This window comes from Stenotrophomonas sp. STEN009, from assembly GCF_056760395.1.
In genome coordinates this window covers 1-53,958 of the sequence record NZ_JBRRES010000031.1, presented here as the reverse complement: position 1 = coordinate 53,958, position 53,958 = coordinate 1, and the positions used below count along the sequence as shown (strand labels likewise).

At 66.9% G+C, this 53,958-nt stretch carries 50 protein-coding genes and 1 rRNA gene; 33 read left to right on the top strand and 18 right to left on the bottom strand.

Features of this window, described 5'->3' with window-relative positions; translation table 11 throughout:
- Window positions 1–201: 201 nt before the first annotated feature.
- Window positions 202–316: ribosomal RNA gene (rrf, locus tag ACVOMM_RS14480) — 5S ribosomal RNA — on the top strand.
- Between the two features lie 146 nt (window positions 317–462).
- On the opposite strand, the gene ACVOMM_RS14475 is transcribed toward rrf, so the two are convergent.
- Window positions 463–2,178 (bottom strand): M28 family metallopeptidase, encoded by a 1,716-nt coding sequence (locus tag ACVOMM_RS14475; RefSeq protein ID WP_065175456.1) that lies wholly within the window; start codon window positions 2,176–2,178, stop codon window positions 463–465.
- A gap of 76 nt (window positions 2,179–2,254) precedes the next feature.
- Complete coding sequence (locus tag ACVOMM_RS14470; RefSeq protein ID WP_053520207.1) at window positions 2,255–2,917, bottom strand: DUF4097 family beta strand repeat-containing protein; 663 nt, start codon at window positions 2,915–2,917, stop codon at window positions 2,255–2,257.
- 50 nt (window positions 2,918–2,967) lie between these two features.
- Between ACVOMM_RS14470 and ACVOMM_RS14465 the strand changes: the two genes are divergently transcribed.
- Together ACVOMM_RS14465 and ACVOMM_RS14460 are read left to right on the top strand one after the other, a co-directional pair.
- Window positions 2,968–4,311, top strand: coding sequence for a murein hydrolase activator EnvC family protein (locus ACVOMM_RS14465; protein ID WP_428992349.1), 1,344 nt, complete (start codon window positions 2,968–2,970; stop codon window positions 4,309–4,311).
- A 108-nt stretch (window positions 4,312–4,419) separates the two neighbouring features.
- Window positions 4,420–5,880, top strand: coding sequence for a S41 family peptidase (locus ACVOMM_RS14460; RefSeq protein WP_279942711.1), 1,461 nt, complete (start codon window positions 4,420–4,422; stop codon window positions 5,878–5,880).
- 39 nt (window positions 5,881–5,919) lie between these two features.
- On the opposite strand, the gene ACVOMM_RS14455 is transcribed toward ACVOMM_RS14460, so the two are convergent.
- Window positions 5,920–6,612: a rhomboid family intramembrane serine protease gene (locus ACVOMM_RS14455; protein ID WP_053520204.1), complete on the bottom strand. Its 693-nt coding sequence runs from the start codon at window positions 6,610–6,612 to the stop codon at window positions 5,920–5,922.
- 226 nt (window positions 6,613–6,838) lie between these two features.
- On the opposite strand from ACVOMM_RS14455, the gene ACVOMM_RS14450 reads away from it, so the two are divergent.
- Window positions 6,839–8,260: an outer membrane protein transport protein gene (locus tag ACVOMM_RS14450; RefSeq protein ID WP_065175449.1), complete on the top strand. Its 1,422-nt coding sequence runs from the start codon at window positions 6,839–6,841 to the stop codon at window positions 8,258–8,260.
- Window positions 8,261–8,365: 105 nt separating this feature from the next.
- The gene (gene pnuC, locus ACVOMM_RS14445) at window positions 8,366–8,965 is read left to right on the top strand and encodes a nicotinamide riboside transporter PnuC (protein ID WP_065175455.1); all 600 of its coding nucleotides are present in this window, start codon (window positions 8,366–8,368) and stop codon (window positions 8,963–8,965) included.
- A 118-nt stretch (window positions 8,966–9,083) separates the two neighbouring features.
- On the opposite strand, the gene putA is transcribed toward pnuC, so the two are convergent.
- Window positions 9,084–12,302, bottom strand: a complete 3,219-nt coding sequence (gene putA, locus ACVOMM_RS14440) for a bifunctional proline dehydrogenase/L-glutamate gamma-semialdehyde dehydrogenase PutA (RefSeq protein ID WP_481526420.1) — start codon at window positions 12,300–12,302, stop codon at window positions 9,084–9,086.
- Between the two features lie 273 nt (window positions 12,303–12,575).
- Between putA and ACVOMM_RS14435 the strand changes: the two genes are divergently transcribed.
- From ACVOMM_RS14435 to ACVOMM_RS14410, 6 genes are read left to right on the top strand one after another with little or no spacing between them, the layout of a single operon-like run.
- Window positions 12,576–13,052, top strand: coding sequence for a DUF2244 domain-containing protein (locus ACVOMM_RS14435; RefSeq protein ID WP_065182572.1), 477 nt, complete (start codon window positions 12,576–12,578; stop codon window positions 13,050–13,052).
- 11 nt (window positions 13,053–13,063) lie between these two features.
- A complete protein-coding gene (gene coxB, locus ACVOMM_RS14430; RefSeq protein WP_053519495.1) occupies window positions 13,064–14,011 on the top strand; it encodes a cytochrome c oxidase subunit II in 948 nt (315 codons plus the stop codon).
- Between the two features lie 59 nt (window positions 14,012–14,070).
- Window positions 14,071–15,678 carry a cytochrome c oxidase subunit I gene (gene ctaD / locus ACVOMM_RS14425; RefSeq protein ID WP_053519494.1) on the top strand — a complete coding sequence of 536 codons (1,608 nt, stop codon included), beginning with the start codon at window positions 14,071–14,073 and terminating at the stop codon, window positions 15,676–15,678.
- Between the two features lie 8 nt (window positions 15,679–15,686).
- The gene (locus ACVOMM_RS14420) at window positions 15,687–15,893 is read left to right on the top strand and encodes a hypothetical protein (protein WP_461288068.1); all 207 of its coding nucleotides are present in this window, start codon (window positions 15,687–15,689) and stop codon (window positions 15,891–15,893) included.
- Entirely contained in the window at window positions 15,890–16,480 is a 591-nt protein-coding gene (locus ACVOMM_RS14415; protein ID WP_053519492.1) for a cytochrome c oxidase assembly protein, read from the top strand. Before ACVOMM_RS14420 ends, ACVOMM_RS14415 begins: the two co-directional genes overlap by 4 nt.
- A 13-nt stretch (window positions 16,481–16,493) precedes the next feature.
- Window positions 16,494–17,369 carry a cytochrome c oxidase subunit 3 gene (locus tag ACVOMM_RS14410; protein ID WP_053519491.1) on the top strand — a complete coding sequence of 292 codons (876 nt, stop codon included), beginning with the start codon at window positions 16,494–16,496 and terminating at the stop codon, window positions 17,367–17,369.
- Window positions 17,370–17,390: 21 nt separating this feature from the next.
- On the opposite strand, the gene ACVOMM_RS14405 is transcribed toward ACVOMM_RS14410, so the two are convergent.
- Window positions 17,391–17,609 (bottom strand): twin transmembrane helix small protein, encoded by a 219-nt coding sequence (locus ACVOMM_RS14405; RefSeq protein WP_008264755.1) that lies wholly within the window; start codon window positions 17,607–17,609, stop codon window positions 17,391–17,393.
- A gap of 57 nt (window positions 17,610–17,666) precedes the next feature.
- Between ACVOMM_RS14405 and ACVOMM_RS14400 the strand changes: the two genes are divergently transcribed.
- The 6 genes from ACVOMM_RS14400 to ACVOMM_RS14375 all read left to right on the top strand — a co-directional run bounded on the left by ACVOMM_RS14400 (window position 17,667) and on the right by ACVOMM_RS14375 (window position 22,566).
- Window positions 17,667–18,380, top strand: a complete 714-nt coding sequence (locus ACVOMM_RS14400; protein ID WP_065175446.1) for an SURF1 family protein — start codon at window positions 17,667–17,669, stop codon at window positions 18,378–18,380.
- Window positions 18,381–18,437: 57 nt separating this feature from the next.
- A complete protein-coding gene (locus ACVOMM_RS14395; RefSeq protein WP_053519489.1) occupies window positions 18,438–19,007 on the top strand; it encodes a hypothetical protein in 570 nt (189 codons plus the stop codon).
- A gap of 10 nt (window positions 19,008–19,017) precedes the next feature.
- Window positions 19,018–20,181 carry a COX15/CtaA family protein gene (locus ACVOMM_RS14390; RefSeq protein ID WP_065175445.1) on the top strand — a complete coding sequence of 388 codons (1,164 nt, stop codon included), beginning with the start codon at window positions 19,018–19,020 and terminating at the stop codon, window positions 20,179–20,181.
- 4 nt (window positions 20,182–20,185) lie between these two features.
- Entirely contained in the window at window positions 20,186–21,079 is an 894-nt protein-coding gene (gene cyoE / locus ACVOMM_RS14385) for a heme o synthase (protein ID WP_053519487.1), read from the top strand.
- A gap of 336 nt (window positions 21,080–21,415) precedes the next feature.
- Window positions 21,416–21,817, top strand: coding sequence for a hypothetical protein (locus ACVOMM_RS14380; protein ID WP_155760175.1), 402 nt, complete (start codon window positions 21,416–21,418; stop codon window positions 21,815–21,817).
- On the top strand, window positions 21,814–22,566 hold the full coding sequence (locus tag ACVOMM_RS14375; RefSeq protein WP_481526419.1) for a hypothetical protein: 753 nt from the start codon (window positions 21,814–21,816) through the stop codon (window positions 22,564–22,566). The genes ACVOMM_RS14380 and ACVOMM_RS14375 overlap by 4 nt, the downstream gene beginning before the upstream one ends.
- Window positions 22,567–22,662: 96 nt before the next feature.
- On the opposite strand, the gene ACVOMM_RS14370 is transcribed toward ACVOMM_RS14375, so the two are convergent.
- The 4 genes from ACVOMM_RS14370 to ACVOMM_RS14355 are packed head-to-tail and all read right to left on the bottom strand — an operon-like array spanning window position 22,663 to window position 26,917.
- Entirely contained in the window at window positions 22,663–23,634 is a 972-nt protein-coding gene (locus ACVOMM_RS14370) for a bile acid:sodium symporter family protein (RefSeq protein WP_065175442.1), read from the bottom strand.
- Between the two features lie 28 nt (window positions 23,635–23,662).
- Window positions 23,663–24,163, bottom strand: a complete 501-nt coding sequence (locus ACVOMM_RS14365; protein WP_481526418.1) for a protein tyrosine phosphatase family protein — start codon at window positions 24,161–24,163, stop codon at window positions 23,663–23,665.
- A 27-nt stretch (window positions 24,164–24,190) separates the two neighbouring features.
- Window positions 24,191–25,930: a DNA primase gene (dnaG, locus tag ACVOMM_RS14360; protein ID WP_053519483.1), complete on the bottom strand. Its 1,740-nt coding sequence runs from the start codon at window positions 25,928–25,930 to the stop codon at window positions 24,191–24,193.
- A gap of 60 nt (window positions 25,931–25,990) precedes the next feature.
- Entirely contained in the window at window positions 25,991–26,917 is a 927-nt protein-coding gene (locus tag ACVOMM_RS14355; RefSeq protein ID WP_053519482.1) for a YihY/virulence factor BrkB family protein, read from the bottom strand.
- 212 nt (window positions 26,918–27,129) lie between these two features.
- Here ACVOMM_RS14355 and ACVOMM_RS14350 point away from each other — a divergent pair, with 212 nt between their 5' ends.
- Entirely contained in the window at window positions 27,130–28,068 is a 939-nt protein-coding gene (locus tag ACVOMM_RS14350) for a hypothetical protein (RefSeq protein ID WP_229765859.1), read from the top strand.
- Between the two features lie 78 nt (window positions 28,069–28,146).
- Here the strand turns inward: ACVOMM_RS14350 and ACVOMM_RS14345 are convergent, their stop codons facing one another.
- Both ACVOMM_RS14345 and rpsU read right to left on the bottom strand, forming a co-directional pair.
- Window positions 28,147–28,593, bottom strand: coding sequence for a GatB/YqeY domain-containing protein (locus ACVOMM_RS14345; RefSeq protein ID WP_053519481.1), 447 nt, complete (start codon window positions 28,591–28,593; stop codon window positions 28,147–28,149).
- A 133-nt stretch (window positions 28,594–28,726) separates the two neighbouring features.
- Complete coding sequence (gene rpsU, locus ACVOMM_RS14340; protein WP_002808376.1) at window positions 28,727–28,942, bottom strand: 30S ribosomal protein S21; 216 nt, start codon at window positions 28,940–28,942, stop codon at window positions 28,727–28,729.
- A 167-nt stretch (window positions 28,943–29,109) separates the two neighbouring features.
- Between rpsU and tsaD the strand changes: the two genes are divergently transcribed.
- The 5 genes from tsaD to ACVOMM_RS14315 all read left to right on the top strand — a co-directional run bounded on the left by tsaD (window position 29,110) and on the right by ACVOMM_RS14315 (window position 35,006).
- Complete coding sequence (gene tsaD, locus ACVOMM_RS14335; RefSeq protein ID WP_262100715.1) at window positions 29,110–30,135, top strand: tRNA (adenosine(37)-N6)-threonylcarbamoyltransferase complex transferase subunit TsaD; 1,026 nt, start codon at window positions 29,110–29,112, stop codon at window positions 30,133–30,135.
- 124 nt (window positions 30,136–30,259) lie between these two features.
- Window positions 30,260–30,613 (top strand): dihydroneopterin aldolase, encoded by a 354-nt coding sequence (folB, locus tag ACVOMM_RS14330; RefSeq protein WP_053519479.1) that lies wholly within the window; start codon window positions 30,260–30,262, stop codon window positions 30,611–30,613.
- A gap of 65 nt (window positions 30,614–30,678) precedes the next feature.
- Window positions 30,679–31,950 (top strand): mechanosensitive ion channel family protein, encoded by a 1,272-nt coding sequence (locus ACVOMM_RS14325; RefSeq protein ID WP_065175436.1) that lies wholly within the window; start codon window positions 30,679–30,681, stop codon window positions 31,948–31,950.
- A 128-nt stretch (window positions 31,951–32,078) separates the two neighbouring features.
- Window positions 32,079–34,253 carry a glycoside hydrolase family 3 N-terminal domain-containing protein gene (locus tag ACVOMM_RS14320; protein WP_481526417.1) on the top strand — a complete coding sequence of 725 codons (2,175 nt, stop codon included), beginning with the start codon at window positions 32,079–32,081 and terminating at the stop codon, window positions 34,251–34,253.
- A 237-nt stretch (window positions 34,254–34,490) separates the two neighbouring features.
- Entirely contained in the window at window positions 34,491–35,006 is a 516-nt protein-coding gene (locus ACVOMM_RS14315) for a hypothetical protein (RefSeq protein ID WP_481526416.1), read from the top strand.
- Window positions 35,007–35,051: 45 nt separating this feature from the next.
- On the opposite strand, the gene ACVOMM_RS14310 is transcribed toward ACVOMM_RS14315, so the two are convergent.
- On the bottom strand, window positions 35,052–36,236 hold the full coding sequence (locus ACVOMM_RS14310) for a PQQ-dependent sugar dehydrogenase (RefSeq protein WP_481526415.1): 1,185 nt from the start codon (window positions 36,234–36,236) through the stop codon (window positions 35,052–35,054).
- Between the two features lie 169 nt (window positions 36,237–36,405).
- Here ACVOMM_RS14310 and yiaA point away from each other — a divergent pair, with 169 nt between their 5' ends.
- Window positions 36,406–36,855 (top strand): inner membrane protein YiaA, encoded by a 450-nt coding sequence (yiaA, locus tag ACVOMM_RS14305; protein WP_279942935.1) that lies wholly within the window; start codon window positions 36,406–36,408, stop codon window positions 36,853–36,855.
- A 91-nt stretch (window positions 36,856–36,946) separates the two neighbouring features.
- On the opposite strand, the gene ACVOMM_RS14300 is transcribed toward yiaA, so the two are convergent.
- From ACVOMM_RS14300 to ACVOMM_RS14275, 6 genes are all read right to left on the bottom strand, one after another.
- Window positions 36,947–37,291: a hypothetical protein gene (locus ACVOMM_RS14300; RefSeq protein WP_053519473.1), complete on the bottom strand. Its 345-nt coding sequence runs from the start codon at window positions 37,289–37,291 to the stop codon at window positions 36,947–36,949.
- Window positions 37,292–37,402: 111 nt separating this feature from the next.
- Window positions 37,403–38,701 carry an APC family permease gene (locus ACVOMM_RS14295; RefSeq protein WP_065175432.1) on the bottom strand — a complete coding sequence of 433 codons (1,299 nt, stop codon included), beginning with the start codon at window positions 38,699–38,701 and terminating at the stop codon, window positions 37,403–37,405.
- Complete coding sequence (locus ACVOMM_RS14290) at window positions 38,698–39,474, bottom strand: L,D-transpeptidase family protein (RefSeq protein WP_279942934.1); 777 nt, start codon at window positions 39,472–39,474, stop codon at window positions 38,698–38,700. Before ACVOMM_RS14290 ends, ACVOMM_RS14295 begins: the two co-directional genes overlap by 4 nt.
- 27 nt (window positions 39,475–39,501) lie before the next feature.
- Window positions 39,502–40,347 (bottom strand): MurR/RpiR family transcriptional regulator, encoded by an 846-nt coding sequence (locus ACVOMM_RS14285; protein WP_481526414.1) that lies wholly within the window; start codon window positions 40,345–40,347, stop codon window positions 39,502–39,504.
- Window positions 40,348–40,420: 73 nt separating this feature from the next.
- Window positions 40,421–41,527: a dipeptide epimerase gene (locus ACVOMM_RS14280; protein WP_481526413.1), complete on the bottom strand. Its 1,107-nt coding sequence runs from the start codon at window positions 41,525–41,527 to the stop codon at window positions 40,421–40,423.
- A complete protein-coding gene (locus tag ACVOMM_RS14275) occupies window positions 41,524–42,960 on the bottom strand; it encodes an SH3 domain-containing protein (protein ID WP_128988079.1) in 1,437 nt (478 codons plus the stop codon). Before ACVOMM_RS14275 ends, ACVOMM_RS14280 begins: the two co-directional genes overlap by 4 nt.
- 132 nt (window positions 42,961–43,092) lie before the next feature.
- On the opposite strand from ACVOMM_RS14275, the gene ACVOMM_RS14270 reads away from it, so the two are divergent.
- The 9 genes from ACVOMM_RS14270 (at window position 43,093) to hglS (ending at window position 53,767) form a co-directional block, all read left to right on the top strand.
- Window positions 43,093–44,553: a transglutaminase-like domain-containing protein gene (locus tag ACVOMM_RS14270; protein ID WP_279942931.1), complete on the top strand. Its 1,461-nt coding sequence runs from the start codon at window positions 43,093–43,095 to the stop codon at window positions 44,551–44,553.
- 51 nt (window positions 44,554–44,604) lie between these two features.
- On the top strand, window positions 44,605–47,604 hold the full coding sequence (locus ACVOMM_RS14265; protein ID WP_111186633.1) for a TonB-dependent receptor: 3,000 nt from the start codon (window positions 44,605–44,607) through the stop codon (window positions 47,602–47,604).
- 37 nt (window positions 47,605–47,641) lie between these two features.
- Window positions 47,642–49,213: a serine hydrolase domain-containing protein gene (locus ACVOMM_RS14260; protein ID WP_481526412.1), complete on the top strand. Its 1,572-nt coding sequence runs from the start codon at window positions 47,642–47,644 to the stop codon at window positions 49,211–49,213.
- Window positions 49,146–49,859: a M15 family metallopeptidase gene (locus ACVOMM_RS14255; protein ID WP_279942929.1), complete on the top strand. Its 714-nt coding sequence runs from the start codon at window positions 49,146–49,148 to the stop codon at window positions 49,857–49,859. The genes ACVOMM_RS14260 and ACVOMM_RS14255 overlap by 68 nt, the downstream gene beginning before the upstream one ends.
- A 71-nt stretch (window positions 49,860–49,930) precedes the next feature.
- Complete coding sequence (locus tag ACVOMM_RS14250; RefSeq protein WP_481526411.1) at window positions 49,931–50,302, top strand: hypothetical protein; 372 nt, start codon at window positions 49,931–49,933, stop codon at window positions 50,300–50,302.
- Between the two features lie 227 nt (window positions 50,303–50,529).
- Complete coding sequence (locus tag ACVOMM_RS14245; RefSeq protein WP_065175425.1) at window positions 50,530–50,937, top strand: EF-hand domain-containing protein; 408 nt, start codon at window positions 50,530–50,532, stop codon at window positions 50,935–50,937.
- 95 nt (window positions 50,938–51,032) lie between these two features.
- The gene (locus ACVOMM_RS14240) at window positions 51,033–51,785 is read left to right on the top strand and encodes an HAD family hydrolase (protein WP_053519655.1); all 753 of its coding nucleotides are present in this window, start codon (window positions 51,033–51,035) and stop codon (window positions 51,783–51,785) included.
- 31 nt (window positions 51,786–51,816) lie between these two features.
- Window positions 51,817–52,305, top strand: a complete 489-nt coding sequence (locus ACVOMM_RS14235) for a hypothetical protein (RefSeq protein ID WP_053519656.1) — start codon at window positions 51,817–51,819, stop codon at window positions 52,303–52,305.
- Between the two features lie 100 nt (window positions 52,306–52,405).
- Entirely contained in the window at window positions 52,406–53,767 is a 1,362-nt protein-coding gene (gene hglS / locus ACVOMM_RS14230) for a 2-oxoadipate dioxygenase/decarboxylase HglS (protein WP_111186630.1), read from the top strand.
- The last annotated feature ends 191 nt before the right edge of the window (window positions 53,768–53,958 follow it).

Below are 53,958 nucleotides of genomic sequence, written 5' to 3'. Positions count from 1 at the left end.
CGGAAGTGAAACGCAGCTGCGCCGATGGTAGTGTGGCTCAAGCCATGCGAGAGTAGGTCATCGCCAGGGTTTATACCCAAAAACCCCGCTGCTCACGCAGCGGGGTTTTTCCTTTTAATGAAGGCACTGCATTTTCCGGGTGGCTTCCGCCCAAGGGCAAGATCGCGAAGCTGGCGCCGCAGGCGCTGCTGCAACCGTCTCCCTGGTGAAATTAGCGCTGTGGAACCACCCGATCCCATCCCGAACTCGGAAGTGAAACGCAGCCGCGCCGATGGTAGTGTGGCTCAAGCCATGCGAGAGTAGGTCATCGCCAGGGTTTACACCCAAAACCCCGCTGCTCGCGCAGCGGGGTTTTTCTTTATGCGCGGAAAGCGGCCACCGAGCTGCGATCGCACAAAAAAAGCGGCGCCCCGTAGGGCGCCGCTCTGACCTCGATAGCGTTCAGTCGAGCATGGCGCGACGTTAGCGGGCCGGGGTCTTGGCCTTCATCATCGTGTCGCGGGCGGCTTTGAAGGGATTGCCTTCATACCAGTTCGGCCAGCGGTCGCCACCGGCAAGCTCCTTGCCGACGCCGTACATCAGCTGCAGGTCTTCGACAGTGCCGTCCAGCTTCCAGCTGGCCGCATCGAACTCATCCTTCGGGCCATGGTAGCGGTTGGCGCCGTAGTCGGCTGCTGCCTTGCGGCCGGCTTCCACCCCACCTTCGCGCAGATCTTCGCCGCCGTCGGCGTACAGCGCCGGGACGCCTGCCTTGGCGAAATTGAAGTGGTCGGAACGGAAGTAGAAGCCACTCTGTACCGAGCTTTCGCCGTGCAGGGTGCGTCCCTGGGCCGCCGCCAGCGGCTTGAGGATGTCTTCCAGCTCGGAGCTGCCGAAGCCGGTCACCGTCACGTCCTTGGCGCGGCCGGCCACGGACATGGCGTCGATGTTGATGACGCCGGCGATCCTGTCCAGCGGGAACGTCGGATGCGCAACGTAGTACTTGGAGCCGAGCAGGCCGGATTCTTCCAGGGTCACGGCAAGGAACACCACCGAACGCTCCGGCTTCGGATCCTGGTGGGCCATCGCTTCGGCGACTTCCAGGATGCCTGCCACGCCGGTCGCATTGTCGATCGCACCGTTGTAGATGTTGTCGCCTTCCTCGCCCTCGTGCTTGCCCAGGTGATCCCAATGGGCCATGTACAGCACGGCCTCGTCGGCACGCTTGGTGCCCGGCAGGACGCCGACCACGTTGCGCGACTGCTTCTGTGCGATACGGCTCTTGAGGTCGACGGATGCGGTGGCTTTCAGCGGCACCGGCTTGAAGCCGCGCTTGCTGGCGTCCTTGTAGGCCTGGTCAAGGTCCAGGCCCGCAGCGGCGAACAGCGAGCGTGCGGCGTCGGCGCTCAGCCAGCCCTGCACCGGGATGCGTGCTTCCGGATCGTCCTTGGCCGGCAGGTCGTACTGCGGGCCGGCCCAGGAGTTCTTCACCACATCCCAGCCGTAGGAGGCGCCGGCCGTGTCGTGCACGATCAGGGCCGCGGCGGCGCCCTTGCGTGCGGCCTCCTCGAACTTGTAGGTCCAGCGGCCGTAATAGGTCATGCGCTTGCCGTCGAACAGGGTTTCGTCATCGACGTGGAAACCCGGGTCGTTGACGAACATGACGACCGTCTTGCCCTTCCAGTCCTGGCCGGCATAGTCGTTCCACTTCTGTTCCGGTGCATCGACACCGTAGCCGACGAACACCAGGTCGCTGGCATCGATGCTGATCTCGGCCTGACCGGTACGCGTGCCGACCACCATGTCAGTGCCGAACTTCAGCTCGGTGGTCTTGCCGCCCTGGTTGATCTTCAGCACGGTGGACTCATCGGCCGTGGTTTCGGTCATCGGCACGTCCTGGAACCAGCTGTCGCCATTGCCTGGCTTCAGGCCGATGCGCTGCATCTGGTCGCGGATGTAGTTGACCGTCAGCTCTTCGCCCTTGCTGCCCGGTGCTCGCCCTTCGAACTCGTCGGAGGCCAGGGTCTTGACCATCTCGGCGAAATCGGCGGCATTGATCTCCGGCGAGAACGCATGGCCCGCGGTCGCGGTAGACGGGGCGGTACTGTCGGTGCCGGCGCTCGGCGCCGGGGAGTCATTGCCTTTGCAGGCACTGAGCGCGGCCGCGGCGGCCAGGCACAGGAGGAGTTTGCGGGGCATCATCGGTTCCTGGGAAACAAGGGAGGGCCGCACGGTGGTGCGGCCGGGAACGGGGAGTATCCCCGAATCGTTGGGCTCAGTCCGCCGGCGCGGTTTCGCTGTCGAACGGAATGGGATCGGCGCCGCTGACCGGGCCGATGCGCGCGGTGCGGTGCACGTACAGCACCACGTCCCGCTCGAAATGCAGGGCGCCACTGACCACGGCGTTCGGGCCGATGATGACCCGCGGCTTGCGGACGGCCGTCAGCGAGACGCTGAAGCTGGGCTTGCGCACGCGCACGCCGCCGTCGACCTGGGAGCCGATGCCCACGGTGATATCGCCATTGACGGTTTCCACGTCCTTGCTGACGCGGCTCTCGACCAGGCCGATGCCACCGTTGACGGTCTCCACGCCGCCTTCGATCTGGCTGCCGCGATCACTGAAGATGCTGCCATTGACCGTGCTGACGTTGCCGCGGGCGATCACCTCACGGCCCAGGCGCACCCCGCCGTTGACCGTTTCGATGCTGCCGGTACGGGCGCGGTCGGCGACCTTCACCCCACCGTTGACGGTATCGATGCTGCCGGTTTCGCTGCCTTCGCCGACGCGGATGCCGCCGTTGACGGTATCCAGCTTGCCGTAGCGCTGCCCGGCTTCGGCGGTGATGCTGCCGTTGACCTTGCTGATGTTGTCCTGTGCCCAGGCGGGACTGCTGGCCAGCAGCACGCCCAACAGCAGCGGAATGGATCGAATGTTCATGGGTCCCTCGGTGGATGTGCGGCTGGCAGGCCGCGTGCGTTGATGTCACCATTCCCCAATCGCCCCTGCAACTGCCTGAAGTCACTGGAAAGCCCTTGCGCAACAACGCCTTCCCCTCACGCCGACATCACATCGCCGCTGCCCGCGGCGGGCGCTGCCTGCTGCTGGGGCTGGCCTTGGCATTGGCGCTGCCGCTTCCGTCAGGTGCACAGAACACGCGCGAAACGGAGCGCAAGCTGCAGAAGCTGCGCAGCGAGCTGAAGGGCGTCGCGCAGGAGCGCCGCCAGCTTGAGGGCCAGCGTGGCCAGGCATCTCAGCAGCTGCGCGCGGCCGATGAGAAGGTGGCCCGCAGCGGCCGTGTGCTGGCCCAGACCGAGGCGGCGCTGCGCGAGCAGAACCAGGCACTGGCCGAGGCCGAGCGACGTCGCACGACCCTGCAGTCCAACCTGGCGCAGCAGCATCGCGAACTGGCCGGGTTGCTGCGCGCGGCCTATCAGCTGGGCAACCACGCCCCGCTCAAGCTGCTGCTGTCACAGGACACGGTGGCCGATGCCAACCGTGCACTGGCCTACCACCGGTACCTGCAGCGCGAGCGCGCGCAGCGCATCACCGCATTGACTGCCGATCTCAAGGAACTGGAGGCGCTGCAGGCACAGATTGCCGAACGCCAGCAGCAGCTGCAGGGGACCCAGCGCGAGCAGAAGCAGCAGGCGGCTGCGCTGGCGGCCGATCGTCGCGAACGTGCGCAGACCGTGGCCTCGCTGGACGAACGCTTCAAGGACCGGCGCGAGAAGGAACAGGCATTGGGGCAGGATGCCAAGGCACTGGAAACCCTGCTGGCCAATCTGCGCGCGGCCGCAGCGCGGGCCGAAGCCGAGCGTCGCGCGGCAGCGCGCCGGGCTGCCGCGGAGAAGGCCGCCGCCGAACGCGCTGCACGCCAGGCCGCCGCCGAAGGCCGACCGCCGCCGGCGACCAAGGTGCCGCCGGCCGTGGCATCGGCGCCGGCACCGAAGGTGGGGGGACTGGGGTGGCCGCTGTCGGGCAACCTGCTGGCACGCTATGGCGGCAAGCTGCCAGATGGCCGCACCAGCAGCGGCGTGCTGATCGGTGCCCCGGCCGGCAGCACGGTGACCGCGGTAGCCGATGGCACGGTCGTCTTCTCCGATTGGATGACCGGTTACGGCATGATCCTGATCGTCGATCACGGCAACGGCTACATGAGCCTCTATGCGCATAACGACACGCTGCTGAAGGATGCAGGTGCGCGGGTCAGCCGTGGCGATGCGGTCGCCAAGGTCGGCAATTCCGGTGGCCAGGGCGTGACTGCGCTGTATTTCGAGCTGCGTCGTGGTGGGCAGCCGGTCAATCCGGACAGCTGGCTGCAGCGCCGCTGAACCCGGGGCCTGCACGGACTGCGTGGGTTCAACGGGAATTTAGCTGTGCTTCGCGCATAATCGGTGCCTGTGCCTTGGGCACGATGCCACCGTCGACAGGAGTGCTCCATGCGCGCAGCCCGTACCGCCACCCTCTTGCTGGCCCTGTTGCCAGCGCTGTCCTGGGCGCAGCAGACCGCGCCGGCCCCGACCGCTGCGAACAGCGGGCAGGCGGCGAGCAGCGAGGAGGCGGTGACCTCGAAGGTGCCGCTGGAAGACATCCGCCGTTTCGTGGCGGTGTACAACGCGGTGCGCGCGGCCTATGTCGACCCGGTCGACGACAACAAGTTGATGCAGTCGGCGGTCCGTGGCCTGCTGCTCGACCTCGACCCGCACAGCACGTACTTCAACAAGGAAGATGCGCAGGCCTTCGACGAGCAGGCCTCCGGTGCCTACGAGGGCATCGGCGTCGAGCTGCAGCAGCAGCCGGACAACGCCAGCATGAAGGTGATCGCGCCGATCGATGACACGCCGGCGGCCAAGGCTGGCATCCTCGCGGGCGATCTGATCATCGCCATCGATGGCAAGCCGATCAGTGCGATCGATGCCAGTGAGCCGCTGCGGGGCCCGGCCGGCAGCAAGGTGGTGCTGACCATCGTGCGCGACGGCCGGCCGAAACCGTTCGATGTCAGCCTGACCCGGCAGACGATCCGCGTCACCAGCGTGCGCAGCCGCCTGCTGGAACCGGGCTATGGCTACATCCGCCTGAGTACCTTCCAGGCCGACACCGGTTCGGATTTCCAGAAGCATGTGCAGCAGCTGCAGAAGCAGTCCGGTGGAACGCTGAAGGGGCTGGTGCTGGACCTGCGCAGCAATCCGGGTGGCCTGCTGACCGCCGCTGTGCAGGTGGCCGACGATCTGCTGGACAAGGGCAACATCGTCAGTACGCGGGGCCGCATCAGCATCAGCGATGCGCGTTTCGACGCCACGCCGGGCGACCTGTTGAAGGGCGCACCGGTGGTGGTGCTGGCCGATGCGGGTTCGGCCAGCGCCTCGGAAGTGCTGGCCGGTGCATTGCGCGACAATGGCCGCGCACGCGTGGTTGGCAGCCGCACGTTCGGCAAGGGCTCGGTGCAGACCGTGCTGCCGCTGGACAACGGCGATTCGGTGAAGCTGACCACGGCGCGCTATTACACGCCCAGCGGCAAGTCGATCCAGGCCACCGGCATCGTGCCGGATGTGGAGCTCAAGCCTGCGCCGCGCCCTGAGGATGACGCGCTGCCGGCCAGCCTGAGCGACTACAGCGAAGCCACCCTGCCGGGTCATCTGCGCGGCGACGATGAAGGAACCGAAGGTTATCGGGCAGGCGCGGTGTTGCCGGGCGATGGCCCGATCAACGATGCGCTCGCCGAACTGAAGCATCCCGGTTCGGTGGCCGCGCGACTGAAGGCCGAAGCCGCGAAGGCGGAAGCGGAAAAGGCCGCCGACGCGGCGACCGCCAAGCCGGAAGCAAAGCCGGAAGCAAAGCCGGAAGCAAAGCCGGAAGCAAAGCCGGAAGCAAAGCCGAGCCCGGCCCCGGCAAAGCCCTGAGGTAGCGCCGGGCCACGCCCGGCGGCGCCGGCCGGTTGCCTAGAACCCGTGCCGCTTGCGCAGGCGGCGCGCGATCGCTGCGCGCACGTACACGCCATACACCACGCCGAACACGAAGCCGCCGATGTGGGCCCACCAGGCCACCATGCCGAAGGTCGGGCCGATATAGGCGAACACCACCTGCAGTGCTGCCCACACGCCGATCAGCAGATAGGCCGGGGCGCGTACGAACTCCAGGAACAGGCCGAGGGGAATCACTACGCCCAGTCGCGCGCCCGGGAACAGGGCCAGGTAGGCGCCGATCAGGGCCGACACCGCGCCGCTGGCACCGATGATGATCTGGTCCGGGCTGCCCATGGTGTAGATCGCCACCAGGTTGGAGACCGCGCCGCCGACCAGGAACAGCAGCAACAGGCGCCATGGCCCCAGTACCCGCTCTGCCGGCAGGCCGAAGATCAGCAGGAAGACCAGATTGCCCAACAGGTGCGACCAGTCCGCATGCAGGAACAGGGCTGTGAACAGGCGCAGCACGCTGCCGTCCTGCAGGGTGGCCCACCAGTCCAGCGGATGGGTCAGCCCGGTGGAGAGCGCGCCCCAGTCGAGCCACAGGCTGCCCCTGGCATCATCCGGCCGTGAGATCGACCACAGGAAAGCCAGCCACAGTGCCGCAAACAGCACGGGTGTGGCCCAGCGCAGGGCGGCCTTCTTGCGCGACGGAAGGGAAACGAACATGGCGACAAGCCTAGCGCGCCGGGCTCCGTGGCGGGGGCGCTCCTGTTCAGGTTTTGCGACGAAAAAAGCGCCGCCGCTGTTATTGTTTCATTAACGGCTCTGGGTAATACTCGCATACGGCGTCGTATGTCGGGAGGGGAATCCGGCGCGCTCCGATGGGCCCCAGGGCCTGCCGGGCGCAGGCGCACTCAGAGCAACATCACCGCTTACCGGAGAGAGAACTACGATGCAAACCGCTTCCACCATTGCCCGTCTGACCCTGCTGGCCGTCGGCGTTGCCGGTGCGCTGGCCGCCGCCGACGCCAACGCTGCTGCCTTCCAGCTGAAGGAAAACAGCGCCAAGGGCCTGGGCCGCGCCTTCGCCGGCTCCACCTCGACCGAAGGTGACGCCTCGGTCATCGCCACCAACCCGGCCTCCATGCGTCTGCTCGACGGTACCCTGCTGCAGGGCGACGTCAGCGCCATCAGCTTCGGTGCCAAGTTCCGCGGCCGTGGCGAATACGGCAACGGCGCGCCGATCTCGGGTGGCAACGGCGGCGACGCCGGCATGATCGCCCCGGTCCCGGCGGCCTACTTCCACCTGCCGTTCGGCGAGAACGAGAACATGCACTTCGGTGCCTCGCTGACCGTTCCGTTCGGCTTCAAGACCGAATACGACCGTGACTGGGTCGGCCGCTACAACGGCGTCAAGACCGAACTGCAGGCGATCGACCTGGGCGTCGCGTTCTCGTACGACGTCAACCCGTACCTGTCGTTTGGTGCTTCGGTGTTCGCCGAGCGCCTGAACGTTGACCTGACCAGCGCCGTCGACACCGGCACCGCGATCAATGCCACGGCCCAGCGTCAGGCTGCCGCCCGCGTGCTGCAGGCTGGTGGTACTCCGGCCCAGGCCGCTGCCGCTTCGCAGGCTGCTGCCCGCCAGGCGGCCCAGCTGGGCTTCGCTCCGGGCACTGCTGATGGCTACCTGCGCATCAAGGGTGACGAAGTGTCGGTCGGCTATACCCTGGGCATGACCGTCAGCCCGGTGGAAGGCACCAACATCGCCTTCAGCTACCGCTCGGAGGTCGAACACAAGATCACCGACGGCACCGCCGACTTCACCATTCCGCAGAATGCCGCGGCCTTCCTGGCCAATACCGGCACCTTCATCGACAGCAACGGCCGCGCCACCATCACCCTGCCGGCCAGCGCGACCGTCGGCATCACCCATCGGGTGAACGACCAGTGGCAGGTCATGGCTGAAGTCACCCGTACTGCGTGGAGCAAGTTCGACCAGGTCACCGTCGACTATGACTCCAACCAGCCGGACAGCGTGCTGCCGTTCCACTACCGCGATACCACCTTCGCGGCGATCGGTACCGATTACAAGGTCAACGACAAGCTGACCCTGCGCGGCGGCCTGGCCTACGATCAGACCCCGACCACCTACGAGCACCGTGACGTCCGCGTGCCGGACACCACCCGCAAGTGGCTGTCGCTGGGTATGACCTACGCAGCGTCGGACAAGCTGGAGTACAGCGTGGGCTACACCCACCTGTTCACCAAGGATCCGGACATCTACTCGACCTCGGCGACGGCCAACACCGTCATCGGCAAGTACAAGGTCAGTGGCGACGTGCTGGCCGCATCGCTGCAGTACAAGTTCTGATCCAGGCTTCGGCCTCATCCAGTACACGAAGGGCCCCGCGCAAGCGGGGCCTTTTGTTTGTGCAGCGCGCATCCACGCGGGCTGTGGATCTACGACAATGGCCGCATGAACCTGTCCGATCCGAACTTCCAGCTGGAGCTGGCCGCCAACGTAGCGGTCGCAGGCTCGATCCTGCTGGCGGGACGCAACAACGTCCACACCTGGTGGCTGGGCATCGTCGGCTGCGCGTTGTTCGCCGTTGTCTTCGAGCGCTCACACCTGTTCGCCGACATGGTGCTGCAGTTCTTCTTCATCGCCATCAGCGTGCTGGGATGGTGGCAATGGCTGCGTGGCAACCACGGCGCACCGCTGCCGATCACCTCGCTGCGCCCGCGCACGGGAATGTGGCTGCTGCCGACGGCGGCCCTGGCCACGTTCGGCTACGGCTGGATGCTGACCCGCCTGACCCACGCCTATGCGCCCTACGTCGATTCGGCGGTATTGGTGCTGAGCGTGATCGCGCAGATCCTGATGATGCGCCGCAAGCTGGAATCGTGGTGGGTGTGGCTGCTGGTCAATACGATCGCCGTGCCCCTGTACTACAGCCGTGGCCTGCACCTGACGTCGATCCTGTACGTCGGTTTCTGGATCAATGCACTGGTGGCGTTGCGCCACTGGCGCAATCTGATGCGTGCCGAGGCCACGGCGGCACCTGGCTCCCTGTAGAGCCGAGCCCACGCTCGGCTGCGCCGGAAAAGCCAAGCGCGGGCTCGGTTCTACAGCAAGCGAGGCACAAAAAACCCCGCTTCCGCGGGGTTTTTCGTTGACCACATCAACCCGGTGATCAGTCGCCCAGCGTCAGCAGCGAGGCGTTACCACCAGCGGCCGTGGTGTTCACCGTGACGGTCTTCTCGGTGGCAAAGCGCAGCAGATAATGTGGGCCACCGGCCTTCGGTCCGGTGCCGGACAGGCCCTGGCCGCCGAATGGCTGCACACCGACCACTGCACCGATCTGGTTGCGGTTGACATACACATTGCCGACCTGGATGCCGTTGGTGATGCGATCGACGGTCTCGTCGATGCGCGAGTGCACGCCCAGGGTCAGGCCGTAGCCGGTGGCATTGATCTGCTCGATCACCGCGTCCAGCTGCTCACCCTTCCAGCGGATGACGTGCAGGACCGGCCCGAAGATCTCCTTCTGCAGCTGGCCCAGGTTCTTCAGTTCGTACGCGCGCGGTGCGAAGAAGGTGCCGTGGGCAGCCTCGGCGGACAGTTCAGCCGCAGCGATCAGGCGCGCTTCGCGGTCCATGCGTTCGGCATGGTCCTGCAGGATCTTCAGCGCATCGGCGTCGATCACCGGGCCGACGTCGGTGGACAGCAGGCCGGGGTCGCCGACCTTCAGTTCCTTCATGGCGCCGGCCAGCATGGTCATCACCTTGTCGGCGATGTCGTCCTGCACGAACAGCACGCGTGCGGCCGAGCAGCGCTGGCCGGCCGAGGTGAAGGCCGAACCGATCGCATCCTTGACCAGCTGTTCCGGCAGCGCCGAGGAGTCGGCGATGAAGGCGTTCTGGCCACCCGTCTCGGCGATCAGCACGCCGATGGCGGCATCACGCGCGGCCATCGCACGGTTGATCGCACGTGCGGTGTCGGTGGAGCCGGTGAAGGCCACGCCCGCTACGCGCGGATCGGCGGTCAGCGCCGCGCCGACGGTGGCACCATCGCCCGGCAGGAACTGCACCACCTCGGCCGGCACGCCGGCGTCATGCAGCAGCTTCACGGCGTAGTAGCCGACCAGGTTGGTCTGCTCTGCCGGCTTGGCGATGACGCTGTTGCCGGCAGCCAGTGCGGCGGCCACCTGGCCCAGGAAGATCGCCAGCGGGAAGTTCCACGGGCTGATGCAGACAAACACGCCACGGCCGTGCAGCTGCAGCTCGTTGGATTCGCCGGTGGGGCTCGGCAGCTTCTCGGCATGTCCGAACTGCTCGCGTGCCTGCTTGGCGTAGTAGCGCAGGAAGTCGACCGCTTCACGCACTTCGGCAATGCTGTCGGGCAGGCTCTTGCCGGCTTCCTTCACGCACAGCGCCATGAACTCGGGCATGCGTACTTCGAGCTGGTCGGCGGCGTGCTCGAGAATGGCGGCGCGGCTTGCTGCCGGGGTGCGGTTCCAGGCCGGCTGCGCGGCCACGGCATTGGCCAGCGCCTTCTGCACGGTGGCGGTATCGGCGGGCAGCCACTGGCCGACCACTTCGCGGGTATCGGCGGGGTTGGTTACCGGTTGCGGCGCGCCTGCGGGAGTCGCACCCGGCACCAGCGGCGCGGCCTGCCACGGCTTCACTGCCGCGTTGAGCTGCCCGGCCAGGGCGCGCAGTTCGTTGTCGTTGGCGAGATTGGCGCCCATGGAGTTCTTCCTGTCGTGGTTCTGGCTGCGCAGCAGGTCAACCGGCAGCGGGATCTTGGGATGCGGAATCGATTCGAACGAGGACACCATCTCGACTGGATCGCGGATCAGATCGGAGATCGGCACGCGTTCGTCGGTGATGCGGTTGACGAAGCTGGAGTTGGCGCCGTTTTCCAGCAGGCGCCGCACCAGGTACGGCAGCAGATCCTCATGCGATCCGACCGGTGCATAGACGCGGCAGGGAAGGCCGAGACGATCGGCCGGCACCACTTCGGCGTAGAGATCGTCGCCCATGCCGTGCAGCTTCTGGTGCTCGTACACGCCGCCGTTGGCAATGCTGCGCACGGCCGCGATGGTGTGCGCGTTGTGGGTGGCGAACATCGGGTAGATCGCATCGGCATGCGTGAACAGACGCTTGGCACAGGCCAGGTAGGACACGTCGGTGTTCTGCTTGCGGGTGAACACCGGGTAGCCCGGGTAGCCTTCGATCTGCGCGCGCTTGATCTCGGCGTCCCAGTAGGCGCCCTTGACCAGGCGCACCTGCAGGCGGCGACCGGCACGGCGGGCCATGTCGGCCAGGTGGTCGATCGTGTACGGGGTGCGCTTCTGGTAGGCCTGCACGACGACGCCGAAGCCGTCCCAGCCGGCCAGCGAGGCGTCGCAGAACACCTGCTCGATGATGTCCAGCGACAGCTCGAGGCGGTCGGACTCCTCGGCGTCGACGGTGCAGCCGATGCCGTAGCTCTTGGCCAGCTGCGCCAGTTCCAGCACGCCCGGCACCAGGTCCTTCAGCACGCGCTCGCGCTTGGCATGTTCGTAGCGCGGGTACAGCGCCGACAGCTTGATCGAGATGCCCGGTGCGTTGTTGACGTCGCCGTCGGGACGGCCGCCGCGTGCCTTGTGGTCACCGCCGATGGCGTGGATCGCACGACGGTAGTCTTCCAGATAGCGCAGCGCATCCTTCATGGTCAGGGCACCTTCGCCCAGCATGTCGAAGGAATAGCGATAGCTGGCGTTGTCGCCCTTGTGCGAACGCGCGAGCGCCTCGCTGATGGTGCGGCCCATGACGAACTGATGGCCCATGATCTTCATCGCCTGGCGCACGGCCAGGCGGATCACCGGCTCACCTACGCGTCCGACCAGGCGCTTGAACGCGCTGGGTGCGTCGGCACGGGTGGCATCGTTCATCTGCACCAGCTTGCCGGTCAGCATCAGGCCCCAGGTGGAGGCATTGACCAGTACCGAGTCACTGCCGCCCAGGTGCTTTTCCCAGTCGGCGTCGGCCAGCTTGTCGCGGATCAGTTTGTCGGCGGTGTCCTGGTCCGGAATGCGCAGCAGCGCTTCGGCCACGCACATCAGCAGCACGCCTTCCTCGCTGCCCAGATCGTACTGGCGCATGAAGGCTTCGATCGCGCCCTGGTCCTTGGCGCGCACGCGCACGCGGCCGACCAGATCGGCGGCCAGCGCCTGCACCCGGGCCTGTTCCTCGGCGGGCAGGCGGGCCTGCGCCAGCAGCTCACGGACGTGGCTGGCCTCGTCCTTCAGCCAGGCGTCGGTAATGGCCTGGCGGAACGGGTTGGGGGACGCCGGCAGTTCCGGCGACAGCAGCGCGCCGGGACGCAGGGCGTCGTGGGCGGCAAGGGAGGAGGAGGGTGCGTTCATGCCGGTCCGGCCAATGGAAAACTTGGCGATTTTAATCATTTTTGCGCCCTTCGGAAGTGCCCCGCGGCCGCCTTCGTGAATGCTGATAGCCCCTAACGGTGGTGGATTCAGCGTGTTCAGCAAGCGCGACACTATTTGTGCTGAATTCGTCATTTGCGGCGCCGGGCGAATGCTGTATTGCAGCATGGCAAAAAGTGTGAATGCACCCTTGCTACCGGTGAGACGGCGGGGCTACCATCGAGACGTTTCCCGCGGCAGGAACGCGGTTGCGACATGATCGAGGTGCTTCCAGCTCCAGATGGGTCAGGTACGCAGCTGCGGCTGCGTCCCCCACGGGCGCTCGATGCCCGGCAGTTCGTCCTGTTGTTCACCGTGTTGTCGGGAGCGATGTGGCTGGTCTCCGCCCTGGGGTGGTTGGCCGGCAATGCATTCGCCCCCCTGTTCGCGCTGCTGTACAGCCTGTTGCTGGCAGCCGCGTTACGTGCCCTGTGGCGCAGCGGCGAACGGCAGGAGGAAATCCGGGTAGTGCCGGCGTATGTGGAGGTCATCCCCGTACCCGGTGGATTGCCGGTGTTCCGGGCTCACCCGCATTGGGTGCGCCTGCTCGCCGACGATGAGAGGGTCCGGCTTGCGTCCAGCGGCCGGCAGGTGGAGGTGGGGAGTTTCCTCGCGCCGGCCGAACGTCAGACGCTCGCAGAGACACTTGAAGGCTTGCTCGCCGCCAGCGATGGCGGCAACCGACGACGCTAAGGGTCTAGGCAATGAAGCAAAGCAGCAGGTGGGGCACGAAGTGCGTTGCAATGGCCGCCGCAGTGGTGGCCGGGGGATGGGTTCCGGCGATGGCATGGGCCCAGGCGGCCGATCCCAAGCCGTGGCAGCTGAACATGGGCAAGGGGGTAACCCAGACCTCGCGCCTGGCCTGGGAGTCGAACAATCTCTCGCTGATCGTCTGCACGGTGATCGGCGTGATCGTGTTCGGGGCGATGGCCTACGCCATCTTCAAGTTCCGCAAATCCAAGGGGGCGGTCGCAGCCACCTTCAGCCACAACACCAAGGCCGAGATCATCTGGACGGTGATCCCGGTGATCATCCTGGTGGTGATGGCATGGCCGGCCACGGCCAACCTGATCAAGATGTACGACACCCGCGATGCCGAGATGACGGTGAAGGTCACCGGCTACCAGTGGATGTGGAAGTACGAGTACCTGGGCGAGAACGTCACCTTCACCAGCCGCCTGGACCGCGAGTCGGACCGCATGCGGCAGAGTGGCAAGGTGCCGACGCGCGAGAGCCATCCCCACTACCTGCTGGATGTCGACAACCGGCTGGTGTTGCCGGTCGATACCAAGGTCCGTTTCGTCATCACCTCCGACGACGTGATCCACGCCTGGTGGGTGCCGGCGCTGGGCTGGAAGCAGGATGCCATTCCCGGCTTCATCAACGAGGCCTGGACCAGCATCGAGCAGCCGGGCGTCTATCGCGGGCAGTGCGCTGAACTGTGCGGCAAGGACCACGGATTCATGCCGATCGTGGTCGAGGCCGTGTCCAAGGAGGAGTTCAGGCAGTGGCTGGCGCAGCGCAAGCCGGCACCGCCGGCCGCAGCCCCGGCCGAACCGGCTGCGCCTGCGGCGGAGACGCCTGCCGCGCCGGCCGAACCTGCCGCCGCCGAAGCGGGTGCCGCCCCTGCCACCGCGGCCAGCGGCGCGTGATGTAAATCCCGCGGCCGCCTGCGGCCGTGGCGACAACCGATTCTGAGAGGTGTTTTGCAATGGCGCACTCGGCAGTTGGGCACGACGACCACCACCACCACCCGGGTTTCTTCGAGCGTTGGTTCTTCTCGACCAACCACAAGGACATCGGCACCCTGTATCTGCTTTTCAGCTTCATCATGTTCATCATCGGCGCGGCGATGAGCGTGATCATCCGCGCCGAGCTGATGCAGCCGGGCCTGCAGTTCGTCAGGCCGGAAACCTTCAACCAGCTCACCACCGTGCACGCACTGGTGATGATCTTCGGCGGAGTGATGCCGGCCTTCGTCGGCCTGGCCAACTGGATGGTGCCGTTGCAGATCGGTGCGCCGGACATGGCCCTGCCACGCATGAACAACTGGTCGTTCTGGCTGCTGCCGGTGGCCTTCAGCCTGCTGCTGCTCACCTTCCTGCTGCCCGGAGGTGCGCCGGCCGGTGGCTGGACGCTGTATCCGCCGCTGTCGCTGCAGGGCGGCTACAACGTGGCCTTCACTGTGTTCGCCATCCACGTGGCCGGTATCAGTTCGATCATGGGCGCGATCAACATCATCGCCACCGTGCTCAACATGCGCGCGCCGGGCATCGACCTGCTGAAGATGCCGATCTTCTGCTGGGCCTGGCTGATCACCGCCTTCCTGCTGATCGCGGTGATGCCGGTGCTGGCCGGTGCGGTGACCATGCTGCTGACCGACAAGTTCTTCGGCACCAGCTTCTTCAACGCCGCCGGTGGCGGTGACCCGGTGATGTTCCAGCACATCTTCTGGTTCTTCGGCCACCCCGAGGTGTACATCATGATCCTGCCCGCCTTCGGCGTGGTCAGCGAGATCATTCCCACCTTCAGCCGCAAGCCGCTGTTCGGCTACCAGGCGATGGTGTACGCCACGGCTGCGATCGCCTTCCTGTCGTTCATCGTCTGGGCCCACCACATGTTCACCGTGGGCATGCCGCTGGGCGGCGAGATCTACTTCATGTTCGCCACCATGCTGATCTCGATCCCGACCGGCGTGAAGGTCTTCAACTGGGTCAGCACGATGTGGCGTGGCTCGCTGACGTTCGAGGCGCCGATGCTGTGGTCGGTGGCCTTCGTCATCCTGTTCACCATTGGCGGCTTCTCCGGTCTGATGCTGGCCATCGTCGCCGCCGACTTCCAGTACCACGACACCTACTTCGTCGTTGCCCACTTCCACTACGTGCTGGTGACCGGTGCGGTGTTCGCGCTGATTGCCGCGGTGTACTACTGGTGGCCGAAGTGGACCGGTCGCATGTACAGCGAGAAGTGGGCCAAGGTGCACTTCTGGTGGTCGATCGTGTTCGTCAACCTGCTGTTCTTCCCGCAGCACTTCCTCGGCCTGGCCGGGATGCCGCGCCGTATTCCCGATTACAGCGTGGCGTTCGCCGACTGGAACCTGATCAGCTCGATCGGCGCATTCGGCATGTTCGTCACGCCCTTCATGATGGCGGCGATCCTGCTGTCCTCGCTGCGCAATGGCGAGAAGGCGGCCGATCGGTCCTGGGAAGGGGCGCGTGGCCTGGAGTGGACGCTGCCGTCGCCGGCACCGGCCCATACCTTCACCACCCCGCCGATCCTGCGCCCGGGCGATCTGGCGCATGACGACATCACGCATTGAGGTGGGGCATGCATAACGAGAGCCCGCTCCAGACCTGTAGAGCCGAGCCCGGCTCGGCTGTCGAAGAGCAGCCGGGCAGGGCCCGGCCGTACGGCGGCGAGACTCAGGGCATCGAACAGCAGCGCCGGCGTGCCCGGCGCACGGCGGTCGTGGTGGGCGCCATCGCCGTACTGGTCTATGCCACCTTCATTCTCAGCGGGGTGATCGGACGATGAGCCCGACACCGGCCAGCACACCGTCGCCCAGCGCCGGCCTGCCGCGCCTGATCGGCGTTGCCGTGGCCGTGTTCCTGCTGACCTTCTCGCTGGTGCCGCTGTATCGCATCGCGTGCGAGAAGGTGTTCGGCGTGCGCCTGGAGCGCGGCCCGGGCAGCGAGGCCAGCGTGGGGGCTGCCACCGCAAAGCGCACCGTGCGGGTGGAGTTCGATGGCGGGGTCAATTCGCGGCTGCCATGGGCATTCCATCCCGAGCAGCTGACCATGGACGTGGTGCCCGGTGAGCTGAACGAGGCGCTGTATTACGCCCGCAATGACGGCCCACAGGCGATCGTCGGCAGTGCGGTGCCCTCTGTCGCGCCAGCACGTGCCTCCGGATTCTTCAGCAAGACCGAGTGCTTCTGCTTCACCGCGCAGACGCTGCAGGCCGGCGAGAAGCGCGACATGCCGGTGCGCTTCATCGTCGATCCGGATCTGCCGCCGGAAATCAAGACGATCACCCTGTCCTACACCTTCTACCGCAACGACGCGCTGTCCGATCGGCTGGCTCCGGCCGCCACTTCGGAAGGCGCGCACGCCGCTCCCTGACCCGGATAACGACATGGCCCAGACACCGACCGACGCCAACGTGTACTTCGTCCCGGCCCAGAGCAAATGGCCATTCGTGGGCTCCATCGCGATGATGGTGACCATGGTGGGCGTGGCCAGCTGGCTCAACGATGCCAGCTGGGGGCGCTGGACGTTCTACATCGGCATCGCGATGCTGGTGCTGACCCTGTTCTGGTGGTTCAGCGACGTGGTGCGCGAGTCGCAGGCCGGCAACTACAACCGCCAGGTCGATGGTTCGTTCCGGATGGGCATGGTCTGGTTCATCTTCTCCGAGGTGATGTTCTTCGGCGCATTCTTCGGCGCACTGTTCTACACCCGCCACCTGGGCCTGTCCTGGCTCAGCGGCGAGGGCCGCGGGGTGATGACCAACGAGCTGCTGTGGCAGGGCTACTCCGCGGGGTGGCCCACCAACGGCCCGGCGGCGATCGGCGGGGCCTTCCAGACCATTCCGGCCTGGGGCCTGCCGTTGATCAATACGCTGATCCTGCTGACTTCCGGCGTGACGCTCACCATCGCCCACCATGCGCTGAAGGCCGGGCACCGTCGCCAGCTGCTGGTCTGGCTGGGCCTGACCGTGGCGCTGGGCCTGGGCTTCCTTGCCCTGCAGGCGGAGGAGTACATCCACGCCTACAAGGAGCTGAACCTGACGCTCGGCTCGGGCATCTACGGGTCGACGTTCTTCATGCTGACCGGTTTCCACGGTGCGCACGTGCTGCTGGGCACGATCATGCTGATCGTGATGTGGCTGCGCTCGGCGAAGGGGCATTTCACCCGCGACAACCATTTCGCGTTCGAAGCCGCTGCGTGGTACTGGCACTTCGTCGACGTGGTGTGGCTGATGCTGTTCCTGTTCGTCTACGTGCTGTAAGCGCCGATGCCGGTGGCGTACTCAGCCACCGATGCCGTGCGGTTTGATCCAGCCCATGTAGATGCTCACGATCACCAGTACGATCAACGCCACCGACACCGCGATGCGGCGCGTCAGTGCGTTGACCGTGCGCTTGGTCTGGCCCCGGTCGACCAGCAGGTAGTACAGCCCGGCGCCCAGGTTCCAGACGATGACGATCAGAAACGCGATCACCAGCAGGGTCTTCAGCGAATCACTCATGCGCGGCTCGAGGGCAGGGTGGATGTGCCTATCTGACCGCGTTTGCGCGGACTTGTCATGATGCGCCAGCACACGCGGGTGATCGGCTGGCTGCTGGCGCTGGTGGCGATCACGGGATTCACCGCGCTGGGCCTGTGGCAGTTGCAGCGCATGCATGCAAAGCAGGCCATGCTGGATGCGCAGGGCCCCGCTGCGGCGCAGGCACTTCCGCTGGCGCAGGCACTGGCGGCGCCGGGCGCGCTGCATGGCGTGGCCGACCATGGCCGCTTCCTGCCGGGCGTGGTGCTGCTGGACAACCAGACCCGGCACGGCCGGGCCGGGGTGAAGATCTATCGCCCCTTCCGCAGCGACGGCGGCAGCGTGCTGCTGGTCGACCTCGGCTGGCGCGCGCTGCCCGCCGACCGCACGCTCCCCGACCTGCCGCCGCCGCCTTCGCCGGTGGCCGTGCGCGGGCTGCTGGCGCCGCCGCCGTCGGCAGGGTTGGCGCTGGGCCCGGCGTTCTCTGCAACCGGTGAGGCGCAGCGCTGGCTGGCCAGCCGGCTGCCTGCCGAGGGCCTGGCGACGGCGCTGGGGCTGCCTGCACTGCCGGAGCGCGTGCTGCGGCTTGATCCGGCGCTGCCCTTCGGTGATGAACGCGACCTCGATCTGCTGCCGAACACGCTGCCCCCGCAGCGCCACCTGGGTTACGCCGTGCAATGGTTCGGCCTGGCGCTGACCGTGCTGGTGGTTGCGCTGGTGCTGGAAGGGCGCAGCAGGCGCGTTCCACGCTAGCGCCGGCCCGACTTCGGGCGCCCGGCATCCCCTGTCCAACCATGAGAAAATGCCCGCATGAACACTGCTACATCCCCGCAGGCGCGCGGTTCCGGTCGCCGGACCCTGGTGCTGTTGTTCGCCGTGTTCTTCGGGGCAATGGCGCTGGCGGCCGTGCTGCGCTTCTCCGGATGGCAGCCCACCGGCCACCGCAACAGTGGACAGCTGCTCAAACCCCCGGTGGACCTGCGCCAGCAGCCACCGACCCTGGCCGACGGCACGGCCTATCCCTGGAATCCGGAGGCGCGCACCTGGCGCCTGCTGGTGGCACCGGCCGGTGCCTGCGACGCGCAGTGCGTCACTTTGTCGCAGGGACTGGGCAAGGTGTGGCAGCTGTTCGGCCATAACGCCGATAATGTCGAGATCCTGTGGCTGGGTCCGCCACCGGCGTCGATCGCCTCGCTGCCCGCGCTGCGGCCGCTGGCACCGTCGCCAGCGCTGCGCGCGGCCCTGCCCGGCGTCGACGATCCGGCTGGCCTGCCGGTCTACGTGATCGATCCGAACGGCTTCGTGATCATGCGCCATGCCCCGGGCAGCGACCTCGGGGGCCTGCGCAAGGACATGGCCACGTTGCTGAAACTGAAGTGAGTCCTGTTTGATGAGCCTTTCCGCGCGTCCGGCGCTGCACCGCAATTTCCACCGCCTGGCGTGGTTCGCCATGATCATGACCGCGAGCACGATCATGTTCGGTGCCTTCGTCCGTCTGTCCGATGCGGGGCTGAGCTGCCCGGACTGGCCGACCTGCTATGGCCGCGCGACCTGGCCGCAGCACATCGAGGAGACGGTTGGCCACCCGGCCGCCGATATCCGTCCTCTGGAAACGCACAAGGCCTGGCGCGAGCAGGTTCACCGCTTCCTGGCCGGCGCGCTGGGCATCGAGATCCTGACCCTGGCCCTGCTGGCCACGCGCAGGCGCCGGTTCGGAACCGCGGCGGTCGTCACCGCCTGCGTGCTGGTGGCTGCCGGCATACCGTTGTACATGATGGGCTGGCATGCGACGGCCAGTGCCCTGGCCCTGAGTGGTGAGGCGATACTGCTGATTGCCGCCTTGCGCTGGAACAACATCGATCTGGCGCGCGCGGCGGTACTGACTCTGGCGGTGGTGATCTTCCAGGCCCTGCTGGGCATGTGGACGGTGACGCTGCTGCTGAAGCCGATCGTGGTGATGGGCCACCTGCTGGGCGGCATGCTGATGTTCGGCCTGCTGGTGTGGCTGGCGTGGCGGGCCACGCATCTGCCGATCACGCTGGCCGAGGCGCCCAGGCTGAAGTGGCTGCTGCGTGCCGCCGTGGTCGTGCTGGTCACCCAGATCGCACTGGGCGGCTGGGTCAGTGCCAACTATGCGGCGCTGGCCTGCGGCGGCGGCAGCGCCTCGCTGGACAACTTCCCACGCTGTGCCAACCAGTGGTGGCCGCAGCACAACTTCGTCGAAGGCTTCACCCTGTGGCGTGGCATCGGCGTGGACTACGAAGGGGGCGTGCTCGATGGCGCCTCGCGCATCGCCATCCAGCTGGCGCATCGCCTGTTCGCCATCGTGGTGGCTGCCTACCTGCTGTGGCTGGGCGTGCGTCTGTTCCGCCTGCCGAGCATGCGGGGCTGGGCGACTGCGCTGATCGTGCTGCTGGTGCTGCAGGTCACCCTCGGCATCCTCAACGTGAAGCTGGCGCTGCCGCTGGAAGTGGCGGTGGCGCACAACGGCGTGGCCGTTGCCCTGTTGTTCGTGCTGGTCAGCCTGCTGGCCCGCCTGCGTGCCCCGGACTGATCCGATGTTCTCCAATTACCGCCAGTACTGGGACCTGACCAAGCCCAAGGTCGTCGCCCTGATCGTGTTCACCGCCCTGGTGGGCATGGTCCTGGCCATTCCAGGCGTGCCCAGCTGGGAACAGGTACGCGCGGGCCTGCTCGGCTTCCTCGGCATCTGGCTGGCGGCCTCGGCTGCGGCTGCGATCAACCAGCTGCTGGATGCGCACATCGATGCGCAGATGGCGCGCACCTCGTGGCGGCCGCTGGTGGTCGGCAAGGTCAAGCCGTGGCAGGTGCTGGTGTTCGCCGGCGCGCTGATCGTGCTGTCGATGACGATCCTGGTGCTGTGGGTGAACGTGATCACCGCCGTGCTGACCTTCGCTTCGCTGATCGGTTATGCGGTGATCTATACGGTCTACCTCAAGCGTGCGACCTCGCAGAACATCGTCATCGGTGGTCTGGCCGGCGCGATGCCACCGATGCTGGGCTGGGCCGCCGTCACCGGAATGCAGGGCTCTTCGGACTGGGCGTACTCGTCGCTGCTGGTGCTGATCATCTTCATCTGGACGCCGCCGCATTTCTGGGCGCTGGCGATCTTCCGCCGCGAGGACTACGCCAAGGCGAAGATCCCGATGCTGCCGGTGACCCACGGCGTAGTGCATACCCGCAGACAGATCATGGTGTATTCGGTGGTGCTGGCCCTGGTCTGCCTGCTGCCCTATCTGGTGGGCATGAGCGGACCGTTCTACCTGGGCGGTGCGATCGTGCTCAACGCGGTGTTCCTCTGGTATGCGTGGCGCATGCTGGATCCGCCGGATGAGCTGTTCTCGATGAAGATGTTCCAGTACTCCATCGTCTATCTGATGGCGCTGTTCGCCTTCCTGCTGATCGACCACTGGATCCTGCCCTGGTTGTAACGGGCGCCTGCCGCCGGGCATGGCCCGGCGCTACCGTATCCCAGGGAAAGGCGGGCGCATCAGCCGGATGCATGACGGCCGTCGCAGGGAGGACATGCTTGACCTGATCGAGGCGGCACGCGTGCTGCGCAGCCACGCCGTGCGTGGACGGTCTTCCACAGAACTCCGTGCGTTCAATGTCGGCTTCCGCTCGCCGGAGGCGGCACTTTGCCAACCCGCCGAGCCGCTACGGTGTAGGGATCTGCCGCGCTGCTGACTCACCGCGGGCAGTGGATCACAGATACGGATGGATCCCGCAGGCGGGATGGTCGAATGTAGATACACAGGATTTGCGAGATGAATCGCAATTCTGTGGAGCAATCAATGAAATGCCATGTTTCTCTGCCCATCGTTCTATGTGCTGCGCTTGCATGCTTGGCCGGCAATGCAACAGCAGAAGTTAAAGCACTGAGTCGGGCCAACTGCATTGGATTCGTCAATGAATCCGTTACCTACGAACGGCCCCAGTTCCGCAACTTCCAGGGCTCTGCCGCATCCAGGCATATCCCGCTTGGAAACATCGAGCCGAAGCATGTCCTTGCTGCTCCCAACAATGGACTGTACTCCTGGCGCTTCTACGCAGGCGATGGCACCGATCCGGAACGGATGGTTGTTCATGGATACCACACATGGGTGCTGGGCGGGCGTGTATTCACCCAGTCCACGAGCGCGGTCGACTGCCAACTTTCGGAGTGGTGAGCATCATGAAAAGCCTTTGCTGTCTTGCAACCTCACTGCTGATGTCGATGTCGGCCCAGGCATCGCAGACCGATGCAACTCCTGATCCGGTGGGACGTTGGCTACATCAACGTGCCATGCAAGCCGCAATGCAGGAGGCCTCGATGACGAGAGGGTCGTCCGTAGGCGCTGGCAGCTACCAGATCGTGCGACTGGCAGACCTGGATGCCCCCGAAGAGGTGAAGCATCAGCTTCGCACGGACATGGACCGGTCAGTGGGTGTGGTGCAGGTTGCAGAAGGGAACATCCCAACGCGGGCCGAACTGCTGGCCGCCTTGCCCCGCCGATATCGCTCGGCGTCGGAACTACGCCAGCGCCTGCCACAGCCACCCAGCAGCCTGGAAGCAAGCCTCCTGGGACCGGCGGAGCTGATCGGTATGGAGTCCAGTGGCGTGCTGGATGGAAGCAGGTCCTCGGGGCTGAGCCGTTTCTTCCAGCTGGAAGGCGTCGGCATCGTGGAGTTCAGCGAGAACAACTTCCTCGCCGCGGGCACGCATATCGAGGTCATCGCCGAGGCGCAGAACACAACAGTGAAGGGCGCGCTCGCGCACTTGAAGAAGAGCGTTGACAGCGCTGGCCGTACCCGCGTCGAGCTTGTCTGGACGGGAGACAGCAAGACCTTCAGCCTGATCGCAACCGGGGAGCGCGGCACCGACGTGGAGCGTAACGCCCGATTGCTGCACGACATCGCTGCCGCCATCGTGGATTAGCGACGGCGCGAGGGGCGTCCACACGTGGCGTGGCATCAGCCGAGCATGGGCTCTGCTCTGCAGTAGTTCCACGCCATGTGTGGATGAATTTCCGGGTCAGGAGCTGCGCCGTGCGTAGCGCTGCGCGATCACACCGCAGACGATCAGCTGGATCTGGTGGTAGATCATCACCGGCAGCACGATGGCACCGAGGCTGCCCCCGGCGAACAGCACCTTGGCGATCGGCACGCCAGTGGCCAGGCTCTTCTTGGAGCCGCAGAACACGATGGCGATCTCATCCTCGCGGTTGAAGTGCAGGCGACGGGCGATGAAGGTGATCAGCGGCATGGCGATACCGAGCAGGACGGCAGCTACCACGGCCACTGCCAGCAGCGACAGCACGGGGGTCTTGCTCCAGAGCCCTTCGGTGACGGCTTCGCCGAACGCCGAATACACGACCAGCAGGATGGTGGCCTGGTCGGTGTAGCGCAGCAGCGCGCGCTGCTTCTCGACCCAGCCGGCGATCCACGGGCGCAGCAGGTGGCCGGCCACGAACGGCACCAGCAGCTGCAGCATGATGCCGCCGATCGCATGCAGCGGGTCATGCACACCGCCGGAGGTGCCGGCCAGCGCGGTCAACAGCAGCGGCGTGAGGAACACACCGAGGATGCTCGACAGCGATGCGCTGCAGACGGCCGCCGGCACATTGCCGCGCGCCATCGAGGTGAAGGCGATGGACGACTGCACGGTGGAGGGCAGGGTGCACAGGAACAGCACGCCCAGGTACAGCTCCGGGGTCAACAGCCAGCCCGACAGCGGCTTGAACATCAGGCCCAGCATCGGGAACAGCAGGAAGGTGCAGGCGAGGATGGTCAGATGCAGGCGCCAGTGCAGCATGCCGCCGATGATCGATTCGCGCGGCAGGCGCGCCCCGTGCAGGAAGAACAGCGCGGCGATGGCGACCGTGGTGACATCGTCCAGGACGATGGCGGCGGCGCCCTTCATCGGCAGCAGCGACGCCAGGCCGACCGTGCACAGCAGGGCCAGGGTGAAGTTGTCCGGTCGCAGGCGCGACCACCAGCGGGTCATGGGGGGCAGACTCCTTGGTGTGGAGGGTTCAGGGCGAGGTGACCGGTGTGGCCAGACGCTGGCGGGTGACCGCTTCCAGCGACTTCAGGCCGGCACGCTGGCCCAGCTGAAGGGCCTGTTCCGGGCTGGCATGTTCGTAGCGTGCATTGACCAGGCCGAGCACGGCACCGGCGCGGTTGCCGGACGCGCAGTGCAGCAGCACCGGCCCCTGGCTCTGCTGCAGGGCCTGGTGCACGGCGCGCACGTTGGCCGCATCCAGGCCCTCGGCGCCGGCCACCGGGATGCGCACATAGCGCAGGCCCAGCGATTCGGCCGCGCGGGTTTCATCGAAACCACGGTCCTCGTCGGGCTGGCGCAGGTCGATCACGGTGCGTACGCCTTGCGCAGCCAGTTCGCGCAGGTGTGCGGCACTGGGCTGGCCGCCGGCATACAGGCCGGGGCGGACTTCATTGAGCGGGGCATCTGCGGCCAAGGCCGCCAGCGGCAGGCAGAGGGACAGCAACAGCAGGCAGGTCGGGCGCAGCAGCATGGTCCTCTCCGTTAAAACGTTCCGCCGCTACCGGCCCAGGCTGGCGCGGGCCTTGAGCAGCTCGCGCAGTTCGTACTTGTCAGTATCGTCCAGTCCCTGCTGCCGCTGCTTTGCCAACAGCTCTTCCAGACGTTGCTGCAACAGTTGTTTCTCCAGCTGGGCCACGGCGTCGTGCAGTTCCTGGGTCCAGATCGCTTCGCTGCCGGGCAGGGTCTGGGCGGCCAGCGTGTGCAGCGAGGCCTGCTCCTCACGCCCGTCGAAATGTTCCAGCAGCGCGCCGGTGCTGATATCGGGACGCTGTTCGACCAGCGCCAGCAGCTCCAGCAGCAGCTCCACACCCGGCAGGCGCAGGCCCTGGAAGTGATGCTTGCCGCCGAGGGTCAGCGCCAGCGACGGCTGCTGCAGCAGCACGGCGATCGCACCCCGCACCAGGCTGCGCTTGGCCACCGGCTGGATCGACCGTGCCGGAGGGCGCTGCGGCATCGCCGTGCGGGTATTCTGCGTGGCCGCACCGAGCCCGGTCAGCTGCGCCAGCTGCTGCTTCATCAGGTCACCGAACGCGCCATCGGGAATCTGCGCCAGCATCGGTCTGGCCCGCTCGGCCAGGCGTGCCCGGCCGTCCAGCGTGCCCATGTTGATCTCGCGGGTCAGCTCGTCGAAGAAGAACTGCGATAGCGGCGTGGCCTGCTTCAGGCGTTCGTTGAAGGCCTCAGCGCCTTCCTTGCGCACGATGGTGTCCGGGTCCTCGCCGTCGGGCAGGAACAGGAAGAAGGCCTGGCGGCCGTCCTTCATCCGCGGCAGCACCGACTCCAGTGCCTTCCAGCCGGCGCGGCGGCCGGCGGCATCGCCATCGAAGCAGAAGAACACGTCCGGTGCGTTTCGGAACAGCAGCTCGGCATGGTCGGGCGTGGTCGCGGTGCCCAGCGTCGCCACCGCCTGGGTGACGCCGAACTGGAACAGCGAGACCACGTCCATGTAACCCTCGACCACGATCAGCCGCTCGATCTTCTGGTTCGCCTGGCGCACCTGCCACAGGCCGTACAGTTCGCGGCCCTTGTGGAACAGCGCGGTTTCGGGCGAATTGAGGTACTTGGGACCGTCGTCCTTCTCGAACACCCGGCCACCGAAGGCGATCACCCGTCCACGGCGGTCGAAGATCGGGAACATCACCCGGTCGCGGAACTTGTCGTAGACGTGCCCCCGGTCGTTCTTGGAAAACAGGCCGGCACGGTCGAGCAGCTTCATCCGCCGCTCGTCCTTGCCCAGCGCATCGCGCAGGCCGCTGTAGCCGTCGGGCGCATAGCCGATCTGGAAGCGGGCGCGGTTCTGTTCGTCCACGCCACGGCCGTCAAGGTAGGCGCGGGCCTTGTCGCTGCCCTCCAGGTTCTTCTGGAAGAAGCGCGCCGCTGCATCCAGTGCCGAATAGAGTTCGCGGCTGTCGTCCTGCTGCTGGGCGCTGCGCGGGTTCTCGCTGCGCGGCACGTCCATGCCGGCGCGCTTGGCCAGCTCATCCACCGCGTCGAGGAACTCGAGGCGGTCGTAGTTCATCAGGAAGCTGATTGCGGTGCCGTGCGCACCGCAGCCGAAGCAGTGATAGAACTGCTTGGTCGGCGAGACGGTGAACGAGGCCGAGCGCTCGTCATGGAACGGGCAGCGTGCCGCGTACTCCTTGCCCTGTCGCTTCAACGGCACACGGCTGCCCACCACCTCGACGATGTCGGTGCGGGCCAGCAGGTCGTCGATGAAAGCGTCGGGGATACGGGCCATGGGCAGCAGGGCAGGGCGCGGCCGCCGGGGCGCGCAGCAGGGGCGGCAGGTCCCCCTAGTTTACTCGCTGGCGATGGTCGGGCCGGCCTGTTGTTCGCTGCTGCCGCCGGCGCTGGCGGCCGCCCGCTGTGCCCGGGCACTCAGGCGCTCGTCGATCACCGCGGTCATCAGGGCGCCGACGAAGAACACCGCGGTAGCGTAGTAGATCCAGACCAGCGCGATCACCAGGGCGCCCATCGAACCGTAGGCGCTGCCGGGCGCCACGGTGGCGATGTAGACGCCGATGCCGTAGCGCCCCAGGGCGAACAGGAGCGAGGTGATGGCCCCGCCGATGAAGGCCTGGCGCCAGGCCACGCGACGGTCGGGCAGATAGTGGTAGAGGAAGGCGAAGGCCAGCGTGTACAGCAGCAGCGTGGTCACGTAACCGATGGCCGGCAACACCGATGGCAGCTGCGCGAATACCACCTGCAGGGCGGTGGTGGCGGTCATCGACAGGATCAGCAGGAAGCCCAGCGCCAGCACCACGCCGAAGGAGAACACGCGCTTGCGCAGCCAGGCCTGGACGCCTTCCAGGCGCTGGCCGCTGGTATGGAAGATGCGGTTGAGCGCGTTCTGCAGCTGTGCGAACACGGCGGTGGCGCCGACGAACAGCAGCAGGGTGCTCCACAACCCGGCCAGCGAGCCCATGCTCGGCTGGCTGTTGGCGTTGTGCAGCACGGTATCGGCCACGCTGGCCACGCTGCTGCCGGCCACCGAGCCGATCTGGCTGATCAGCGCCTGCTGCGCGGGCGGGTACAGCGAGGCGGTCAACCACAGCAGCAGCACCAGCAACGGCGCCATCGACAGCAGGGAATAGAACGAAACCGATGCGGCCTGGGTCAGGACGTCGATTTCGACGAAGCGCTTGGCCACGGCCATCGGGAAGCTGTCCTGCAGCTTCTCCAGGCGCGATCGGACGATGGGCAGGAAGGTGCGGGGATGCGGCATCTACGGCGTCGGCTGGAGCGGTACAGGCTTCCTTTTCTAGCAGATGCCGGCGTTGCGGCAGGTGAAGTGGAAGCGCGGTCGCAGAATGCAGCGAAGTCCGCGTTATCCTTCTGCCCGGACCGAGGGCGCGCTGGGGCTGCCGCCGCGGTATCCGGGCCCACTGCCTGTGTGCGGGGCCACGACAATCCAACTTCTCTGCAAAAGGACGCGTTATGAAAGGGATGGTCTGCACCACGATGGTGTTGCTGCTGGCGACGAGCGGTTCGGCCGCTGCGGCGTCCACGGCCTGCGAAAAGGCCTTCAAGACGGTAGGGGATCCGCGCAATGGCGCGATGTACATGGCCGACCTGACGGTGCCCGGTCTGAAGGTGCAGAGTGCACTGGACCAGCTTCGCAAGATCGGTGCCGATGACCAGTTCGAGGTGGGCGGCCAGCTGGTGGAAGGCGATACCGGCAACCAGTACCTGATCCAGACCAAGGGCCTGCGCACGCCCCTGGTGCTGATCGGCACCGCCGACCGCAGCGGCCGGGTCACCCTGGCCACCAAGCTGGCCCGCGGCCAGACCATCGCCCAGGAGGATGCCCGCAAGTCGATGTGCGACATGCTGGACAAGCTCAAGGGGGGCAGCCAGGGGGACGCGCTGGCCGCCGCTGCGCGCGCGCAGTATCCGACTTCCGTGGCGGAGGACGTGACCGCGCCGGACCTGTCCAAGAAGATGGGCAAGGAGGTGCGCGATACGATGGCGGCCTACAACGCTGCGGGCAGCTTCAAGGACCTGCTGCTGGGCACCACCACCAACAAGGAAGACCTGGGCGACCGTTCGGCCACCTTCCTGCCGGTGTATGCCAAGTACATCGGTCGCCGCTACCGGATCGACGGCCAGATCTACACGGTCAACTCGAACAGCTACTCCAGCCGTCCGGGTGAGGTCGGATCGATCAACTACCTGGTGACGCCGACCCGTGGCCTGTTGCGGATCCGCCAGAATGACACCTTCAACAACAACAACTACACCATCCGTTGCGAATTCGCTCCGGACCAGGCGGCCAACTTCGCCATGCTGCGCGAGCGCGACTGGGCCAAGCTGGAAGGCGAGGTCAGCGCGGTGGAGGGCAGTTCCATGACCCTGCGCAACTGCCGCCAGGTGTAAGCGCTGGCCTGGCCGCTGCAGCAATGACAAGGCCCGCGTGAAGCGGGCCTTGTCGTGTCCGGCAGGGGCGGTGGCGGATCAGCCAGCCAGGGCCTGCTTGACCAGCCTGGACACCACGCCCATGTCGGCCTGACCGGCGAGCCTCGGCTTCAGCGCCCCCATCAGCTTGCCCATGTCGGCCGGGCCGGTGGCACCGGTTTCGGCAATGGCGGCCTGGATGGCGGCGGCGATCTCGGCCTCACCCATCTTGGCGGGCAGGTAGGCCTCGATGACCACGATCTCGGCACGCTCGATCGCGGCCAGGTCTTCACGGTTGGCCGCTTCGTACTGGCTGACCGAGTCCTTGCGCTGCTTGACCATCTTGTCCAGCACGGCGATCACGGCGGTGTCGTCGAGCTCGATACGCTCGTCCACTTCCTTCTGCTTGATCGCGGCGTTGATCAGGCGGATCACGCCCAGCTTGTCCTTCTCGCCCGCCTTCATGGCGGCCTTCATGTCATCGGTGAGCTGCTGCTTCATGCTCATGGGAGACCTCGTGGTGGTAGTGGGGCAGGGCGGTTGCCCGGGCCCGGAAACGCAAAAAGCCGGCGACGCTCGCGCGTGCCGGCTTCGGCTTCACCGCGGAAGGACGAACCCGCCGCAATGAAGATGCGTCCGATCAGTACAGGCGCTGACGCTTGGTGACGTCGCGCGACGAGCGGCGCAGCTGACGCTTCACAGCAGCGGCGGCCTTGCGCTTGCGCTCCTGGGTCGGCTTTTCGTAGAACTCGCGCTTGCGGGTTTCGGCCAGCACACCGGCCTTTTCGCAAGTGCGCTTGAAGCGGCGAAGAGCAAACTCGAAGGGCTCGTTCTCGCGGACTTTGACGCTGGGCATGGAATCTCCGGGACACAGTAGAACCGGGTCACGCCCGGCGAGCCGCACATTATAGCGGCGAATCAACAAACTGCAAGCACGCAAGCCTGAATGCGGGCCAGCAATACGGATGCAGTGGGATCTGCACGTCACCCCGAGGGGGCGGCAGGGGCGTCATAATAGCAGGCATGCGAGTCCTTGGCATCGAATCTTCCTGTGATGAGACCGGCGTGGCGGTGTACGACACCGACCTGACCGGCAGCGCGGCCCTGCGCGCCCATGCGGTCTACAGCCAGATCGCCCTGCACGCCGAGTACGGCGGTGTGGTGCCCGAGCTGGCCAGCCGTGACCACGTGCGCAAGCTGCTGCCGCTGGTCCGGCAGACCCTGGCCGAGGCGGGCCTGGGCGTGGACGACATCGATGGCGTGGCTTATACCGCTGGCCCCGGGCTGGTCGGTGCGCTGCTGGTCGGTGCCGGGGTGGCCCGTGCCCTGGCCTGGGCACTGGAGGTGCCGGCCGTGGGCGTGCACCACATGGAAGGGCACCTGCTGGCGCCCTTGATGGAGGACGATCCGCCGCAGGCCCCGTTCGTGGCCCTGCTGGTGTCCGGTGGCCACACCCAGCTGGTGGCGGTCGATGCCATCGGCCGCTACCGCCTGCTGGGCGAGACCCTGGACGATGCGGCCGGCGAAGCCTTCGACAAGACTGCCAAACTGATGGGGCTGCCCTATCCCGGCGGCCCGCAGCTGGCCAGGCTGGCCGAACAGGGCACCCCGGGGGCCTACCGTTTCGCGCGGCCGATGACCGATCGCCCGGGTCTGGATTTCAGCTTCTCCGGCCTGAAGACCCAGGTGCTGATGGCCTGGCGTGACAGCGACCAGAGCGACCAGACCCGCGCCGACATCGCGCGCGGTTTCGAGGATGCGGTGGTGGAGACCCTGTCGATCAAGTGCGAACGCGCGCTGGAAGCAGCCGGCACCAATGTGATCGTGGTGGCCGGCGGTGTCGGTGCCAATACGCGGCTGCGTGCCCGCCTGCAGCAGATGGCCGAACGCCTCGGGGGGCGTGCCTGCTTCCCGCGGCCGGCGCTGTGCACCGACAACGGCGCGATGATCGCTTTCGCCGGCGCCCTGCGCCTGCAGGCCGGGCAGCACAACCCGCCGAAGGTTGACGTGACCCCGCGCTGGGACATGGCGACGCTGCCCGCGGTGTGACCCGCGGCGCACCCATCCACACAGGCTGCGACCGTAGCGGCGGACGTGCCGGGATCCGGTCGTTTCAGGCAGTGGTGGTTCCGTGCCGTTACCATGACCGTCTGTTTTCCGGCTGGTAACCGCAATGGACAAGGTTTTCATCGAGGGGCTGACGATCGACGCCCTGATCGGCATCTACGATTGGGAACGGCGGATCCGGCAGGACCTGGTGTTCGACCTGGAGATGGGTTTCGACAACCGGCGCCCGGCAGCGACCGACGATATCGCCCATACCCTCAACTACAAGGCGGTCAGCAAGCGGCTGGAGCAGTTCGTGCGCGAATCGGAGTTCGGCCTGGTCGAGACCCTGGCCGAGCGTTGCGCGCAGATCGTGCTCGACGAGTTCGATGTGCGCTGGCTGCGGCTGAAGCTGAGCAAGCCGGGAGCGGTGCGCGGCGCGCGCGCGGTCGGCGTGATCATCGAGCGCGAACGCGGCTGAAACAGCAGCGTCGGCCGGCGGCCGGCAACTTCTTCATGCGAAATGACTGAAACAGGAGACGACTGATGGTGGATGCGGTGGTGGCGGTACAGTGGATGGAGCGGCTGCAGAACACACTGGAACCCTATCCCGGCGCCTACCTGGCGTTGATGATTTCGGCGCTGCTGCTCGCGGCGGGCCTGGCCAACTGGGTGACCAAGCGCATCCTGGTGCGCGGCCTGCGCCGTCTGCTGCAGCGCCTGCCCGGTGCCGAATCCGGGCGTGGCAGCCATCTGATGCGGGTCATCTCGCGGTTGTCCAACGTGGTGCCCAGCCAGGTGATCGCCTCTGGCATCACCCTCATTCCCGATCTGCCGCCCGGGCTGGTCAGCGTCATCGTCAAGCTGTGCATCGTGTGGGCGGTGCTGACCGTCTCGCTGGCCTTCTCGCATGCGCTGGATGCGGCCAACAGCCTGTACGAGCGCAAGCCGGATGCGCGCAACAAGCCGATCAAGGGCTACCTGCAGGTGGTCAAGATCGTGATCTTCGTGGCGGCCGGCCTGGCGATCATCTCCACCCTGCTGGGCGTGGCGCTGGGCCCGCTGGTGACCGGCCTGGGTGCGGCCACGGCCGTGCTGATGCTGATCTTCCAGGACACCATCCTCTCGCTGGTGGCCAGCGTGCAGATCAGTGGCGATGGCCGCGTGCGCATCGGCGACTGGATCGAGATGCCGAGCCAGAACGCCGATGGTGACGTCATCGACATCGCCCTGCACACCATCACCGTGCAGAACTTCGACAAGACCATCACCACCATCCCGACCAAGAAGCTGGTGACCGAGTCGTTCAAGAACTGGCGCGGCATGCAGGAGGCCGGTGGCCGACGCATCAAGCGCGCGCTGTACCTGGACCAGCACAGCGTCGGCTTCCTGGACGAGGGCGACCTGGCCTTCCTCGGTGAGTTCGCCCTGCTGCGCGACTACCTGCGCGACAAGGAGCAGGAGCTGGGGCAGTGGAACGGGCGCCTGCGCGAACAGGGCGTGGCGGACGTGAACAGCCGCCGGGTGACCAATCTGGGCACGTTCCGGGCCTATGTGGAGCGCTACCTGCGCAGCCACCCGGGTATCCACACCGACATGACCCTGCTGGTGCGACAGCTGCAACCGACCACCGAGGGCCTGCCGCTGGAGCTGTACTGCTTCACCCGCACTACCGCCTGGGCGGAGTACGAGGCCGTGCAGTCGGACATTTTCGACCATCTGCTGGCGATCCTGCCGGCCTTCGGCCTGAGGGTGTTCCAGGCGTCCAGCGACGCCATGTTGATGGCCGGGCAGCGCCAGTCGGCCCGCTCGGAGTAAGCTGCCGTGCCGCCCGCGGGACCGTACGGACCCCGCTGGTGGATGAAACTGAATGCCGAAACCTCTCGCCAAATGGCCCGGGATCGCTAGAATGCCGGGCTTGTAAACGTTTTCATCAAGGACTGCCGGTGGCCTCCGAACGCATCGAATCCCTCATTGCCCAGATGACCGTCGAGGAAAAGGTCGGCCAGCTGGGTGTTTTCGCGGACATGGTCCGCCCGTTCGCCCCGGACGTGAACCCGGAAGCCAACGTGCGCAATGCCGACCAGGTGCTGCAGCAGGTGCGCGAGGGCAAGGTCGGCTCGCTGTTCAACGGGGTGGGCGCCGAACTGGGCCGCCGCATCCAGCAGGTCGCGACCGAGGAGAGCCGGCTGGGCATCCCGGTCATCCTCGCGGCCGACGTCATCCACGGCATGCGCACCGTGTTCCCGATCCCGCTGGGCGAGGCCGCCAGCTTCGAGCCGGACCTGGCCGAGCGCACCGCCCGCGCCACTGCGGTCGAGGCCACCGCCGCCGGCCTGCACTGGACCTATGCGCCTGCCGTGGACATCGCCCGCGACCAGCGCTGGGGCCGTGGCGCCGAAGGCGCAGGCGAGGACGTGGTGCTGGGCTGTGCCTTCGCCGCCGCCCGTGTGCGCGGCTTCCAGGGCAGCGACCTGCGTGCCGCCGATTCGCTGCTGGCCACGCCCAAGCATTTCGCCGCCTATGGCGCGGTGATGGCCGGCATGGAATACAACATGGTGGACATCTCGCCGCAGACCCTGCGCGACGTGCACCTGCCGCCGTTCAAGGCGGCCTTCGATGCCGGTGCGATCACGGTGATGTCCTCGTTCAACGACATCAACGGCGTGCCGGCCAGCGCCAATGCAGAACTGCTCACCGACATCCTGCGTGGCGAGTGGAAGTTCCCGGGTGTGGTGATCTCCGATTACACCGCCGACATGGAACTGGTGGCGCACGGCTACGCCGCCGATGACCGCGACGCCACCGCCAAGGCCTTCACCGCAGGCCTGGACCTGAGCATGCAGAGCGGCTTCTATGCCGAGCACCTGCCAGGCCTGGTGGAAAGCGGCGAGGTGCCGATGGCGGTGCTGGATGAGGGCGTGCGCCGCATCCTGTGGCTGAAGGAAACCATCGGCCTGTTCGACGACCCGTACCGGTCGCTGGACCCGGCCCGCGAAGCGGACGACTCGCACATCGCCGCACATGATGAGCTCTCGCGCGATGCCGCGCGCCGTTCGATCGTGCTGCTGAACAACCGTGACAACGTGCTGCCGCTGCAGAAGACCGGGCAGAAGATCGCGCTGATCGGCCCGTTCGTGCAGGACCGCGAAAACATCGAAGGCTGCTGGACCCTGTTCGGCGACAAGCAGCGTTATGTGGACCTGGAAACCGGTGTGCGTGCCGCCATCGGTGACGCGTCGCTGCTGGAGATCGTGCCCGGTTGCGATCTGGAAACCGCGATCCCCGGGGGCACCGAAGCCGCCGTGGCGGCTGCGCTGCGTGCCGACGTGGTGGTGTTGGCGCTGGGCGAGCCTCAGCGCTACAGCGGCGAAGCGCAGTCGCGCGTGGAGATCACCCTGCCGCCGGCGCAGCAGGCACTGGCCGAGGCGGTGGCGATGACCGGCAAGCCGCTGGTGGTGCTGCTGCGCAATGGCCGCGCGCTGGCCCTGCAAGGTGCGGTGCGCAATGCACAGGCCGTGGCGGTCACCTGGTACCTGGGCACGCAGACCGGTCATGCGGTGGCCGATGTGCTGTTCGGCGACTACAGCCCGTCCGGCCGCCTGCCGGTCAGCTTCCCGCAGGTGTCCGGCCAGCAACCGTATTTCTACAACCATCCGCGTACCGGCCGCCCCGAACTGCCGACGATGTCGGAGTTCAAGGCACGCTGGCGCGAGATTCCCAACGAGCCGCTGTATCCGTTCGGTCATGGCATCGGCTACACCACCTTCGCCTATGGCGTGCCGCAGCTCAGCACGGCACAGCTGGGCTGGGACGACACCCTGACCATCACCACCACGCTGACCAACACCGGTACCGTGGCCGGCGAGGAAGTGGTGCAGCTGTACATCCATGACCGCGTGGCCAGCCGCGTGCGGCCGGTGCGCGAGCTGAAGGACTTCCGCAAGATCGCACTGCAGCCGGGCGAATCCACCAATGTGGTGTTCACCCTGCATCGCGAGCAGTTGGCGTTCACCGGCCGCGATGGCGTGCTGCGTGCCGAGCCGGGCCTGTTCGAGCTGTGGGTGTGCGCGTCGTCAGCGGCTGGCGAGCCGGTGCAGTTCGAACTGCTGAAGGGCTGAACGGGAACGGTAGCGGGGGGGGGGGGGGGGGCGGGGGGGGGGCGCCCCCCCCCCCCGCGGGGCCGGCGCCCCCCCGGCGGGGGGGGGGGGGGGGGCCCGGCGGCAAACAACCCCCCACACCCCCCCCCCCCCCCCGGCGCTACCATCGCTGTGGGTGTGCGCGTCGTCACCCATGGCAAACACGCCGGGCCTGACCCGGCGCTACCATCGGGGTTCGTGATCCGATGGAGCCCGACCATGCGCAAGAGTGCTTTCCTTGCCCCCGCGCTGCTGCTGGCAGCCTGTGCACAGCCGGCGCCGCCGACGGCTCCGGAGGCAACGCCCGCTGCCGCACCGCCGGCCGAACCCGTGCAGGCAGCACCGGCAGCACCTGCGGCACCCACGAGCGAACAGACCGAAGATGCGCGCGCGCGCATCGAGACACTGCTCGGTGATGCGGCGCAGTACGAGAAGGTCTTCGATGCCTTCAGAACGGCGGTGGTCGGCGGTGATCGCGCGGCGGTCGTCGAGGAAATACGTTTCCCGTTGAACATCAGCGGCGGAAAGACGATCGCCGGACCGGGCGAATTCCAGCGCAGCTACGAGAAGATCATCACGCCGGCCGTGGTCAAGGCGGTGTCCGCACAGGATTTCGGCAAGGTGTTCGTCAACCAGCAGGGCGTGATGATCGGCGATGGCCAGGTGTGGTTGAGCGGCCAGTGCCTTGATGCGGCCTGCACCCGGACCGAAGTGAAGGTCATCACCATCCAGTGAGCGTGCGGGGTGACGGGCTCTGGCCCGCCACCCTGCGTTACCTGATCAGGTCTTCGGCGTGAGCTTGAGCAGGCGCGCCTTGCTGCCATCTTCAAGCAGCCACAGCGCGCCATCGGGCCCCTGTTCCACTTCACGGATGCGCTCACCCATGTTGAAGCGTTCCGCCTCGCGCGCGTTGTCGCCCTCGAAGGCCACGCGCACCAGTGATGTGGAGGACAGGCCGCCGATGAAGCCGCTGCCCTTCCACTGCGGGAACAGGGTGCCGCTGTAGATGACGAAGCCCGCAGGCGAGATGACCGGCGTCCAGGTCACCTTTGGCGCGGCGAACTCCGGGCGCGTGTCGTGGTCGGGAATCGGCCGGCCGTCGTAGTGGTCGCCGTTGGAGACCACCGGGTAGCCGTAGTTGGCGCCCCGCACGATCAGGTTCAGTTCGTCTCCGCCCGCCGGCCCCATCTCATGCGCCCACAGCTTGCCGTTGGCATCGAAGGCCATGCCCAGGATGTTGCGATGGCCGAGCGACCACACCTGTGCAGCCACGCCGCCCTGTGACGCGAACGGATTGTCCGCCGGCAGGCTGCCATCGTCGTTGAGGCGGATGATCTTGCCGAGGTTGCCGCCCATGTCCTGCGCGGGGTCGAACTTCTGCCGTTCGCTGGAGCTGATCCAGAGCTTGCCGTCCGGACCGAACACCAGGCGATGGCCGTAGTGGCCCTGCCCGCTGACCTTCGGTGTCTGTCGCCAGATCACCTTCAGATCCTTGAGCTGGCCACCGCCGTCGGCGTCCAGGGCGAGCGTGGCGCGGACCACTGCGGCGCCGCGGGTATCCAGCGTGCCTTCCTCGGCATAGCTGAGGTAGATCACCTGGTTGCGGGCAAAGTCCGGATGCAGGATGACGTCGCCGAAGCCGCCCTGGCCACCATAGGCGACCTTCGGTACGCCGGTGATCTCATGCTTCTGGCCGCTGGCCACGTCCAGGTGCTGCAGCTTGCCGCGCTTTTCGGTGACCAGCAGACTGCCATCGGGCAGGAAGGTCATTGCCCACGGTTGATCGAAACGGCTGACTTCCGTGGCGGTGAACGGCCGCTGGTCGGTTGCGGCCGCAGCCGCAGCCGGTGCAGCAGCGGTGGCGGCAGTACCGGCAGTAGCGGATGCAGGATCGGCGGCGTTGCAGGCAGTGGTGGCGAGAATCGGCGCCAGGCCGAGGGCAAGCAGCAGGGGCGTGCGGGTCATGGGAATCTCCAGGGCGGGGATGCGGATGGCCAAGCGTTCCCTTGTATACCACTGCGGGTGTGACCGTCGTGGCCCGAAGGTCCTGCTACCCCCTGTGCGACGTGGGGCGGATCGTCTAGGGTGGGCACGCCCGGGCAATGCATGCCCGTCTGTCTGCCAAGGATCTGCAATGCACACTGTTCCGACCCACAAGCCATCTCCCGCCTTCGTCGCCGCTTCGTGGGTGGCGCTGCTGCTTGGCGCGGTGGCTTATCTGATCGGCCTGTTCAACGCCGAAATGGCCCTGAACGAGAAGGGCTACTACCTGGCGTTGCTGCTTTATGGCCTGTTCGCGGCGGTATCGCTGCAGAAGAGCGTGCGCGACCGCGTGGAGGGCATCCCGGTCAGCGGCCTGTACTACGCGCTGTGCTGGTTCGCCCTGCTGTCGGCGCTGCTGCTGTTGCTGGTGGGCCTGTGGAATGCCACGTTGCTGTTGAGCGAGAAGGGCTTCTACGCCATGGCCTTCGCACTTGCGCTGTTCGGCGCGGTCGCGGTGCAGAAGAACACCCGCGACCTGATCGCCGCCAACGGCGGCAATGCACGCGGTCAGGCCGTGCCGCCGCTGCCGGAACAGGACTGACGCCCGGATTGCGCAGAGCCGGGACCATGCCCGGCTCTGCCGCAGTGCCGAAGGACAGCCTGGCATGGCCCGGCCGCAGCGCGGGGTGCCCTCAGGTGCCGCGCGGTACGCCCCGGTCCAGGCGCTGGTCCAGGTTGACCGCTTCTTCCCAGCCGCGGCGGACGGCGTTGCGGGCCTGCGCCCATTCCAGCCGGCTCTTGCCGCGCTCGCTCGCCCAGCGGGACTCGAGTTCGGCCTCCACCTCTTCGTACGCGCGGATCATGTCCTGCGCACGGGCAGCGTGGCCGATGCGATAGGCCGGCTCGTAGTCCTCGAAGAACAGCTGGTTGTCGTAATAGGGTTCCGCGGTGTAACGCTCGCGCCAGAAGTCGGAAACGGCCTGGCGCGGTGCGCTGTCATCCGGCACGCGGCCGGGGATCTGGTACTCGGGGCTCATCGATCGGGCTCCGTGGTGGATGAGCTTCGATCATGCCGCCATGGCGGTTAACAGTCCGGTCCGCTCGCGTGAAGGGAAGGTGTCCTCCATCCGCGCCGTCGCTGCCGATCATCAGGCGCCTACGTCCTTGCGCGGCAGTTTGTAGATCACTGCGCCGATGGCGAAGGCGACCAGTGCGGCGGCGATGTTCTGCCAGCTGGCACTGGCGAACAGGGCCAGGCAGAGCAGCAGGGCCAGGACCGGAATCAGCGGCCCGCCCGGCAGCTTCAGTGCGCCCGGCCGGTCGGCGTAGCGCTTGGCCAGCACCAGCACGGCCGCCGCGGTTCCGATATAGGCGAACAGTCGCGTGGTCATCGACAGCAGCGCCAACTGCACGAACGAACCGGACAGCGCCAGGCCGAGGGCGATCAGCCCCTGGCAGAAGATCGCGGCAGCCGGTGTGCGGAAGCGCGGATGGACCTGCGCGAGGATCTTCGGCCCGTAGCCATCGCGGGCAAGCGCGAACAGGAAGCGCGGGCCCATCATCATCGTATTGCTGTTGGTGCCGAGGATGGAGATGGTCGCACCGACGGTCAGGATCAACGCCAGTGCCTCACCGCCGAATCCGGCTGCGGCATCGGCCAGCGGTGTCGGCGACGACGCAAGCCCGGCCAGGGTGCCCTGCGCCACCACCTGCACCGCGCCGTAGATGACGGTGACGGTGATGATCATGGTGATCAACGCGAACGGAATGTCGCGACGGGGATTGCGGTACTCGCCGGCTGCCGCCGGGATGTTCTCGAAACCAGCGTAGGCATACAGCAGCAACAATGCGGCCTCACCCATGCGCTGCAGGTCGTGCGGGTCCGGGCGCTGGCCGGAGAACGCCAGCTGCGGATCGATGTAGAACGCGCCGATGGCCACGAACAGCAGCAGCGGCAGCATCTTGCCGATCACCAGCACGATGCCGGTGCGGGCCGCCGAGCGCACGCCGATGATGTTCACGCCGGTCAGGAAACCCAGCGACAGCACGATCACGGCAAGGCGACCCGTGCCGGCCCCGGCCCAGGGCCAGAAGCGCGCGACCGCATCGGCCAGCGCATTGCTGAGTGCGGCCGCCGAGCTGATACGGGTCAGCCAGATCATCCAGCCGATCTCGAAGCCGGCGAAGCGGCCAAAGGCTTCGCGGGCATACAGATAGCTGCCGCCGGGTTCATCGAAGTAACTGGCGGCCTGCGCGTAGCACAGCACCAGCAGGGCCACCACGATGCCGGCGGCGACCACGCCCCACAGGCTGAAGGGGCCCAGCAGGGCGACGGTGGCCGCCGGCAGCAGATAGATGCCGCTGCCGATCACGTCGTTGATCGACAGGCCGACGATCTGCCAGCGGCTGACCGCGCGCTGCAGCTGCGGTTCGTCCGGGGCGCTCAACGCAACGCTCCGGTCAGGGCCGGCAGCTGCCACGGCCCCTGCAGGTTGTCGTACTCCGTCTTGGGCAGCAGGACGAAGACCGCGCGCGTGTCCGGCTTCAGCCAGGCCAGCAGGGCCGTCATGTGGCGCGGCTCCATTGCCGTACAGCCGGCCGTGGCCTCGCCCGGTTTGCGCCAGAGGTGGGCGAAGATGCAACTGCCCTTGCCCGGCCTGCGGCTGCTGTTGTGCTCGATCACGAAGCCCTCGCGGTAGCGAACATCGCCCTTGTTGTGCAGGTCCAGCCGCATCGGTTCGGTGGAGCCTTCTACTGCGGCGGTACCTACGTCCGCCGCATCGACGATGCGGTTGTAGTAGCGCGAGGCGGGTACATCCATGCAGTAGTGGCTGGCCGTCATCGGCAGATACGGCATCGCGCTGGCGATCGTCGGCGCGTAGCCGAACGCGGGGCCGATATCGAAGACGCCGGCCGGACTGCGCCCGTCGCCTTCCGTCTTCTGCGGCCCCTGGTTGTGCAGCGACGCACGGCCCACGCCCCACGCGCTGCCCTCACGCCCCACGGCCACGGTGAAGGCCGGGCCGTGCGGGCGCCACGTGTCGTCGCTGCTCCTGCGCTCATAGGCCTGCAGCCGGCCCTGGGTGGCATCCCAGCTGTCGGTGACCACCACGATGGCCTGCAGACTGCGCGCCATCGGCGGCAGCAGGGTGAGCGCGCCAGCGGGCAGCGCGGTGGCCAGAGCGGTGACAGCGAGGGCGGTACGCAGCAGCGGCAGCATCGTGGACTCCAGTGAACCAGGGGTCGATCAGGCGTCGATCAGGTGTTCAATCCGTTCCAGGTTCACCCCGAGCTGGCGGTGGCGGTCCGGGTTGGCATGGCACAAAAGCACGAAGACGAAGTCGAGCAGGGACTGCAGTGAAGCACGGTACAGCAGCTGCGCCACGTGCGGTGCGGGGTCATGGGCGCAGACCACCAGTGACTGGTCGGCATGTGCGCGCAGTGGGTTGGCGCTGTGGCGGGTGATCGACACCACCTTCCCGCCCACGTCCTGGAACTGCCGCGACAGCTGGAACAGCTGCGGCAGCTTGCCGAACTCGGAGAACACCAGCATGGCATCACCGGCCCGCGCCGCTGACAGGTTGGCCATCATCAGGATCGGATCGGCATGGTGCACGGTCAGCATGCCCAGCAGCGACAGTCGCATGGCGAACTCGCGCGCGTACAGGCCGTCATCGCCAAGGCCGTACACGAACACTTTGGGCGCCCTGTCGAGCAGTCGCACGATGGCCTCCACATCAGCCTGCGCATTGGCCAGGCTGGTCTCTTCCTCGGCGGCTGCCCGGCTCAGGCGCAGGCGCCCGGCGATGTCGGCGTAGTCACCGGCGCTCGGCGACGGCGGGCGTGCCTGCGGATCGTGGCCGGCGCGCGCCACGTCCTGGCCGATCGAGTACTTCAGGTCCGGGTAACCCTTGAAGCCCAGCTTCTGGCTGAACTTCACCACGCTGGACTGGCTGATGCCCAGCGCGCTGGCCAGCTGCTGCGACGAGTAGTCGCGCAGCAGGTGCGCGTTGTCGAGGATGAAGTCGGCGATGCGGCGTTCGATGGCCGACATCTGCCCGCGCTCGGAGCGGATTTTCACCAGGGGTGGCATGGGGCTCAGCGTGGGTCCGGTTGCAGGAAGGGTAAGCGGGATCAACGGTCGGCGGTAGCGCCCGTGCTGCGGCCTACCAGCGCGGCGGCGCGATCATCTCCAGCCCGCGCACCTCGGTGATTCCCAGCCCCGGCGCATCGCTGATGGTGATCTCCGACTCGTTGAAGTTGACCCCGCCGCTGACCGGGTCGAACTGGCCCAGCGAAGGACCGTCCAGGTCGACCTTGGTGATCACATCACTCCTGGCCACGGCCAGGTGCACGGCCGCGGCCACGCTGATGCTCGATTCGATCATGCAGCCGATCATGCACGGCACGCCGTAGATGCCGGCGATGTCGGCGATGCGGATGGCATTGGACAGGCCACCGGTCTTCATCAGCTTGATGTTGATGATGTCCGCCGCGCGCTGCTGGATCAGGTCCATCACCTGGCTGGGACTGAACACGCTCTCATCGGCCATGACCGGCGTGTTGACCCGGTCGGTCACGTACTTCAGACCACTGATGTCGGCGGCCTTCACCGGCTGCTCCAGCAGCTCCAGCACCACGCCGGCATCCTCCAGCGTGCGCATCGCGTGCACCGCCTGCTTGGCGGTCCAGCCCTGGTTGGCGTCCAGGCGCAGCAGGGCGCGGCCTTCAACCGCCGCGTGGATCGCCTTGACCCGCTCGATGTCCAGGCCGATGTCCTTGCCTACCTTGATCTTCAGCGACTCGAAGCCACGCTCGATCGCCGACAGCGAATCGGCCACCATCTTGTCGATGTAGTCCACGCTGATGGTGATGTCGGTGGTGATGACCGGGTCGCCGCCGCCGAGCATCTGGTACAGCGGCGCACCATGCAGCTGCGCCCACAGGTCGTACAGGGCGATCTCCACTGCGGCCTTGGCGCTGGTATTGCGCTCCATCGACGTCTGCACCAGCCCGCACAGGCGGTTGAGGTTGGCAACGTCCTGCCCGATCAGGCGTGGAGCGATGAAGTGGCGGATCGCTTCGATGATCGAGCCATGCGTATCACCGGTGATCACCGCGGTGGCCGGCGCCTCGCCGTACCCGGTGTGGCCGCTGTCGGTGCGGATCAGCACCACCACGTCCTCCACGGTTTCCACGGTGCGCAGGGCGGTCTTGAAGGGGGTCTTCAGCGGCACGCGCAGCATGCCCAGTTCAATGGCGGTGATCTTCATTCAGGGGTCTTGGCCCGCAGGCGCTGGATGTTGGTGATGCGGTCGATGTAGCGGACCGTGTCGCTGGCCATCATCGGCTCCAGCGGCGTGACCGAAACACCATTGAGATGGGCCTGCACACGCGTGCCGTCGGCGCCGAACCAGCTGCCGCCGGCCGTATCGTGGATGACCCAGGTGCGGCCGTCGACGTGGCCGATGGCCATCATCACATGGCCGGGGATGTAGACCAGATCACCGACCTGCAGGCCGGTGACGGCACGTTCGCGCGCGGCCTTGCCATCCCTGCTGGTGAACGGCAGGCGATCCAGTGCCGGGCTGATCGCCTGGGCGCTGGTATTGCGCGGCAGCAGCACGCCGAAGCTGCGGTAGATTTCCGAAACGAAGCCGCTGCAGTCGCGGGTATCGTAGTCATGGCCCCAGCCATAGCGCTCACCCAGGAACTTGAACGCCTGCTGCAACAGCCGTCGAGGGGTCAGCGGCAGGTAATCGGCGGCCGTGTCCTGCGAGCGCGGCAGCAGTGCCGGAACCAGCTTCAGTCGTCCATCGGCCTCGCGCACGGGCAGCTGCACCACCCATGAGGCGTGGGCCTGCTGGCCGTTGACCGGCGTGGCCGCAGGCCAGTCGGCCAGCACCGGCAGGCGCACGCCCATGTCCAGCTGCAGGCGCGAGACGCGCGGCTCTTCCGGCGTGTAGACGGTGTGCGCGGTGGCGCCGGTGACGATGCGGTACGGGCCGGCGCTGCCATAGCCGAGCACGCTGGTCTTGTCGCCGGTGGCCACGGCGTCCGTTTCGATCCATGCACTGTAACGCTCGCTGTGCACGAACAACCAGCGGCCATCGGTGCTGCGATGGACCACGGCGACCTTGTCACCGGGGAACAGCGCCGATTCCTGGAAGCGATCGATATCGGTATCGCCCACCGTGCTGAAGACCCGCTCGCGGGTCGGGAAGGTGCGCAGTGCGGCACGCTTCACCACCAGCCCGTAGTCGGGCGCCACCTGTGCGGGAATCGCATCCAGGCCGAGGTTGGCTTCGATGGCCTTGCGCACTGCCGGTGCGATCGCCTGCCCCTTGGCGTTGTAGAGCGTACGCGTGGGCCAGCTCGACAGCGCCGTGATGCTGCTGCGTACCTGTGCCGCATCCAGCTGGGCGGGCAGGGCGGCGATGTCCTGGATATGGACATCCTCTGCGCGCATCCGTGCGTTCTGCGCCTGGATCTGTGCGCGGTCGAGGATCGGCGCATCGGCATCGTCCAGCCGGGCGGCCCAGTAGTCCGGGGTCAGGTAAGCCTCGTGCAGACCGATCACATACGGCAGCGGCGCGCCCGGATCGGGCGCGGCAGCCTGCACGAAGGCCGGTGCGGCGAACAGGCACAGGGCCAGGGTCAACCGGCGCGGCCACTGCCGGCGCGGTTCGCGGGAAGCCAGGATCATGCGCAGCACACCCTCCTCGAATGCCTTAAGGAATATTTATTCCTTTCGCTCGCGAAAGCAAGAATAAATTATTGACCGGTCCTCCGGCCCGTGTTACACAGCCGTTACCACCCGCGCTTGGGAAGTGTCGCTGTGGATCCTGCCGTTCGCAAACCGCGTCTGCCTGCCGCCGCCGGCCTGTGTGCCGCGCTGCTGCTGTGGGCGTCGGCCACGCACGCGGCAGACGCGCGCGACAGCCGGCAGCTGCAGGTGATCGACCTGATCGACAGCGGGCGCTTCAGCGACGCCCAGGCGCTGCTGGCGACCGGGCGCGATGCTGCCGAAGACGCGTTCCAGCGCGAGCGCATGCGCCGCATCCGCCTGGATTTTTCCCTCGACGAAGCGGCGGCCAAAGCGGCGGTGCGTCGCTGGATTCCGGATCTGACCGACGAGGAGTTCGCGCGCTGGGACCAGCTGGGGCTGATCGAGCACCTCGATATCGATGGCAGGCGCGCGTACTTCAAGCGCGCGCCCTCAAACCTGTTCCTGCTCAGCGATGAAGCGCGTGCACGCCGCCGCGCCGATGCACCGATGCCGTCTCCGGGCCCGAATGAAGTGCTCAACGCGCACCACGCACGTGTCGTTGCTGCTGCCGGTCAAAGCGGCCAGGGCTCGGTGCTGCCGCAGCGCATCGCGTTCACGCAGTCGCTCACGGTCAAGGCCGATGCGGTCCCGGCGGGCGAAACCGTTCGCGCCTGGATTCCCTATCCGCGCGAGATTCCGGGCCAGCAGGAGCGCGTGCAATGGCTTGGCAGTACACCGGACAAAGCACGCGTGGCACCCGCCGGTACCCTGCAGCGCACCGCCTATCTGGAAGCGAAGGCCGTCGCCGGGCAGCCCACGCGCTTCGAGATCCGTTATGCCGTCACCCTGTTCGCCCGCCACACGGCAATCGATCCGGCCCGGGTGCAGCCGACACCGGCCGACGCCGCGCTGCAGCCTTACCTGAGCGAACACTTGCCGCATGTGCGTTTCACGCCGGCATTGAAACTGTTTTCCGACCAGGTGCTGCAGGGCGAAACACGCCCCTACGAGATCGTGCGCAGGCTGTTCGCGGCGGTCGATCGCATCCCATGGGCCGGCGCACGCGAGTATTCCACCCTCAGCAACATCAGCGACTACGCGCTGCGTGCCGGCCATGCCGACTGCGGCCAGCAGACGCTGCTGCTGATCGCGCTGCTGCGCATGAACGGCATTCCCGCGCGCTGGCAGTCGGGCATGGTGTTCTCCGACGATGGCAGCGGCTACAACAACCTGCATGACTGGGGACAGGTCTATCTGGCGCCGTATGGCTGGCTGCCGATGGATGTGACCACCGGTGCACTGGCCAGCGATGTACCTGCGCTGCGCGATTTCTACCTGGGTGGCCTCGACGGCTACCGCATCGCCTTCAACGACGATTTCGGCCAGCCGTTCGTGCCGGCCAAACAGCATTTCCGCTCGGAAACGGTCGACTCGCAGCGCGGCGAGGCCGAGTGGGCAGGCGGCAACCTGTACTTCGACCAATGGAGCTACGACTTCCAGTGGCAGGTACTGCCCGCCGGGCAACGCTAGCGCGACACACCACCATCGGCACCATTCAATTCTTGCAGGAGAGAGCAGGGGATGAAGGCATACAACATCAAGCGGGCGGCGCTGTGCGTCGCCCTGGGTACCTGTCTGGGCGTGATCGCGCCCGGCGCCTTCGCGCAGGATGGCTCCGTCGCCGGCCGGCTGGTCAGCGATGCCGGCCAGGTTCCCGCCGGCGCCACGGTCACGGTGCGCAACCCGGCCACCGGCTTCGTCCGCTCGGTACAGGCCGATGCCAACGGCAGCTATCGCATTCCGCTGCTGCCGGTGGGCACCTATGAGATGGAGGTGAGCCTGCCCGGCGGCGGTGCCAGCCGCGTCGGCCAGGTCACCGTCGGCCTGGGCAGCGCAACCACCGTCAATGTGCCGCTGGGTGCGGTCAGTACCCTGGGAACGGTGGAGGTGCGCGCGCCGCAGGTGGTATCGATGGTGGATGTGAAGTCCACCGAATCGGCCACCAACATCACCCGCGAGGAGCTGTCGCGCCTGCCGGTGGACCGTGACATCACCGCCGTCGCGCTGCTGGCGCCGGGCGCAGTGAAGGGCAAGGGCTCGCTGGGCGGGCAGGGCATTTCGTTCGGCGGCTCGTCAGTGGCCGAGAACACCGTGTACATCAATGGACTGAACGTCACCGACTTCTACAACCGGGTGGGCTTCTCGTCAGTACCGTTCTCCTTCTACCAGGAGTTCCAGGTCAAGACCGGAGGCTATTCGGTGGAGTTCGGGCGCAGCACCGGTGGCGTCATCAACGCCGTCACCCGCTCGGGCAGCAACGACTTCAAGGCCGGTGCCGAGCTGGTGTTCGAACCCCGCGCGTGGCAGTCGCAGGCCCGCGACCGCTATGACGGCCAAGGCAGCCGTTACATCACCGCCAGCCGCGACGACTACAGCCGCAGTGCGCTCAACGTGTTCGCCTCCGGTGCCCTGGTCCAGGACCGGCTGTTCTTCTTCGGCATGTACGAGGCCCGTGACTACCGGCCAACCTCGACCAACGATGCCGGTACACGCCTGAGCCAGGGCAAGGCCGATGACCCGTTCTGGGGCGGCAAGATCGACTGGCAGATCACCGACAACCAGATGCTGTCGCTGTTCGGCTTCTCGGACAAGAGCAAGACGCTTACCGATGTCTACAACTACGACTATGCCAGTGGCCAGACGGTAGGTGAGCGCAGCAACCAGATCTACAACACCGTGGGCGGCAGGAACTGGTCGGGCACCTACAGCTGGCAGGTCAACAACGACCTGACCATGAAGCTGATGTATGGCGAGAACAAGCGCAACCGCGCGCAGAGCTCGTTGATGGACGAAAACTGCAACCGCGTGTTCGACAACCGTACCGCCAGCCAGGGCGTGCCCTCGCAGCTGCAGGGCGACCGCAGCTGCACCAGCAGCTCGCTGCTGGAATCGGCACTGGATACGCGCAAGGCCGCACGCGCCGACTTCGAGTGGACCCTGGGCGACCATCTGCTGCGCTTCGGCCTGGACCGCGAAGAGAACACCTCGGACTACAGCCGCGCCTATCCCGGTCCGGGTGGTTTCCGCTACGACATCTACTACCGCACGCCGGGCAGCTCGCTCAATGGGGGCATCGTGCCGGCCAGTGGCCTGGTCGCGCGTACCCGCCGGTATGAAGTGGACGGCTCGTTTGAAACCATCAACTCGGCGTATTACCTGGAAGACAACTGGCAGGTCACCCCGAACCTGCTGCTGAACATGGGCCTGCGCCTGGAAGCCTTCGACAACAAGGGCGGCGACGGCAGCAGCTACATCAAGATCGACGACATGCTGGCCCCGCGCCTGGGCTTCGCGTGGGACGTGCGCGGTGATGGCACCACCAAGGTGTTCGGCAACCTTGGCCGTTACTTCCTGCCGGTGGCCAACGTCATCAACATCAAGCAGGCCGGTGGCTTCCTGGACGAACGCACCTGGTACGAATTCCTCGGCTATAGCGGTGCCGCCAACAACGTGCCGAACCTGGGGGCACAGATCGGGCCGGTCGACAATTCGCAGGGTGATGGCAGCGTGCCGGACCTGCGTGCCGAAGTGAACCGGGACATGGACCCGGTCTACCAGGACGAGGCGATCCTCGGCTTCCAGCAGATGATCAACGAAGCCTGGTCGGTCGGTGCCAGCGTGACCTATCGGCGCCTGCACAACGCGATCGATGACATGAACATCACCGCCACCGGCCAGTGCGGTGCCATTGACAGCGTCTGGATCATGGGCAATCCCGGGCGCAGCAATACCGTCTGGGGCGATACCAACTGCGACGGCAGCAACGACGGCTGGATCAGCATCGATACGTCGAAGGAAGGCTGGGCGCTGTATGACGATGACGGCAACTATGTTGGCCAGCGCGGCTGGGTGAAGCCCAAGCGCGACTACAAGGCGCTGGAGCTGCAGGTCGATCGCGCCTGGGATGGCAAGTGGGGCTTCAATGCGTCCTATACGCTGGCCTACGGCCGTGGCAACGCCGAAGGCCCGGTCAACTCCGATACCGACTTCGCCGATGCCGGTCGTACCGAGAACTTCGACAACCCCTGGGTGAACTACGGCGGCTATGGCTACCTGGCCAATGACCGGCGGCATCAGTTCAAGTTCCGTGGCAGCTATGCGTTGACCGAGAACCTGAGCGTGGCGGCGACGCTGGGCGTGCAGTCGGGCAGCCCGATCACCCGCTTCGGCGCCGGCAATCCGTTCGACGACACCGACTTCCACAGCTATTACGTGTGCGTCTCCAACTGCCAGGCGAGCGTGCCGTCCGAGCGCGTGTTCGTGCATTCCCCGCGCGGTGGCGATGGCCGCACGCCGTGGACCTACGACCTCGACGTCAGCGTGTCGTACAAGGTGCCGATCCCCACCGACCTGCGCCTGAAGCTGGCGGTGTACAACGTACTCAACCAGCAGCGTGTGGTGACGGTGGACCAGGACTACGAGCCGCAGGACAGCATCGGTACGCCGAACCCGCTGTATCGTTATGGCACCGGCTTCCAGTCGCCGCGCTATGCGCAGCTGACGGTGACCTGGAGCTACTGACGGTGTGCCCGCGCCGCTCGAAGGGGCGGCGCGGGCAATGACACAAGGGAGCGGGCCTGTGCTTCAGCTGATCGTCCTTGCTGCACTTGCCACCTCGCCTGCTGCGCCGGCGGAGCCCGCGCGCTTTGATGCCGATATCGCCACCGTTGTCGCACGCGAGCACCTGCCTGGGATGGCGGTGGCGGTGGTGGACCGGGGACAGGTGGTGTACCGCCATGCCGAGGGCATGCGTGGCGATGGCGGTCGCATTGATGAGGACACGCTGTTCAAGATCGCCTCCAACAGCAAGGCGATGACCGCCGCGCTGCTGGCACGGCTGGTGCAGCAGGGCCGGCTGCGCTGGGATGACCCCGTGCAGCGGCATCTGCCCGGCTTCCGTATGCACGACGCCTGGGTGGGGCAACAGATGCAGGTGCGTGATCTGCTGATCCACAACAGTGGCCTGGGGCTGGGCGCCGGTGACCTGATGCTGTGGCCCGAGCCCAATGCCTTCACCCGCGCCGACATCATCGCCGGGCTTGCGCATCTGAAACCCGTTACCAGCTTCCGCAGCGGCTATGCCTACGACAACCTGATGTACGTGGTCGCCGGTGAAGTGGCTGCTGCCGCAGGGGGCAAGCCCTATGACCAGCTGATGCGCGAGCAGGTGTTTGAGCCGCTGGGCATGGCCCGTTGCCAGGTCGGCCGCTGGTCGGTGCGCGACGTCGGCAACGTCGCCCAGCCGCATGCGCGGCGCGACGGCCGCACGACGGTGGTCAACGCCGACGGTGAGATCAGCGCCGATCTGCCATCGATGGCGGCCGGTGGCATCCGCTGCTCTCTGCGCGACATGACGCGCTGGATGCAGGTGCTGCTGGATCCCGACCTGGTGCCGGACTGGCTGGACACGCCACAGCGGCGCGCGCTGTGGACGCTGCACATGCCGATGCCGCTGGGTGACATGCAGCGGCGCTGGGACAACGCACACGTCCATGGCTATGGCTACGGCTGGCGCCTGTCGGACATCGATGGCCACTGGAAGGTGGCGCATACCGGCACCCTGTCCGGCATGTATTCGTCGCTGGCCCTGCTGCCCGACCGTGGCATCGGCGTGGTGATCCTGATCAATGGCGAGGGCGAGCAGGCACGTACGGCGCTGATGCAGTCGATGCTGAAGGCGTACACCGCGCCGCAGGACCGCAGGCGTGCCGCCGACTACCTCGATGAACTGGAGCGCGCGCAGGCGTCCAAGCGTGCGCAGGGGCATGTGGCGCCTTCGACGGAAGGTGCGCGCGCCGTATCCGGCACGGCCTTGCCGCAGTGGCAGGGCCGCTATGCGGATCCATGGCTGGGAACCGCCTGGCTGTGCCCAGGCCCCGACGGCCTGCGGTTCCGCGTGGAGAAATCGCCTCGCCTGCAGGCCCGGGTGATGCAGCTGCAGCAGCGTTGGCTGCTGCGTTGGGATACGCTGGGTGAGGACGCGCAGGCGTGGCTGCAGCCCGGCGATGGCCCGGTGCCGTCCCTGCAACTGCGCGCGATCGACCCGGACATCGACTTCAGCTATGACTTCCAGGATCTGCATTTCACTCGCACTGGCGATTGCACTGGCGAGCCCCGCGCACGCCAGTGAGGCGCCGCGCATATCGTCGGCCACCGATGCGTCGCAGGCCGGGCTGGTGGAGATCCGCACGGTGTCGCCGGGAATCGAGCTGGACATCCGCTATGCCGGCGCCGGCAACTTCACGGGCGCACGCGTGCCTGGCTATGAAGCGCCGGCCTGTTATCTGCTGGCGCCGGTCGCGACCGCACTGGCACGGGTCGAAGCGGATCTGCGCGCGCAGGGCTTCGCTCTGCGCATCTACGACTGCTATCGCCCGGTGCGCGCGGTGCAGGCGTTCGTGGCCTGGGCACATGACCCCGCGGAGCAGTCACGCAAGTCACTGCAGTATCCGGATCTGGAAAAGCCGCAGCTGTTGAGCGAAGGCTACATCGCCGAGCGCTCGGGCCACAGTCGCGGCGCCACCGTGGACGTCGGCCTGCTGGCGTGCCGGCGCGACACGTGCACGCCGCTGGACATGGGCACCGATTTCGATTTCTTCGGTCCGCGGGCGCACACCGCGGCCGAGGGACTCAATGACGCACAGCGGGCCCACCGTGCCCGTCTGCTGCAGGCGATGGCCCGGCATGGCTTCAGCAACTATGCGCAGGAGTGGTGGCACTACACGCTGCAGCCCGAGCCGGACCCGATGACCGCCTACGACGTGCCCGTTCGATAGCAGCACCGGCGGGTCCGCGCCGCCGAGACCCTCCGTCGTACACTGGCCGCCTTTCCCCTCCTGCGCACCCGATGAATCTTCCCCTGCATTTCGGCCTGCTCGGTACCCTGGAAGCTGGCGCCATCGCATTGCTGGTTGGCCTGCTGGTGTACCTGCTCTGGCATCGGCTGTGCCGCCTGCTGCACTGGACGGTAGGCCATGCCATCGGCTGGTCGTGCGTCATCGCCGTGGTGATCTCGGCCGGCATCGATGCATGGAAGCTCTTCTACATGGGAATCGTGCGGCTGGAGTCGCCGCTGTATGCGCGGTTGTTCCTGGCCACCATCCACGATCCCAACGAACTCGGCAGCCGCGTGGTGCTGGAGATCGCCGGAGCGCTCGCCGGTGTAGCGCTGGGATGGGTGTTGTTCAGTTCGCGGTCATTATCCCAGAACGTCGACTGACGCAGGTTTTTCGTTGCCTGCGGGTTAAATCCAAGGGCGTTGAATGTTCGCCTTATGGGCCGATCACTCCACCCTAACCACCGCGCTAATGCATGCACGCCGGGCAGTGGTTAACCGCGCGTGTGGATGCCGGTCGCGGCGTAAAATCGATTCAGAAACGGGGTGGCAGGGTAGGTGCCGTGCGGAAACAACAGGCCGCGCAACACCACCCCAAGGAGACATCCCTGATGACCATTCGCAACCGCAAGCCCCTGATCGCCCTGATTGTCGCCGCCGGCAGCGTACTGGCCATTCCGGCCATGGCACAGACCGCGCAGCAGCAGGCCGCACAGGCGCAGAATGATGCAGCGCAGGCCCAGCAGGCCGCCGCGCAGGCAGGCCAGGCCGCGAACCAGGCCACTGACGCAGCGGCGGCCGCGTCGGCGCAGGCCAGCGGCGGCGGCCAGACCTGGGCCAGCATCGATACCGACGGCAACGGCACCATCAGCAAGTCCGAGGCACAGGTCAACGCCGGCCTTGCCCAGGTGTTCGACCAGGCCGATGCCAACAAGGACGGCGAGCTGAGCGCCGATGAGTACAAGGCCTATGTGGCCGCCCAGCAGGCCGGTGCCGGCGGCGCCGCACAGGGCCGCTGATCCACCGTTGATTCGGGACAACCGGTGCATGGGTACCCGGGCGGCGCCAGCCGCCCGGGTTTTTTTCGCCCTCGCCGCGCCTGTATCCTTGTCCGATGAACACCTCCACGCCTGCGCCCGCGCGCGCCATCGGCCTGGTCGGTTTTGACGGTGACGACACGCTGTGGAAGAGCGAGGACTACTACCGCAAGGCCGAGCAGGACTACCTTGACCTGCTGTCGCGCTACATCGACGTGCACGACACCCAGACCGCCCGTCACCTGCTGGAAGTGCAGCAGCGCAACCTGGGTGTGTTCGGTTACGGCGTGAAAGGCATGGCGCTGTCGATGATCGAGGCGGCCATCGACATCACCGGCCAGCGCATCGAGGCCAGGGACATCCAGCGCATCCTCGATATCGGCCACGACACCCTGCGCCATCCGGTCGAGCTGATCGACGGTGTGCGTGAATCGGTGGCGGCCATCGCCGAGCACTATCCGGTGGTGCTGATCACCAAGGGCGACCTGTTCCACCAGGAAGCGAAGATCAACGTCGCCCGGCTGCATGAACTGTTCCCGCGCATCGAGATCGTCTCGGAGAAGGACCCGGCAACCTATGCCCGCGTGCTGGCCGAGTTCGACCTGCCGATCGAGCGCTTCGTGATGGTCGGCAATTCGCTGCGCTCGGACATCGAGCCGGTGGTCACGCTGGGGGGCTGGGGCATCCATACGCCCTATGCGGTCACCTGGGCGCATGAGACCCAGCATGGCGTGGCCGACGACGAGCCGCGCATGGTCAGCGCCGATACCGCCTGGGACTGGCCGGCCGCACTGGCCGCGATCGAAGCCAAGGCCAGCGTCGCGGCCTGACAGGGCGCGACGGCTGCGGCAGAATCGGGGCATGAATGCTCGCCTGCTCACGCTGCTGATGCTCCTGCTGCTGGCGCCGGCCACCGTGCTGGCACAGCAGACGGCCGAACGCTCGGCAGCCTATGAGGTGGACACCGGCGACCGCTGGATCGACGCCCAGCTGCGCGACATCAACCACTACGCCGAGCGCTACCCCGATGCCTTCCTCGACGAGGTCTCGCGCTATGCCGATGTGCCGCGTGGCTATGTCAGCGCGCTGTTCAGCACCCACGGCTGGCAGGCGGGTGACCTGTACTTCGCCTGCTTCTGGGCCAAGGCCAGCGGCCAGACCTGCCGCGACAGCGTGCGTGCCTTCAGCCGTGACCCGGCCGGCGGCTGGCAGGCCGTGGTGAAGCGGATGCCCAAGGCACCGGACAACCTGCACTACCGCGCCGTGCGCCACGCCATCGTGGCCAGCTATGAGCATTGGGACCGGCCGATCACCCTGGATGCCACCCTGAAGCGCCAGCTCAACCGGTAGCGCCGGTCCGCTCCATGCTGCTCTGCATATCGCCGCCGGCCCCGCGCTCCGGCGACAATACGGGTTCGAGCTGTTCCCCGTTCCCGTAATCGAGTGACTGATGAGCGCCTCTTTCGTTTCGCCTGATGTGATCCGCCGCCTGTTCGCCCAGGCCATGTCCCGCATGTACCGCACCGAAGTGCCGCTGTACGGCACGCTGGTGGAACTGGTGGAGCGGATCAACGCGCAGGTGCTGGCGCAGGACCCGGCATTGGCTGCGCAGCTGCAGCGCAACGATGAGCGCGGCCGGCTGGACGAGGAGCGGCACGGCGCGATCCGCGTCGGCACCGTGCAGGAGCTGGCCACCCTGCGCCGCCTGTTCGCGGTGATGGGCATGTTTCCGGTCGGCTACTACGACCTGTCGGTGGCCGGTGTGCCGGTGCATTCCACCGCGTTCCGCCCGCTCACCGGTGCGGCGCTGGCGCAGAATCCGTTCCGCGTGTTCACCTCGCTGCTTCGCCTGGAACTGATCGAGGACGAGGCCCTGCGTGCGCAGTCGGCGCAGATCCTGGCCCGCCGCCGCATCTTCACCGATGCCGCCCTGGCCCTGATCGATCAGGCCGAGCGCGATGGCGGGCTGTCGCAGCACGACGCCGAGCGCTTCGTGGCGGAGGCGCTGGAGACCTTCCGCTGGCACGGTGACGCCACCGTCGACCTGCCGACCTACCATGCGCTGCACCAGGCACACCGGCTGGTGGCCGACGTGGTCAGCTTCCGTGGCCCGCACATCAACCACCTGACCCCGCGCACGCTGGACATCGATGCCGCGCAGGCAGCGATGATCGAGCAGGGGATGGCCGCCAAGGCGGTCATCGAAGGTCCGCCGCGCCGCGCCTGTCCGATCCTGCTGCGGCAGACCAGTTTCAAAGCGCTGGAAGAAGCCGTGCATTTCCCCGATGAGCAGGGCGGTGATGCCGGCACCCACACCGCGCGGTTCGGCGAGATCGAGCAGCGTGGCCTGGCCCTGACGCCGAAGGGGCGCGCGCTGTACGACCAGCTGCTGGCGCAGGCGCGCAACAGCGAAGGTGCCGGCAGCACCGGTGGCGACTATGGCCAGCGCCTGCAGGCAGCGTTCGCAGCGTTCCCGGACGACCATGACACCCTGCGCCGCGAGGGTCTGGGCTACTTCCGCTACCAGCTGACCGAGGCCGGCCGCGCTGCGCCTGGCGGGATTGGTGACCTGCCGGCGGAAGCCCTGATCGCGGCGGGGCTGGTGGTGGCCGACCCGATCGTCTACGAGGATTTCCTGCCGGTCAGCGCCGCAGGCATCTTCCAGTCGAACCTGGGGGGCGAAGAGCAGCGCGCCTATGCCGCACATGCCAACCGCGAAGCGTTCGAGCAGGCGTTGGGCGTGCCGGTGAACGATGAGTTCGACATCTACGAGCGCCTGCAGGCCGAATCACTGGCGAGCCTGCGCGGTTGATGCGTTGGTCGCCGGGGCGGGGGCCGGGCGGCCCCGGGGCCGCGGACGGGGGGGGGGGGGGGGGGGCGGCCGCCCGCCCCGCCGCCCCCCCGCGGCGGCGCCGCCCGCCCCCCCCCCCCCCCCCCCCCCCCCCCCCCCCCCCCCCGCCCGACAAACAGAAAAGCCAGAGCCGCTTTGGCTCTGGCTTCTGC

Coding starts and splice junctions, on each gene's coding strand:
- ACVOMM_RS14475 (WP_065175456.1), bottom strand. CDS start 2,178: ATGCCCCGCAAACTCCTCCTGTGCCTGGCCGCCGCGGCCGCGCTCAGT.
- ACVOMM_RS14470 (WP_053520207.1), bottom strand. CDS start 2,917: ATGAACATTCGATCCATTCCGCTGCTGTTGGGCGTGCTGCTGGCCAGC.
- ACVOMM_RS14460 (WP_279942711.1), top strand. CDS start 4,420: ATGCGCGCAGCCCGTACCGCCACCCTCTTGCTGGCCCTGTTGCCAGCG.
- ACVOMM_RS14455 (WP_053520204.1), bottom strand. CDS start 6,612: ATGTTCGTTTCCCTTCCGTCGCGCAAGAAGGCCGCCCTGCGCTGGGCC.
- ACVOMM_RS14450 (WP_065175449.1), top strand. CDS start 6,839: ATGCAAACCGCTTCCACCATTGCCCGTCTGACCCTGCTGGCCGTCGGC.
- pnuC (WP_065175455.1), top strand. CDS start 8,366: ATGAACCTGTCCGATCCGAACTTCCAGCTGGAGCTGGCCGCCAACGTA.
- putA (WP_481526420.1), bottom strand. CDS start 12,302: ATGAACGCACCCTCCTCCTCCCTTGCCGCCCACGACGCCCTGCGTCCC.
- ACVOMM_RS14435 (WP_065182572.1), top strand. CDS start 12,576: ATGATCGAGGTGCTTCCAGCTCCAGATGGGTCAGGTACGCAGCTGCGG.
- coxB (WP_053519495.1), top strand. CDS start 13,064: ATGAAGCAAAGCAGCAGGTGGGGCACGAAGTGCGTTGCAATGGCCGCC.
- ctaD (WP_053519494.1), top strand. CDS start 14,071: ATGGCGCACTCGGCAGTTGGGCACGACGACCACCACCACCACCCGGGT.
- ACVOMM_RS14420 (WP_461288068.1), top strand. CDS start 15,687: ATGCATAACGAGAGCCCGCTCCAGACCTGTAGAGCCGAGCCCGGCTCG.
- ACVOMM_RS14415 (WP_053519492.1), top strand. CDS start 15,890: ATGAGCCCGACACCGGCCAGCACACCGTCGCCCAGCGCCGGCCTGCCG.
- ACVOMM_RS14410 (WP_053519491.1), top strand. CDS start 16,494: ATGGCCCAGACACCGACCGACGCCAACGTGTACTTCGTCCCGGCCCAG.
- ACVOMM_RS14405 (WP_008264755.1), bottom strand. CDS start 17,609: ATGAGTGATTCGCTGAAGACCCTGCTGGTGATCGCGTTTCTGATCGTC.
- ACVOMM_RS14400 (WP_065175446.1), top strand. CDS start 17,667: ATGATGCGCCAGCACACGCGGGTGATCGGCTGGCTGCTGGCGCTGGTG.
- ACVOMM_RS14395 (WP_053519489.1), top strand. CDS start 18,438: ATGAACACTGCTACATCCCCGCAGGCGCGCGGTTCCGGTCGCCGGACC.
- ACVOMM_RS14390 (WP_065175445.1), top strand. CDS start 19,018: ATGAGCCTTTCCGCGCGTCCGGCGCTGCACCGCAATTTCCACCGCCTG.
- cyoE (WP_053519487.1), top strand. CDS start 20,186: ATGTTCTCCAATTACCGCCAGTACTGGGACCTGACCAAGCCCAAGGTC.
- ACVOMM_RS14380 (WP_155760175.1), top strand. CDS start 21,416: ATGAATCGCAATTCTGTGGAGCAATCAATGAAATGCCATGTTTCTCTG.
- ACVOMM_RS14370 (WP_065175442.1), bottom strand. CDS start 23,634: ATGACCCGCTGGTGGTCGCGCCTGCGACCGGACAACTTCACCCTGGCC.
- ACVOMM_RS14365 (WP_481526418.1), bottom strand. CDS start 24,163: ATGCTGCTGCGCCCGACCTGCCTGCTGTTGCTGTCCCTCTGCCTGCCG.
- dnaG (WP_053519483.1), bottom strand. CDS start 25,930: ATGGCCCGTATCCCCGACGCTTTCATCGACGACCTGCTGGCCCGCACC.
- ACVOMM_RS14355 (WP_053519482.1), bottom strand. CDS start 26,917: ATGCCGCATCCCCGCACCTTCCTGCCCATCGTCCGATCGCGCCTGGAG.
- ACVOMM_RS14350 (WP_229765859.1), top strand. CDS start 27,130: ATGAAAGGGATGGTCTGCACCACGATGGTGTTGCTGCTGGCGACGAGC.
- ACVOMM_RS14345 (WP_053519481.1), bottom strand. CDS start 28,593: ATGAGCATGAAGCAGCAGCTCACCGATGACATGAAGGCCGCCATGAAG.
- rpsU (WP_002808376.1), bottom strand. CDS start 28,942: ATGCCCAGCGTCAAAGTCCGCGAGAACGAGCCCTTCGAGTTTGCTCTT.
- tsaD (WP_262100715.1), top strand. CDS start 29,110: ATGCGAGTCCTTGGCATCGAATCTTCCTGTGATGAGACCGGCGTGGCG.
- folB (WP_053519479.1), top strand. CDS start 30,260: ATGGACAAGGTTTTCATCGAGGGGCTGACGATCGACGCCCTGATCGGC.
- ACVOMM_RS14325 (WP_065175436.1), top strand. CDS start 30,679: ATGGTGGATGCGGTGGTGGCGGTACAGTGGATGGAGCGGCTGCAGAAC.
- ACVOMM_RS14315 (WP_481526416.1), top strand. CDS start 34,491: ATGCGCAAGAGTGCTTTCCTTGCCCCCGCGCTGCTGCTGGCAGCCTGT.
- ACVOMM_RS14310 (WP_481526415.1), bottom strand. CDS start 36,236: ATGACCCGCACGCCCCTGCTGCTTGCCCTCGGCCTGGCGCCGATTCTC.
- yiaA (WP_279942935.1), top strand. CDS start 36,406: ATGCACACTGTTCCGACCCACAAGCCATCTCCCGCCTTCGTCGCCGCT.
- ACVOMM_RS14300 (WP_053519473.1), bottom strand. CDS start 37,291: ATGAGCCCCGAGTACCAGATCCCCGGCCGCGTGCCGGATGACAGCGCA.
- ACVOMM_RS14290 (WP_279942934.1), bottom strand. CDS start 39,474: ATGCTGCCGCTGCTGCGTACCGCCCTCGCTGTCACCGCTCTGGCCACC.
- ACVOMM_RS14285 (WP_481526414.1), bottom strand. CDS start 40,347: ATGCCACCCCTGGTGAAAATCCGCTCCGAGCGCGGGCAGATGTCGGCC.
- ACVOMM_RS14280 (WP_481526413.1), bottom strand. CDS start 41,527: ATGAAGATCACCGCCATTGAACTGGGCATGCTGCGCGTGCCGCTGAAG.
- ACVOMM_RS14275 (WP_128988079.1), bottom strand. CDS start 42,960: ATGATCCTGGCTTCCCGCGAACCGCGCCGGCAGTGGCCGCGCCGGTTG.
- ACVOMM_RS14265 (WP_111186633.1), top strand. CDS start 44,605: ATGAAGGCATACAACATCAAGCGGGCGGCGCTGTGCGTCGCCCTGGGT.
- ACVOMM_RS14260 (WP_481526412.1), top strand. CDS start 47,642: ATGACACAAGGGAGCGGGCCTGTGCTTCAGCTGATCGTCCTTGCTGCA.
- ACVOMM_RS14255 (WP_279942929.1), top strand. CDS start 49,146: ATGACTTCCAGGATCTGCATTTCACTCGCACTGGCGATTGCACTGGCG.
- ACVOMM_RS14250 (WP_481526411.1), top strand. CDS start 49,931: ATGAATCTTCCCCTGCATTTCGGCCTGCTCGGTACCCTGGAAGCTGGC.
- ACVOMM_RS14245 (WP_065175425.1), top strand. CDS start 50,530: ATGACCATTCGCAACCGCAAGCCCCTGATCGCCCTGATTGTCGCCGCC.
- ACVOMM_RS14240 (WP_053519655.1), top strand. CDS start 51,033: ATGAACACCTCCACGCCTGCGCCCGCGCGCGCCATCGGCCTGGTCGGT.
- ACVOMM_RS14235 (WP_053519656.1), top strand. CDS start 51,817: ATGAATGCTCGCCTGCTCACGCTGCTGATGCTCCTGCTGCTGGCGCCG.
- hglS (WP_111186630.1), top strand. CDS start 52,406: ATGAGCGCCTCTTTCGTTTCGCCTGATGTGATCCGCCGCCTGTTCGCC.